Source organism: Pseudomonas sp. UBA4617 (genome assembly GCF_002386445.1).
GTDB lineage: Bacteria > Pseudomonadota > Gammaproteobacteria > Pseudomonadales > Pseudomonadaceae > Aquipseudomonas.
In genome coordinates this window covers 16,338-57,043 of sequence record NZ_DGIR01000050.1, presented here as the reverse complement: position 1 = coordinate 57,043, position 40,706 = coordinate 16,338, and the positions used below count along the sequence as shown (strand labels likewise).

Sequence of the window (40,706 nt, the reverse complement as noted above, 5' to 3'; positions counted from 1 at the left end):
GATGGAGTCGTGGGTATAGACGTGGATCACGCGCTGCTTCATCAGCGCCGACATGCGCACCGCGTTGCGGGCGTATTCCATGAACATCAGGAAAGTCGCGCCGTAAGGCACCAGGCCACCGTGCAAGGCAACGCCGTTCATGATGGCGGTCATGCCGAACTCGCGCACACCGTAGAACACATAATTGCCGCTGGCATCGTTGGCCTCGACACCCTTGCAGCCCTTCCACAGGGTGAGGTTGGAGCCGGCCAGGTCAGCCGAACCGCCGAGGAACTCGGGCAGCAGCGGGCCGAACGCGTTCAGGGTGTTCTGGCTGGCCTTGCGGCTGGCGATGGTTTCGCCCTTGGCCGCCACTTCATTGATGTAGGCCTGGGCCTTCTCGCTGAAGTCGGCCGGCAGTTCACCGGCGGCACGGCGCTGGAACTCGGCAGCCAGCTCTGGATAGGCCTTGGCATAGGCTTCGAAACGCTGATTCCACTCGGCTTCAGCCTTGGCACCGGCGGCCTTGGCGTCCCACTCGGCGTAGATGTCGGCCGGGATTTCGAACGGGCCGTGGTTCCAGTTCAGCTCTTTGCGGGCCAGGGCGATTTCGTCGTTGCCCAGCGGTGCGCCATGGCAGTCTTCCTTGCCCTGCTTGTTCGGCGAGCCGAAACCGATGATGGTCTTGCAGCAGATCAGGGTCGGGCGATCGCTCTTGCGGGCGGTCTCGATGGCGGTCTTGATCTCGTCGGCGTCATGGCCGTCGACATTGCGGATCACCTGCCAGTTGTACGCTTCGAAGCGCGCCGGGGTGTTGTCGGTGAACCAGCCGTGTACTTCGCCGTCGATGGAAATGCCGTTGTCGTCGTAGAACGCGATCAGCTTGTTCAGGCCCAGGGTGCCAGCCAGCGAGGCGACTTCGTGGGAGATACCTTCCATCATGCAGCCGTCGCCGAGGAACACGTAGGTGTTGTGGTCGACGATGGTGTGGCCGTCACGGTTGAACTGGGCCGCCAGCACTTTTTCCGCCAGGGCGAAGCCCACGGCGTTGGCGATGCCTTGGCCGAGCGGGCCGGTGGTGGTCTCGACGCCTGGGGTGTAGCCGTATTCCGGGTGGCCCGGGGTGCGGCTGTGCAGCTGGCGGAAGGCCTTGAGGTCATCGATCGACAGGTCGTAGCCGGTCAGGTGCAACAGCGAGTAGATCAGCATCGAACCGTGGCCGTTGGACAGCACGAAGCGGTCACGGTCGACGAAATTCGGGTTGCTCGGGCTGTGCTTCAGATAGTCGCGCCAAAGCACTTCGGCGATATCCGCCATGCCCATGGGGGCACCTGGGTGGCCGCTGTTGGCCTTTTGCACGGCATCCATGCTGAGGGCACGAATGGCGTTGGCACGTTCACGACGGCTGGGCATCGCTGATCTCCTGGGGGCTTGAATAGGTGGTGTCACGAAAAAGGCGGCCATTTTCGCCCACTGGGGGGGCTCGGGGCAATGACGTATGGTCGCAGTCAGGGGATTTTCCTGTGATTGGCTTTCAATTCGGCGCAAAACCGGGCTAACCGTCCCGCTCATCACCCAATATCAAAACTTTTTGATATTGCCCTTGCTAGGGCAACGATGCCTGTCTAGACTGCCGCCCCATGAACCTTCGTGCGCAGTTGATTCCCGAGCAATGCGAAGCACTGGCCGCCCTGTGCAAAGCCAGTGGCGACGAGTTGCGCCTGAACGTATTGCGCGCACTGGCCAATGACTCGTTCGGCGTGCTGGAACTGGCACAGATCTTCGACGTCGGCCAGTCGGGCATGAGCCACCACCTGAAGGTCCTGGCCCAGGCCGAGCTGGTCGCCACCCGTCGCGAAGGCAACGCGGTCTTCTACCGCCGCGCCCTGCCCGACAGCCTGCGCCTGGGCGGCCGCCTGCATGCGGCACTGCTCGAAGAGGTCGACGAGCTGGCCCTGCCACCCGAGGTGCAGGCCCGTATTGCCCAGGTGCAGCAACGTCGCGCCGCCACCAGCCAGGACTTTTTCCAGCGCGTGGAAGAGAAGTTTCGCGCCCAGCAAGACCTGATCGCCGGCCTGCCGCAGTACCGCGAAAGCCTGCTGGCGCTGCTCGACAAGCTGAATTTCGACCCAGCCGCCAGTGCCCTGGAAGTCGGCCCTGGTGATGGCGGTTTCCTGCCCGACCTGGCCCGGCGCTTCGCCCGGGTCACCGCGCTGGACAACAGCCCGACCATGCTCGAACTGGCACGCCAGGTCTGCGAACGTGAGCGCCTGAGTAATGTAAACCTGCAGTTGGCCGATGCACTGGGTGCAACGGATGTGGAAGCCGACTGCGTTGTGCTGAACATGGTCTTGCACCATTTCAGCGATCCGGCCCTGGCCCTGCGCCAGCTGGCCAAACGGGTGAAGGCAGGCGGCAGTCTGCTGGTCACCGAACTGTGCAGCCATGACCAGGGCTGGGCGCGGGAAGCCTGCGGCGACCTCTGGCTCGGTTTTGAACAGGACGACCTGGCCCGTTGGGCCACGGCAGCCGGGCTGTTCCCGGGGGACAGCCTGTACGTGGGCTTGCGTAACGGTTTCCAGATCCAGGTCCGCCATTTTCAGCGGACGGCTGGCGACATACACCATCGGTAAATTTCAGGAACCTTCGAGATGAGCGAATACTCCCTTTTCACCTCCGAGTCCGTGTCCGAAGGGCATCCGGACAAGATCGCCGACCAGATTTCGGACGCCGTCCTTGATGCCATCATCGCCCAGGACAAATACGCTCGCGTCGCCTGCGAAACCCTGGTCAAGACCGGTGTCGCCATCATCGCCGGCGAAGTCACCACTTCGGCCTGGGTCGACCTGGAAGACCTGGTGCGCAAGGTCATCATCGACATCGGCTACAACAGCTCCGACGTTGGGTTCGATGGCGCCACCTGCGCCGTGATGAACATCATCGGCAAGCAGTCGGTGGACATCGCCCAGGGCGTGGACCGCTCCAAGCCGGAAGACCAAGGTGCCGGTGACCAGGGCCTGATGTTCGGCTATGCCAGCAACGAAACCGAAGTGCTGATGCCGGCGCCGATCTGCTTCTCGCACCGTCTGGTCGAGCGCCAGGCCGAAGCGCGCAAGTCCGGCCTGCTGCCATGGCTGCGCCCGGACGCCAAGTCGCAGGTCACCTGCCGTTACGAAAACGGCAAGGTTGTCGGCATCGACGCCGTGGTGCTGTCGACCCAGCACAACCCTGAGGTTTCGCAGAAAGACCTGCAGGAAGCGGTGATGGAGCTGATCGTCAAGCACACCCTGCCTGCCGAACTGCTGCACAAAGGCACCCAGTACCACATCAACCCGACCGGCAACTTCATCATCGGTGGCCCGGTGGGTGACTGCGGCCTGACCGGGCGCAAGATCATCGTCGACTCCTACGGCGGCATGGCCCGCCATGGTGGTGGCGCGTTCTCCGGCAAGGACCCGTCCAAGGTCGACCGTTCCGCCGCCTACGCCGGCCGCTACGTGGCCAAGAACATCGTCGCCGCCGGCCTGGCCGAACGCTGCGAGATCCAGGTTTCCTACGCCATTGGCGTGGCCCAGCCGACCTCCATCTCGATCAACACCTTCGGTACCGGCAAGGTTTCCGACGACAAGATCATCCAGCTGGTGCGCGAGTGCTTCGACCTGCGTCCGTACGCCATCACCACCATGCTCGACTTGCTGCACCCGATGTACCAGGAAACCGCCGCCTACGGCCACTTCGGCCGCACCCCGCAGCAGAAGACGGTCGGCGACGACACCTTCACCACTTTCACCTGGGAGCGTACCGATCGCGCCCAGTCGCTGCGTGACGCTGCCGGCCTGTAACTTTTCCTGCAGCGCTGGACGAAAGCCCCTGCCGAATGTTCGGCAGGGGCTTTTTTGTGACATATCGCCTGACAAACCCTGCATGGCGTCGCGCCTCTCGCCTGCCTAGGCTGTGGGCTCCCACACGCCATGCAAGGATGCTGGCCATGCCACTCATGCCGTTGTTTGCCCTGCTGCTGATACTCCAGGCCTCTCTGACGCAGGCGAGCCAATGTCCCGATTGGGGCCCGGAGCAAGCCGCCACTGAAACCGCCCAGTTACGCACCACGCTCGCCCGCTGGGATGACCACTACCATCGCCAGGGCGTTGCGCTGGTGCCCGATGAGTTATACGACCAGAGCCGCCGGCGCCTGGCACACCTGCAGCAGTGCTTTGGCCTGGCGAACACCGCGTCGCCCTTGGCCAGTGCCCGCGGGCCGGTCCCCCACCCGGTACCGCATACGGGGGTCGACAAACTGGCCGACCAGCAAGCCGTGGTGCGCTGGTTGGCCGGCAAGCGCGGGGTCTGGGTGCAGCCCAAGGTCGATGGCGTAGCCGTCACCCTCATCTATCGACAGGGCCGTCTGGTGCAGTTGATCAGCCGCGGCGACGGGGTGCAGGGGCATGACTGGAGCCGCCACATACCGAGGCTAGGCGCGATCACCCAGCAGCTGCCCCAACCCGTGGACCTGCTGTTGCAGGGCGAATTGTACTGGCGCCTGGACGCGCATGTACAAGCCCGGGCAGGCAGCACCAACGCCCGCGGTACAGTGGCCGGGCTGCTGGCACGCAAGGTGTTGAGCAACGAACAGGGCAATGGCATCGGCCTGTTCGTCTGGGACTGGCCTCAAGGCCCGGCGCAACAGGCCGAGCGTCTTGCACAGCTGGCGCAACTGGGCTTTCCCGAAGGCCAGGAGTACAGCGTCGCCATCAATACAGCGGAGGATGCAGCCCATTGGCGCGACCATTGGCACCGCACCGCGCTGCCCTTCGCCAGCGATGGAGTGATCCTGCGCCTGGGCAGCCGCCCGCCCGCCGAGCGCTGGCAGGCCAGGGCGCCCTACTGGATCGCAGCCTGGAAGTACCCCTTCACACAGGCGTTGGCGGAAGTCCGCGAAGTCCGCTTCCGCGTCGGCCGTACCGGCAAGGTCACCCCGGTGCTGCAGGTCATTCCGGTAACCCTCGATGACCGGCGGATCACCCAGGTAAGCCTGGGCTCGCTGGCACGCTGGCAAAGTCTCGATATCCGTCCCGGCGACCAGGTGGCCGTGAGCCTTGCCGGATTGACCATCCCGCGCCTGGAGCAGGTGCTACACCGCGCCGTCGAGCGTCACCCAGTCACCCCACCAACACCCGGCCAGTACCACGTCCACAGTTGCTGGCAGGCCGCTGTCGGCTGTGAGGAGCAGTTCGTGGCCCGCCTCTCCTGGCTAAGCGGCAAACACGGGCTGGCACTGCCTCGCGTCGGCCCTGGCACTTGGCGCCGGCTGGTGGCCGCCGGGCTGGTGACCTCGATGACCGACTGGCTGCACCTGGATGCCGAACGCCTGAGCCAGATCCCGGGAATCAGCGACGTCACTGCGGCGCAGTTGCTGGGCAGCTTCCAGCAAGCCCGCTCGCGGCCATTCGCCCAATGGCTGCGTGGGCTAGGAGTGCCCACGCCAGCAGGGGTGCAGGTGGCCGGCGACTGGCCAGACCTGGCCGCGCGCGCAGCCGTCGAATGGCAAGCCTTGCCCGGTATCGGCGCAAAGCGCGGCCAACAGCTGGTGGAATACTTCACCAACCTCGAGGTTCAAACCATCGCCAACCAACTTGGCCTGGCCGGCATCGAAGGGTTTCGGGTCGACAGCCAGCAGACCATGCAATGATTTTTTACCAGTTTACCTGCAAGGAAATTCCTCGAATCAAGCGGAAAGGCCCGACAAGGGTTCCTAAATGAGCAAAACCAAGGCAGGATTTCCCCCAACTTTTGCTGCCCCGCCCCGTCAAGGAGGCTTTTCATGAAACGTATTTCGACCCTTTTCCTGCTCGCGACACTCGGCCTGGCTGCTGGCGCCGTCCAGGCTGCCCAGCCGGATGCCGGCCTGACCGGTTGCGCCGCCAAGCGCAGCGCCATCGAGAACCAGCTGAAGCTTGCCCGCGACCAGGGCAACGCCGGCCAGGTCTCAGGGCTGGAAGAGGCGCTACGTGGGGTCGACAACTGCACCGATGCCGGCCTGCGCAAGGAGCGCGAGCAAAAAGTACTCGAAGCCCGTCACGAGGTGGCACAGCGGGAAAAGGATCTGAAGAAGGCCGAGAAGAAAGGCGATTCCGAGAAGATCAACAAACGCAAGGACAAGCTGGCCGAATCGCGCAAGGAGCTGCAGGAAGCGGTGGAAGACCTGGACCGCTGAAGCCAGCGGCAACCACGGTCAATGATTACGAAATTCGTTATGACAGGCCTTGCATGCCGCTTCGACCTTGTCCATCGGCGCCTTCAGCCGGGCAGTGTCAAGCGGCTGACCGCGGGTGACATCGACCAGTTCGCCAGTGACCCCTTCCAACTGCCGGGCCAGGTCATGAAAGCGGGCCTGGCGCTCCCAGACCTCGGTGCGCGCACTGCTGTCGCCACCATCACGTGCCGATGGAAAGTGCTGCCAGGGCTGGTGCGAAAGGTTGTCGAGCTTCAGCGCACCGTCGGCAAACTTCACCCCGTCGAACGGCAGCCGGCCCCGCAGCATGCCGCCCAGGTCTTCGCTGGTCCTGAGCATGTCCTTGAAGATCGCCTTGCGCTTGCCCAGCGGCGAGTTCGGGTCAACCCGCTCGCAACCACTCATGGCACCGCCCAAGGCCAATGCTGCCAGCAGAACAACGGTCAATCGCTTCAACATCACGCTCACTTCGGCCTACGCAAATGGGCGGCCAGTATCGCTGCCCACGAGCCAAAGACCAATAGCCACATAAAAAACAAGGGCGAATATCAATCTTCGCCGTGACAGGAATACACACATGAAATCAGCCCTGCGCCATCTGGCCTGGACGCTCCCGGTGCTGGCTCTGCTGGCCGGCTGCAACGGCGGCGAGAACGCCAGGCCGGAGCCACATGCCATCGCTACCTACGTCCCGACCACCTGGAAAGACCTGCCGACTGTCAGTGACGAAGACCTGCTGGCCGGTTTCTACGCCTGGCGCAATGGCTGTGAAAAGCTCAAGCGCGACCCGGTATGGGCCGCTACCTGCGAAGCCGCCGGCAATGCCACGGCCAGTGCTGCACAGGTGCGCACCTTCCTGGAGCAGAACCTGGAGGTATATGGCCTGCGTTCCGCCGAGAACAACGCCCATGGCCTGATTACCGGCTACTACGAACCGGTCTACCCCGGCAGCCTCAAGCCGTCGGCAAGCAACCATGTGCCGGTCTACGGCATTCCCGATGACATGATCGTGGTCGACCTGGCCAGCGTGTACCCCGAGCTCAAGGGCAAACGCCTGCGCGGGCGCCTCGACGGGCGGGTGCTCAAGCCTTACGACACCGCCGAAGTCATCAACCGCGACGGCGTCAAGGCACCGGTGCTGGCCTGGCTGACCGACCCCATGGACCTGCAGTTCTTGCAGGTCCAGGGTTCCGGTCGGGTGCAACTGGAAGACGGCCGCCAGCTGCGCCTGGGCTACGCCGACCAGAACGGCCATCCGTACCGCCCGATCGGGCGTTGGCTGGTAGAACAAGGCCAGCTGAAAAAGGAAGAAGTGAGCATGGGCGCCATCCACGCCTGGGCCCAGGCCAACCCGCAGCGCGTGCCGGAGCTGCTTGCCAGCAACCCCAGCTATGTGTTCTTCAGCACCCGCCCGGACAGCAACGAAGGCCCGCGCGGTTCGCTGAACGTGCCGCTGACCGCCGGTTACAGCGTAGCCATCGACCGCAAGGTGATTCCGCTGGGCAGTCTGCTGTGGCTGTCCACCACCCGCCCGGACGGAAGCCCGGTAGTTCGCCCCGTGGGCGCTCAGGATACCGGAGGGGCGATTACGGGCGAAGTGCGGGCCGACCTGTTCTGGGGCACCGGGCCGGAGGCCGGAGAACTGGCCGGGAACATGAAGCAGCAAGGACAGATCTGGATGCTGTGGCCCAAGGGCAAGCCGCTGCCTGAGGTGCCCAAGGTGCCCTGAAGGTCAAGCGAGCCCTGTGGGGCGGGCTTACCCGCGAGCAAGACCACGCGGTGCATGGCACCGGCTTCGCTGGCGTTCGCGGCTGAAGCCGCCCCCACACGGACGGCGGCAGTTGTCAGATGGAAACCACGAAGAACGCCACGATCATCGCCATCCCGGCAAACCACACCAGCGAGCGCAGCACCGCCCAGTCCGCCAGGTAGCAAATGATGTAAAGCAAGCGGCTGGTGATGTACATCACCCCCAGCACATCCTGGGTTACCTGCTCGGCATTGCCGACGATATCTGCCACCAGCACCGCCGCGGCAAAGGCCGGAAAGGCTTCATAACTGTTCTGTTGGGCGGCATGCGCGCGGCGTGGCAAGCCGGAAAGCGTATCCAGGAAAGCGCGCGGATCGTGGTTGTCTCTCAGGCCGAAACGGCCACTGCTCGCCTTGGCGATCAGCGCGCAGAGCGGCGGCAGGACCAGCGCGATCAGAATGCACCACAGGGCAACGGTCATAGGCAGGACTCCTTGTTCAGTCTTCGGGTCAAAGCTTCATTATCAACATGCCGGCCAACACCAGCCCGCAAGCTAGGAGTCTTGGCCCGCCAAAAGGTTCTTTGAGGTAGCGCATGCCCAGCAGTACCACCAGGATAACGCTCAATTCCCGCAGTGCTGCCGCCTCGGCCACCGACCCCAGGTGCATCGCCCACAGCACCAGTGCATAACTGAGCAGTACGCACAGCCCTACCGCCAGCCCCAGGCGCCACTGCAGGCGCCAGAACAGTACGAACGGCGCACGGCGTGCCACGCAGGCCAGCAAGGGGAACGGCCAGGCGCTGAGCAAGGTAAGCCACACCAGGTAATCCCAGGGCTTGCCCCACAGGCGCACGGCCTGACCATCGAACCAGGTGTAGCTGCCGATGCACAGGCCAATCAGGGCAACCACCGGCAGCATCGACCACGGCAGCCGGTCGCCGCCACCGCCCTGCCACAACAGGCAGGCCATGCCACAGGGGATCAACAGGATGCCGATGATCTGCTGCTGGCTCAGTGACTCGCCGGCAAAGGCCAGGGTCAGTGCCAGCACCACCAAGGGCGACAGGCCGCGCATCAAAGGGTAGACCAGGCCCAGGTCGCCGACGCGATAGGCCTGGATCAGCAGGAAACGGTATAGCTGCTCGGCCAGCGCCGATGCCAGCAGCCAGGGCCAGATATTGGCCGGCGGCACCTCGACGAAGGCCACCGCCAGCACCGCGAAGGCCAGTGCCACGGTGTCCATGCTGGCGATCACCAGCAGGCGTTCACCGCTGAATTTGATCAGGGTATTCCAGGTTGCATGCAACAGGGCGGCGATCAATACCAGGGAAGTTGCCAGCACGCCGTTGAGTCCTTGTGACGTTTTTTGAGGGATGACTATATAGCGTTGGGGTGCCGGTTTGCCTGTAATGTGTTCGCCGATGGAGATCCAGCGCCTGTGAGACCGAGAGCCGCGCGGGCGGCGCTCGGACTCACAGGCGCTGAAAATGTTGTGACTTGTACGTCATTCCACAGCCGAATCCGGGAACTGGTCCTGGATGTACTTGATCTCGGTCCGCCCGTGGGGCGCCGGCAGCCCGTCTTCGCCCAGGTTGACGAAGACCATCTTGTCGACCGTGAGAATGGCCTTGCGGGTGATCTTGTTGCGCACTTCGCACTTGAGGGTGATCGAGGTGCGGCCGAACTCGGTGGCGGTGATGCCAAGCTCGATGATGTCGCCCTGGCGCGAGGCACTGACGAAGTTGATTTCCGATATGTACTTGGTCACCACGCGCTGGTTGCCCAGCTGGACGATGGCGTAGATCGCCGCCTCTTCGTCGATCCAGCGCAACAGGCTGCCACCGAACAGCGTGCCATTGGGGTTGAGGTCTTCGGGTTTAACCCACTTGCGGGTGTGAAAGTTCATCTGTACTCCTGACCTGCTTGGCTACGGTGCAGCAATGATGGCAGAGCGGCCGACGTCGCTCCATTGAACATCGACTATCGTCGCGATTAATCGACGGAAAACCTTGGGCAAGCCGGCGGTCGCGGCTATAATCTCCGCCGCTTCACATGGTTGCCCACAGCGGTGCCATGCCCGCCACCTGTCCGAGGGGCGCTGCAGCAGGCTAGGCCTGTCAGGCTCGGATGGGGCGTTGTCCGCTCCCGCGGACGCTCAACGCACAACGGCGCCCATTCGCACACTACGAATGGAGGCTCTCATGAGCGCTGCAAACATGCCTGCTGGTTTTACCGATTACAAAGTCGCCGACATCTCCCTGGCCGCCTGGGGCCGTCGCGAAACCATCATCGCCGAATCGGAAATGCCTGCATTGATGGGCCTGCGCCGCAAGTATATGGCCGAGCAACCGCTCAAGGGTGCGAAGATCCTGGGCTGCATCCACATGACCATCCAGACCGCCGTGCTGATCGAAACCCTGGTCGCCCTGGGGGCCGAAGTGCGCTGGTCGTCGTGCAACATCTTCTCTACCCAGGACCAGGCCGCCGCGTCCATCGCCGCCGCCGGTATCCCGGTGTTCGCCTGGAAAGGTGAAACCGAGCAAGAGTACGAGTGGTGCCTGGAGCAGACCATCCTCAAGGATGGCCAGCCATGGGACGCCAACATGGTCCTCGACGACGGTGGCGACCTGACCGAACTGCTGCACAAGAAGTACCCGCAGGTACTGGAGCGCGTGCATGGCATCACCGAAGAAACCACCACTGGCGTGCACCGCCTGCTGGACATGCTGGCCAAGGGCGAGCTGAAAGTCCCGGCGATCAACGTCAACGACTCGGTCACCAAGAGCAAGAACGACAACAAGTATGGCTGCCGTCACAGCCTGAACGACGCCATCAAGCGGGGTACCGACCATCTTCTGTCGGGCAAGCAGGCCCTGGTGATCGGTTACGGTGACGTGGGCAAGGGCTCGGCCCAGTCCCTGCGTCAGGAAGGCATGATCGTCAAAGTCACCGAGGTCGACCCGATCTGCGCCATGCAGGCTTGCATGGACGGTTTCGAAGTGGTTTCGCCATTCATCGACGGCATCAACAACGGCACCGAAGCCAGCATCGACAAGGCCCTGCTGGGCAAGATCGACCTGATCGTGACCACCACCGGTAACGTCAACGTCTGCGACGCCAACATGCTCAAGGCCCTGAAGAAGCGCGCCGTGGTCTGCAACATCGGCCACTTCGACAACGAGATCGACACCGCCTTCATGCGCAAGAACTGGGCCTGGGAAGAGGTCAAGCCGCAGGTGCACAAGATCCACCGCACCGGCGCCGGCAGCTTCGACCCACAGAACGACGACTACCTGATCCTGCTGGCCGAAGGCCGCCTGGTCAACCTGGGTAACGCCACGGGTCACCCAAGCCGCATCATGGACGGTTCGTTCGCCAACCAGGTACTGGCACAGATCTTCCTGTTCCAGCAGAAGTTCGCCGACCTGTCGCCCGAGAAGAAGGCCGAACGCCTGACCGTTGAAGTGCTGCCGAAGAAGCTCGACGAAGAAGTGGCCCTGGAAATGGTCCGTGGCTTCGGCGGCGTGGTCACCCAACTGACCCAGCAGCAGGCCGACTATATCGGCGTCACCGTGGAAGGCCCGTTCAAGCCGCACGCCTACCGCTACTAACCGGCAAACTTCAGGCGGCAGGCAGGTGCAGACGCGCCGATGCCGCTTGAAGCCCCAGGCTCAAACTTCTTGAACGATGCCCAAGCCAGATCGGCCATCACCGATCTGGCTTCTACTTGCAGCTTGCCGCTTGCAGCTGGCTGCTAGAGGAACGTCCGATGTCCCAGGAACGCCGCTACAGTTTCGAGTTCTTCCCGACCAAGACCGATGCCGGCCACGAAAAGCTGATGGGCGTCGCCCGCCAGTTGGCCGCCTACAATCCGGATTTCTTCTCCTGCACCTACGGTGCCGGTGGCTCGACCCGCGATCGCACGCTGAACACCGTGCTGCAGCTGGAAGGCGAAGTAAAGGTACCTGCCGCGCCGCACTTGTCGTGCGTGGGCGACACCAAGGCTGAGCTGCGCGGCTTGCTGGCCGAGTACAAGGCCGCAGGCATCAAGCGTATCGTCGCCCTGCGTGGCGACCTGCCATCGGGCATGGGCATGGCCAGTGGCGAATTGCGCTACGCCAGCGACCTGGTCGAGTTCATCCGTCAGGAAACCGCTGACCACTTCCACCTGGAAGTGGCTGCCTACCCCGAGATGCACCCACAGGCGCGCAACTTCGAGGCCGACCTGGCCAATTTCGTGCACAAGGTCAAGGCCGGTGCCGACAGCGCCATCACCCAGTACTTCTTCAACGCCGACAGCTACTTCTATTTCGTCGAGCGTGTACAGAAACTGGGCGTGGATATCCCGGTGGTGCCCGGCATCATGCCGATTACCAACTACAGCAAGCTGGCACGCTTCTCCGACGCCTGTGGCGCCGAGATCCCGCGCTGGATCCGCAAGCAACTGGAAGCCTATGCCGACGACACCGCCAGCATCCAGGCATTCGGCGAAGAAGTGATCACTCGCATGTGCGAACAACTGCTGCAAGGCGGAGCACCGGGCCTGCACTTCTACACCTTGAACCAGGCCGAACCGAGCCTGGCCATCTGGAACAACCTGAAACTGCCACGCTGAAATTTTTAGCAAAATCTGTTTAAGATCCGATTAAGGCTTTGGTCATAGACTAAAGCCTTATTCATTTTCGGGTTACACAGGTCTTGCCTGCCATGCAGCATTCGCATCCACAGCTCGTCTATCTGGCTTTTGGCCCGGCTACCTATCATCAAGAAGCCTGCTTCAGCATCGTCAGCGCCCTGGCCCATCTGGACTCGGCAGCAGGCGAAGCCATGGACATCCAGGTCTACACCGACAATCCGCAACCCTATGCCGGCCTGCCGGTCACCGTGCACTTGCTGGACGAAGCGACGCGCCAGGCATGGAACGCCCCTCACGGCTACCGTTTCCGCTGCAAGCACGTGCTGTTGCGCCAGGTATTGCAGCAACACCCGCTGGCCGTGCTGATCGACACCGACACGTTTTTCCGCAAGTCGCCGCTCGAGCTGTTCGCCCGGGTAGCCCCGGGCCGCCTGCTGTGCAACGCCATCGGCACGCGCTACGGCAGCAACCAGAAGTGCCTGCTGTACAAGAACCTGCTGGCCATCCTGGAATCCCGCGGCCTTGCCGATTGCCAGATGCCACTGGTCAACTCCGGGGTGATCGGCCTCACCGCCGAAGATGCAGGCACCCTGGACCGCTCCATCGCCATGATGGACGAGTTCCACCCGTTGGCCCGCGAGGCCTATACCCTCGAGGAGTTCTGCCTTGCGGTGGCGGCCTACCGCACGCTGGAGCTGGCCGAGTGCACCGACGTCATCCACCACTACTGGAGCCGCAAGGCGCAGTTCCGCGCCAAGATCCAGGCCTGGCTGCGCAAGCACGGCCACGACCTGCTGAGCCACGCGGCGCTGGCCGACGTGCCCCTGGTCAACGACCAGCTGCCACGGCCGCCGGCCCTGCACCGCCTGGGCTACAAGGCACTGAGCATGACCCTGCCCAGCCATGAGCGGCAGTTCGCCCGCGAGCTGCTGTATGGCTGCTACCCCTACCCCAACGAGTTCGACCGCGCCTGCGCGCCGGCCTGGTGGGACAAGGCCCTGGAAAACCTCAATGCCCGTCATGGCAACATGCAGCCCGAGCAACTGCGACAGTGCCTGCGCCACCCGGGCTTGCGCCTGACATTGGGCGAGCGACGCAAGGACATAGAGGCGCACCTGCTGCGGTCTTCGCAGGGCTGAACTGCCTGCAGCAGCGGCATTGCGTCGTGATCAGGGCGCAGAGCGGCACTGGACTTCAACCCCCGTATAGAAAATTGCCGGGGCTGCATTGCAGCCCCTGCCCACTTTGGCTGTCGGGGCGCTGGTCTTGAACAGACCAAGCTTGTAATCTCCGGCCATGCCGTACGTCGCCCGTCTGTTGTGGATCCTCATGTTCGCTTGCCTGAGCCCCGTGGCCCTGGGCGAGCGCCTGCGCCTGGTGACCGATGACTGGGCCCCTTATGTCTACCTGCATGGCGGTCAGCTGCGCGGCATCGACTACGAAGTCACCACTCGGGTTTTCGCACGTCTCGGCGTCGAGGTAGACGTGCAGATCCTGCCGTGGAAGCGCTGCCTGGCAATGATCGAGCAAGGCCTGGCCGACGGCATCCTCGACGTATTCCAGAACGAGTCACGCCAGCCCTACCTGGTTTACGCCGCCGAGCCCATGTCGGAGGTCGAGTTCGTCCTGTTCCAGGCCAGCGCACGTCGCCATCCGGTCAGCAAGCTGGGGGATCTCGCCGGCCTCACCGTCGGCACCTCGCCCGGCTATAGCTATGGTGCAGCGTTCAACGAGGCCGCCTACTTCAAACGCGAAGCCGCCCCTACCCACGAAGCCAACTTCGGCAAGCTGGTGCTGGGCCGTATCGACCTGGCAGTCACCGACCGCAAGGTCGGCCATTACCTGCTGCGGCACCTGGGCCTGCAACAGCAGGTCGAGGCATTGCCGTTGGCGATCAACCGCCAGGCGCAATACCTGGCCCTGGTACGCAAGCCGGGCCGCGAGTTGCTGGCCCAGGCCTTTGCCAAAGAGCTGCGGCGTTTCAAGCAGGAACCGGCCTACGCGGCAATCAGCCAGCGCTACACAGGCGACATCGGAGACATTCCCAGCGCCGTTGAGCAGCAGGAAAGCAGCACGGCGCGATAGCTCTGTTATACTCGGGCCTTCCCGCCCGGCTCACGCCCGGACGCTCGGCCTCGCAACAGGCATCCCGATCGGCATCGACGCACCTTAGCGTCCACCCTCCGTTACTTGGATGTGCAGTGAAAGCCCAGCTGGACCGGACGCGATCGCATCCCACCGATGCCCGTCGCGCCAGGCAGAACATCCCACACGGGCCCAGCCCACACGAGAACAGGATTGCCCATGTCCTTTGCTTCCCTCGGTCTCTCCGAGGCTCTTGTCCGCGCTATCGAGGCTGCGGGCTACACCCAGCCGACCCCCGTGCAACAGCGGGCGATTCCCGCCGTGTTGCAAGGCCGCGACCTGATGGTCGCCGCACAGACAGGTACTGGTAAAACCGGCGGCTTCGCCCTGCCGATTCTTGAGCGCCTGTTCCCGGCCGGCCATCCCGACAAGTCGCAGCGCCACGGCCCACGCCAGCCTCGCGTGCTGGTCCTGACCCCGACCCGAGAACTGGCTGCCCAGGTGCATGACAGCTTCAAGGTCTACGCCCGTGACCTGCCGTTGGTCAGCGCCTGCATTTTCGGCGGCGTCGGCATGAACCCGCAGATCCAGGCCATCGCCAAGGGTGTCGACGTGCTGGTCGCCTGCCCGGGCCGTCTGCTCGACCTTGCCGGCCAAGGCAAGGTCGACCTGGCCCATGTGGAAATCCTGGTGCTCGACGAAGCCGACCGCATGCTTGACATGGGCTTCATCCATGACGTCAAGAAGGTCCTCGCCCGCCTGCCGGCCAAGCGCCAGAACCTGCTGTTCTCGGCCACCTTCTCCAAGGACATCACCGACCTCGCCGACAAGCTCCTGCACAACCCGGAGCGAATCGAGGTCACCCCGCCGAACACCACCGTCGAGCGTATCGAGCAGCGCATCTACCGCCTGCCCGCCAGCCACAAGCGCGCCCTGCTGGCGCACTTGATCACCCTGGGCGCCTGGGAACAGGTGCTGGTGTTCACGCGCACCAAGCACGGCGCCAACCGCCTGGCCGAATACCTGGAAAAGCACGGTCTGACCGCCGCCGCGATCCATGGCAACAAGAGCCAGAATGCCCGTACCAAAGCGCTGGCCGACTTCAAGGCCAACAGCGTGCGGGTACTGGTCGCCACCGACATCGCCGCCCGCGGCCTGGACATCGACCAACTGCCCCATGTTGTCAACTTCGAGCTGCCGAATGTCGAGGAAGACTACGTTCACCGTATCGGCCGTACTGGCCGTGCCGGGCGCTCGGGCGAGGCCATTTCCCTGGTCGCGCCGGATGAAGAGAAGCTGCTCAAGAGCATCGAACGGGTAACCAGGCAGAAGATCCCGGATGGCGACCTGATGGGCTTCGACGCCAGCCAGGTAGAAGCGGAAAAGCCGGAAGTACGCGAACGCCCGCAGAACAACGGCCGTGGCGGGCGTAACCAGCAGGCCCGTGGCGAAGGTGGCAAAGACGCCAACGGCGGCCGCAAGGACAAGGGCAAGGATAAAGGCAAGGCCAAGCATCAGGCTGCGGACAAACCAGCCGACAAAGACAAGGCTGGCGACAAGCCACAGCAGCGCAAACCGCGCGACAAGAAGCCGCGCCAGCAGCAACAAGCCAGCGCCAGCGTGCCGAAAGTGCCTGCCGACCGGGATCCGGAAGAGTTTCTGGACGACGAAATCGACAACTTCGGCAACCGTGCCGACTACGTCAGCCCGTATCAGAATGGCAAGGGCCAGGGCCGCAACCGCCGCCCGGGCGGCAATGCCAGCCAAGGCAACGGCCAGCGCAGCAACAGCGGCGGCCAGGGTCGTACAGGTGGTCAGCAGCGTAGCGGCAGCGGCGGCAGCGAGAAGCGCCCGCCCCGTGCCAACAACGGTGGCGGTGCCCGTCGTGATGGCGGCGCTGGCCGTGGCCGCCCGACCCGTGATGATGCAGCCCGGCAGGAACCGGCCGTGCGCAACCCGCGCCAGCCAGAAAAACAACCGGTGATCATTCGCAAGGAATCCAAGCTCGACCGTTACCCGACGCCCGAGCAACTGGATGACCTGCCAAGCCGCCCGCGCGGCGAGCGCCCGGCACTGCTGACCCGCAAGGGCTGACAGATGGAAATACCGAGGGGCCGCTTTGCGGCCCCTCGGTATTCAGCAGGTCTGAATCACTTCTGCTTGACACCTTCGAGACTGATATCCAGGTCCAGGGTCTGCGAAGTAGCGCCCGGCCCTTTGATACCGAAGTCGTTCAGGTTCAGCGTGGTGGTGGCGTTGAAACCGGCACGCTCGCCACCCCATGGGTCCTTGCCTTCGCCGTTGAAGGTGGCCTTGAAGGTCACCGGCTTGGTCACGCCATGCAGGGTCAGGTCACCGGTCACGTCAGCAGTCTTGTCACCCGTCGGCTTGACGCTGGTGGAGACGAACTTGGCTTGCGGGTATTTCTTCACGTCGAGGAAGTCGGCGCTGGCAATGTGCTTGTCACGCTCGGCGTGGTTCGACCACAGGCTGGCGGTTTTCAGGTCGACGTTGATCTTGCTGGCTTCAGGCTTGGCACTGTCCCAGGTGAAGTTACCGTCGAAGTCCTTGAAGGTACCGTGGATGAAGCTGTAGCCCAGGTGGCTGATCTTCCAGTCGACGAAGGCGTGCTGGCCTTCCTTGTCGATCTTGTACTCGGCCGCCATGGCCTGGCCAGCGGAGATCAGTGCGGTACCGAGCGCCAGAGCGGCAAAAGTCTTTTTCAACATCCTTAATTTCCTTCCTATGCAATTAAGGTTGAGAGTCAAGCTTTGCGGCCCAGCATGCGGGTCAGGGTCGCGTCACGGTCGATGAAATGGTGCTTGAGGGCTGCCAGGGCATGCAGCGAGGCAAAGATCACCAGGCCCCAGGCCAGCCATAGATGAATTGCGCCAGCCAGGTCTGCCTGGTCCGGCAGGTCGCTGACCAGTGCTGGCACTTCGAACAGGCCAAATACCGGAATACCGACGCCATCGGCGGTGGAAATCAGGTAACCGGCGATCATTACCGCGAACAGCCCGATGTACAGTGCCAAATGGCCCAGCTTGGCGGCAAGGCGGGTGAGTGCGCCGTGATTGGCCGGTGCCGGTGGCGGCGGGCTGATGAAACGCCAGACCACCCGCAGCAGCATCACCGCCAGCAGTACCAGGCCGATGCTCTTGTGCAGGTCCGGGCCAGCCTTGCGCCAAGGGCTGTAGTAGTCGAGGCCGACCATCCACAGGCCCAGGCCGAACAGGCCGAAGACTGCCAGAGCCACGCCCCAGTGCAGGACGACGCTGACTACGCCGTAGCGAGAAGGTGAGTTGCGCAGTTGCATGTTGACGTGTTCCCCGTGAAAGCTGTGCACAGACTAACGCGTAACGTATCGAAGAAAAGCGGAAAAAATTGCTCTGGATTATCGACAAATCCGATAGGTATTCTGAAACATTCCTATTAAGGAAACATTAACGATAGCCGGGGCGTTGCTGCTTGCCAGCGCCGGCGCTTTCGGGGGGGAAACCCGCTCCCGCAGGGGCGCCACTGTTTACCAGAACCGTGCCGGGCCTGTGATGCGTCCGGCACTGGCATGCCATCAACCAGCCTTGGCCTGGGTATTGGCCACAGCTTTCTTGGCCGGCTCGGACTTGGCTGTTGCCTTCCGGGTCTCGGCTGGCTTGTGAGCCGGCTTGTGCACCGGGGCATGCTTGGCAGGTACCGCTTGGGGCGCAGCAGGCTTGGCCACCGCTTCCTTGGCCACAGGCGTTGGTGCAACCGGGGTTGGCGCGGCTTGCGGCGCTGGCGCAGGTGCCACCTCCTCGGCCTTGGCAACCGGCTCGTCCTTCACTTCAGGCTTATCCGCCGCACCGAACAGGCGCGAGAAGAAGCCCGGCTTTTCCTGCTTGGCCTCTTCGGGCTTTTTCGGCTCGGCTTTGGCAGGGGCTTTGTCAGCTTTGTCGTCCTTGTCGCCCTTGTCGGCAGCACCGCCGAACATATTGGAGAAGAACCCGCCCTTGCTCTGCTTGGCCGCCCCGGTGCCTGCCGCTGCAGCTGCTGCCACAGGTGCCGCCTTGGCCGGATCGAACGACTTGCCCGCCAGCAGGTCCTGGACCTGGTTCGCCGCGCGCTGACCACTGCGCAGGGCACCTTCCAGGGTGCCCGGGTAGAGGGCATCGGTGTGCTCACCGGCAAAGGTGATGCGCTGCACCGGGCGCTCCCACAAGCGCCAGTACTTGCTGATCTGCCCGGGCCCATAAGCCAGGTAGGCGCCGCCGGTACCGGCGTCGGTGCTGTAGCGCTTGACCTCGTAGCCGGTGAACGAGCCGCGGGCCTGCGGATAGAACGCATGCAGGCGGATCAGCACCTGGTCGACCATCTGCTTGTCGCCGAACGCCTGCAGCAGGCGGGCATTGTCGCCCGAAAGGTTGATCACCACGTTGGCACCACCCTTGAGCGCTGGCTCGATCCACAGCATGCCCAAGCCCGCATTGCTGAAGATTTCACCCGACATGCGCGCGCGGCTTTCCCAGACCGGCTTCTTGAACTTCAGCATCAGCTGGTCGCGCCAGCCATAATTGGTGCCCTTGACCGCCGCCAGGTGCTGGCTGTCCAGGCTCGGGGTCATCTGGATCTTGGCCAGCGCGCGCAGCGGCACGGCCATCACCAGGTAATCCGCCTGGTAACCGACGCTGCCAACCTTGACCGTGACGCCGTCCTTGTCCTGGACGATGGCCGTCACCGGCGAGCTGGTCTTTATGGTCTTCAGCTGCTTGACGAAGGCCTGGGCCAGCACCGGGCTGCCCCCCGGCAGGCGTGCAGCGCGCAGGTCACGGTCGCTGACGCCACGGTAAACGCGGTTCTGCTGGGCGAAGTACAGCAGCGACAGGCGCGACGGTTCATCGTAGCGGGTACGGATCTGCTGGTTGATCAGCTGACGGGCGGTGGCCGGTAGCTGTAGCTTGTCCAGCCAGGTGGAAACGTTGATCTGGTCGAGGGCGAACAGCGTGCTGGTGGCCTGCGGGTTCAGCGGGTCGTCAATCGACCGGGCCAGGTCATCAAGGGTTTTCTCGTAGCGCTTGAGTGCCTCGGCAGTGGCCGGCTGCTTGCTGGCCAGGTCGGCGGCACTGAAATACTCGCCGTCGATCAGGTAGCCGGGGGTACGCACGAACTCAGGTGCCGGCAGTGTTTCAAGCTTGAAACGGTCAAGGTACTGGTTGAGCACCGGCTGCGCCTTGGCATTGCCGATCCACTCGCTGGTGGCCAGGCCCGAGCGCCCACCCATGCCTGGCTTGGCTTCCAGCAGCGTAACCTGCCAACCCTTGTTCTGTAGCTCATAGGCAGCCGTGAGGCCTGCCAGGCCGCCACCCACGACGATCGCCGAGGGTGTCTTGTCCTTTGCCAGCGCGGCGCCGCTGGACACACCAATCAATACCAACGCGCACAGGCGCACCCAAGCAGCAGCCATGTCGGCGAACTCCGAGTCAGGGGGTTACAGTAACGAGTAGAGGCAGGAATGCCCCGAGAGAGATGCGTTAAGAATACGTCAGGTCCGCCGGCCCTGCCAGCACAGCGACATCAAGTGCTTTTGCCAGATGACTTTTTTGCCGGTAGCGCGGTCACCGGTACGCTCGAAGGTGGCGGCCCCCACCGCCATTGAACCGCAGCGGTTGTCCTGCCCGGCGCCATTGCTTAGGCTTACGCGGTCGAACCAAGCCGCAAGCCAGGAGAAGTGCCGATGGGCCTCAATGACCAGTGGATGCAACGTGACCTCAAGGTCCTGTGGCACCCCTGTACCCAGATGAAAGACCACGAGCAGCTGCCGCTGATCCCGATCCGGCGCGGCGAAGGCGTGTGGCTGGAAGACTTCGAAGGCAAGCGTTACCTGGACGCGGTGAGCAGCTGGTGGGTCAATGTGTTCGGCCATGCCAACCCGCGTATCAACCAGCGCATCAAGGACCAGGTCGACCAGCTGGAGCACGTGATCCTGGCCGGTTTCAGCCACCAGCCGGTGATCGAGCTGTCCGAGCGCCTGGTGGCCATGACCCCGGCTGGGCTCGACCGGGTGTTCTATGCCGACAACGGTTCGTCGTGCATCGAAGTGGCACTGAAGATGAGCTTTCACTATTGGCAGAACGTCGGCAAACCAGGCAAGAAGCGCTTCGTCACCCTGACCAATAGCTACCACGGCGAAACCATCGCTGCCATGTCGGTCGGCGATGTGCCGCTGTTCACCGAAACCTACAAGGCACTGCTGCTCGATACCCTCAAGGTGCCCAGCCCCGATTGCTACCTGCGTCCCGACGGCATGAGCTGGGAAGCGCATTCACGCAACATGTTCCAGGCCATGGAGCAGACCCTGGCCGAACACCACGCCTCGATCAGTGCGGTAATCGTCGAGCCGTTGATCCAGGGCGCCGGCGGCATGCGCATGTACCACCCGGTGTACCTCAAGCTGCTGCGCGAGGCCTGCGACCGCTACGACGTGCACCTTATCCACGATGAGATCGCCGTGGGCTTCGGCCGTACCGGCACGATGTTCGCCTGCGAGCAGGCCGGCATCCGCCCGGATTTCCTGTGCCTGTCCAAGGCCCTGACCGGGGGCTATCTGCCGCTGGCCGCCTGCCTGACCACCGACAAGGTCTACCAGGCGTTCTACGACGACTACCCGACCCTGCGCGCATTCCTCCACTCGCACAGCTATACCGGCAACCCGCTTGCCTGTGCTGCGGCACTGGCGACGCTGGACATCTTCGAACAGGACAACGTGATCGAATCCAACAAGGCCCTGGCTGCGCGCATGGCCAGCGCCACCGCGCACCTGGCCGAGCATGCCCATGTCGCCGAAATCCGCCAGACCGGCATGGCCCTGGCCATCGAGATGGTCAAGGAAAAGGCTGGCAAGGTCGCCTACCCGTGGCAGGAGCGACGCGGCCTGAAGGTGTTCGAGCATGCCCTGACCCGTGGCGCCCTGCTGCGCCCGCTGGGCAGCGTGGTGTATTTCCTGCCGCCTTATGTTGTCACCCCGGAGCAGATCGACTTCCTCGCAGAAGTGGCCAGCGAAGGTATCGACATCGCCACCCGCGACAGCGTCAGCGTGGCGGTACCGGCCAACTTCCACCCCGACTTCCGCGACCCGGGCTAGCCCTACAGCCTGCCATCTAACCCTGTGGGAGCGGGTTCACCCCGCGAATGCGATAGCGGGCTCACCGCCGCATTCGCGGGTAAACCCGCTCCCACAGGGTCACATGATCCCTTTCCGTCCGAGCTAAACCATGAGACTGTCCCGCTTCTTCATCGACGCCCCCCTGAGCCTCGGCGAGCACGACCTGCCCGAAGCCCAGGCCCACTACATCGGCCGCGTGCTGCGCATGGCCCCCGGCGACGCCGTGCAGCTGTTTGACGGCAGCGGTCAGGAGTACCGTGGCCAGTTGCTCGAAGTGGGCAAGAAGACCGTACGCGTCAGCCTCGACCAGGCCCTCGCAGGCCAGGCCGATTCACCGTTGCATGTCCACCTCGGCCAGGGGCTGTCCCGCGGCGAGCGCATGGACTGGGCGATCCAGAAGGCCACCGAGCTGGGGGTAAAAGAAATCACCCCGATCGTCAGCGAACGTTGCGAAGTGCGGCTGAAGGACGAGCGCGCCGACAAGCGCCTGGCCCACTGGCGCCAGGTAGCGATCAGCGCCTGCGAGCAATGCGGCCGCTCGACCTTGCCGCTCATTCACCCACCAGTGACCCTGGACGAATGGCTGAACAGCGCCAGGGCCGACCTGAAACTGGTGCTGCACCCGGTTGCCGAGCCGCTCACCAGCCATGCCAGGCCGGCCACCCTGGCCTTCCTGATCGGCCCCGAAGGCGGCTTGAGCGAAGCAGAGGTCGACCGGGCCAACGCCGCCGGTTTCCATGCCGCGCGCCTCGGCCCACGGGTGCTGCGCACCGAAACCGCGCCCGTGGTGGCCCTGTCGGTGGCGCAGCAGTTGTGGGGCGACTTCTGACTAGCGCACATAGAACGACACCGCCACGAAGTGCATCAGGCTGCCGGCAATCACGAACAGGTGCCAGATGCCGTGCCAGTGGCGGAAGCGGCTGTCGAAAGCAAAGAAGATGATGCCGACGGTGTAGAACACACCGCCGGCGGCCAGCCAGGCGAAACCGGCGGTGCCCAGCGCATGCAGCAGCGGCTGCACCGCCACCAGCACGATCCAGCCCATCAGCGCATAGATGATGATCGACAGGATGCGCGCTTCGGAGCGCGGCTTGATCTCCTGCAGCATGCCGATTACCGCCAGTCCCCAGACGATACCGAACAGGCTCCAGCCCCACGGGCCACGCAAACTGACCAGGCAGAACGGCGTGTAGCTGCCGGCGATCAGCAAGTAGATCGACAGGTGATCGAGCTTGCGCATGATCACCTTCGCCCGTCCGCGGGTGCTGTGGTACAGCGTGGAAATGCTGTACAGCAATAGCAGGGTGCTGCCGTAGATGGAAAAGCTGACGATCTTCCACGGGTCGCCTTGCAGGCCCGCGGCCACGATCAGCCAGATGGCACCGATACAGGCCAGGACAGCACCGACCAGGTGGGTCCAGGCGTTGAAGCGTTCACCGTAGTACATGCAAACACAGACCTCCTGCGGCGGGCTGGGTTCCTGCGCCAGTGTGTTCCGTTCCTATCGTGGCCCGTCAGGCTCAGACGCGCCTACAACGACCGCATCAGCCAAACGACCCAACGCTTGGTTGCACATCCTAACCAAGGCCAGGTTGCAGATCAGCGTCACGCACCAGCCGCTCCAGCCCGACCAGGTCCGGCACCCGCGCCACCTGCTCACCCACCTGTACCGCTGCCAGCTCCAGCCGGCCCAGCGCCACGTCCACGTAGTTGAGCTGGCTGTCGAGCTTGCACGAGCGCGGGATATCCTGCAGCAACAGCGCCAGGTAGCGCAGGCCGGTATCGCCCAGGGCATTGAGCACCACCACACGCGCCCGCTCGCCGCAAGGCGTTTCGCCACCGCATGCGGCCTCGAAGCCGATCAGCGGCAGGCGTTGCTGGCGCCAGTCGATCCAGCCCAGGTGCCACGCCGGCTCGCCGCGCTGGCACAGCACGTTGCGCTGGCCGCTCAACTCGGCCACCGCGACATTGGGCAACACCAGGGTGCGGTCGCCCAGCGGCAGCAACAACCCGGTCAGGCTGCTGCGCTGGCCGGCGATCAGTTCAAGCATGGGTCTGGCTCCACTGGGCGATGCTCTGCAACAGGACCGACTCCTGGTACGGCTTGCCAAGGTATTCGTTGACGCCAATGGCCATGGCGCGGTCGCGGTGCTTCTGCCCGGTGCGCGAGGTGATCATGATGATCGGCAGGTCTTTCAGCCGCTCGTCACGGCGAATGCGCGTGGCAACCTCGAAACCGTCCATGCGCGGCATCTCGATATCCAGCAGCAGCACATCCGGGCGGTGCTCTTCCAGCAGGGCCATGGCATCGACCCCGTCCTTGGCCGTCAGCACACTCATGCCGTGGCGCTCGAGCAGGCGGCTGGTGACCTTGCGCACGGTTACCGAGTCGTCCACCACCATCACCAGCACAGCCCGCCGTGGTGCCGGCCCGAACACCTGGCGCTGGGCTGCACCGCCACCGGGCAGACGCGCCAGGCGCCGCTGCTGGCCGCGCAACTGGCCCAGCAGGTCAAGAATCAGCACCACACGGCCATCGCCCAGCAATGTCGCCCCCGACAACCCGGCAACCGCAGCAAACTGCGGCCCCAGGCTCTTCACCACGATTTCGCGGCTGGGCGACAGGGCGTCCGCCTGGATCGCGAACGATTGTTCCTGGGAATGCACCAGCAGCACCGGCAGCGGCACACTTTGCCCCAGCAAGGCCGGGCGCGGCATGCCCTGCAACAGTTCGCCCAGGTAACGCAGCTCGTATTCATGACCGGCGTATTCATACCGCGGCGTGTCCAGTTGGTAGCACGCCGCCAATTCAGCGGGCGGCACGCGGACAATGCCCTCGATGGTGTTCAGCGGAATGGCGTACTGCTCTTCGCCCAGATGCACCATCAACGCACGGTTGACCGACACGGTGAACGGCAGGCGGATCAGGAAGCGCGCGCCTTTGCCCTGAGCCGACTCGATGCTCATCGAGCCGCCCAGTTGCTTGACCTCTTCGTGCACCACGTCCATGCCCAGGCCACGCCCGGAAATCTGAGTGATCTTTTCCGCAGTGGAAAAGCCTGGGCGCAGGATGAATTGCAGGATCTCGTGATCGCTCAAATGCGCCTGCGGGTCCAGCAGGCCGCGCTTGATGGCCTTGCGTCGCACCGCTTCCAGCGGCACACCGGCGCCGTCGTCGGTCATTTCGATGACGATGTCAGCGCCTTCATGCAACAGATTCAGGTGGATGGTGCCTTGCTCCGGCTTACCGGCTGCCAAGCGCATTTCCCGGCTCTCCAGGCCGTGGTCGACGGCATTGCGCAGCATGTGCTCCAGCGGCGCCACCATACGTTCGAGCACGCTGCGGTCCAGCTCGCCTTCGGCGTTGCCGACAACCAGTTCCACCTGCTTGCCCAGCTCGCTGGCCACCTGCCGCACCACACGCTGCAAGCGCGGCACCAGGCGTTCGAAGGGCACCATCAGGGTGGCGGTGAGGCCTTCCTGCAACTGGCTGTTCACCCGCGCCTGCTGTTGCAGCAAGCTGTGGGCCTCCTGGGCACGCTGGGCCAGGGTTTCCTTGAGGTCGAGCAAGTCCGAGGCGGATTCGAACAGGGCCCGCGACAGCTGCTGCAGCTGCGAATGGCGGTCCATCTCCAGCGGATCGAAGTCGTCATAGGCATCGCCTTCGATCTGCTGCCGGCTGGAAATCCGCCCCTGGGTCTCGATGTCCAGGCGCAGCAACTGGTCGCGCATACGCTCGAGGGTGGTTTCCATCTCGTTGAGGGTGAACTGGGCATCGTTGACCTGCTGCTCGATGCGTCCGCGGATGACTGAGTGTTCACCGGCCAGGTTGCCCAACTCGTCGAGCAGCTCGGCATCGACCTTGACCATGTCGCCAGGCGCACGCTCCGGTAGCGCCGCCGGCGCCTCGCTGGCGGCAGTGCCGACCGGGCCCTGGCCCGCGGCGCTATCGGTCAGTGCCGCGCTGCTGAAGTTGCGGATGTAGTCGATCAGCGCCGTGGCTGCATGCAGCGGCTGGCCCAGGCGCACGGCATCGAGCATGTGCGCCAGGCGGTCATGGCAGTTCTGCAGCAGGGCGAACAGAGGCGCGCTCGGCGGCAGGCGGCCGGCAGCCAGCAGCTCGTAGAGGAACTCCAGCTCGTGGGCCAGGTCGCCGATTGGCGCGATCTCGACCATGCGCGCCACACCTTTGAGGGTATGCAGGTCGCGCATGAGGTTGTCCACCTCGACGCTGCTGCGCGGGTCGGCCTGCCAACGCGCCAGCGCTGCAGCGGCGCTCTCGACGATATCCGAGCTTTCTTCGAGGAAGACTTCCAGCAGTTCTTCGCCAGGGCTTTCCGGTTTTTCGACCAGCGGCTCCGCTGCAGTGGGTTGCAAAGTGTTGTGCGCCAGCCCCAGGCCCAGGCTATCGGCCAGGTCCATGTCCGGGTGCAGCGGCGTGACCGTATCGATGCCGACCAGGCCGGTGGCCCCCGGCGCGAGGGCCTGGCCCAATAGGTTGCGCAGGCTGTCGACCAGCGCCGGGCGCGGCGTGATGTCCTGCCCCGCCGCCACTTCGTCGAGCATGTCCAGCAGGGCTTCATGGGCCCGCTGGGCCTGGGCGAAGAAGCGCGCATCGGCGGGCAGGCTGCCCTCCTCCACGGCACCGTACAGGTCGAGTAGGGCCTCGCACAGATCGTCCATCTGCCATAGGTCGGCCAGGTGTGCAGCATGGCCCAGGGTAGTGAGCTGGTCGAGCAGGGTGTCTAGCGCGTCGCGCTGGCCGGGTTGCTCCTGCCAGCGAGAAAGCGACGACTCGGCATCCAGCAGAATGTCCATGGCCTGGGCCAGGAAGCTGGCGACCAGCTGTGGGTCGCGCTTGCTGCGCCGCGCATGCTGCGGGCCGTCATGCAAGCTGGCCAGCCGCCCGTCCACCGCCTGGCCAACCTGCTCGATCAGCTCGGCGGCACCGGGGATGGCCGCCAGCGGCGTGCTGTCGAGTTGGGCCAGGCCTTGTTGGAAGAGCGCACGTGCGGCTTGCAGCCATTCGATCTCGGCCATTTGCAGCGGCAACTGGTGACCCTTGTATTCACGCGCCAGGCGGTCGAAGGCCGTGGCCAGCTCGGCGACTGGCATCACCCCGGCCATGGCGGCGCTGCCCTTGAGCGTGTGCAGGGCGCGCTGGAGGTCATCGCTGACCGGCGTGTCGTGGTCGCCAGCATCGCGCAGGAAAGCATCCAGGCCGGCCAGGTGGCCCTGCGCCTCACTGCGAAAGATGCCCAGCAATTGCGGGTCGAAGCCGCTCAGGTCCGCTGCCAACGGCGCAGCGTTTTCCGCCAGCGCATGCAGGTGCCCGGCCAGTTGCTCGATTTCGCTCAGTTGCGGCAGATGGCCAGCAGCGAAGTCGGCCAGCAGGTCGGGCAGGTGGACGAACACCCGCTGCAACGCCACCACGCCCTCCGGGCTTAGCACGCTGCGGCCCTCGAGTACCCGGTTGAGCAAGTGTTCCGCGCCCCAGGCCAGCTCGGCTACCGCCTCGGCATGCACCATGCGGCCGCTGCCTTTGAGTGTATGCAGCGCGCGACGCATTTCCTTCAGCGCCTCATGTTGCTGATTGTCGGCACGCCAGCGTAGCCAGTGGCGCTCGATTTCCGGCAGCAGTTCACCGGCTTCTTCGAGAAATACCTCGCGCAACTCGTCATCGATGCCATCAGCGCTGCCATCGCGGCTTGCGCTGGTGTCATCCTGCGTGCACTGCACGCCCAGCGTCGCCAGGCTGGCGCGGGCCATGTCGATGAACGGCTGGGCATCCGCCAATGGGTCGGCCACCCGCCACTGCAGGTAGCATTCGGCTGCGCTCAGGGCCTCGGCCAAGTGTGCCAGCTCATCGGCTGGCGGCTCCACCTCCAGGTGCTGCAGCCAGCGTTGTACATAACTGGCGCAGCCTTCGAACAGCTCAGCCACGGCTGGCAGCATCAACATCGCCAGCGCCCCGCGAACCTGCTGCAACAGCCCCGGCAAAGGTTGCAGGCGTTGCCGCGGCCAACCGGACTCCAGGCAATCGCCGATCAGGTCCTTGGCCTGTTGCAGCACGTTCAGTGCCTCGTTCAACACCAGTTGGCGGATCTCAGCGAGGTCCGAACCCGGCAGGCCGCCCTGGCCGTTTTCCTCCAGCGGCCCGACCATGCCGTTAAGCGTGGCCTCGACGTACAGCAGCGCGCCCGCAACATCCATCAACACTGCGTCATCCACTGCTCGTTCGCCCTGGGCCAGCGCCTGCAGCGCCAGCACCTGGTCGATGATCACCCGGCGCGGCTGCTGGAAACCCAGTACCGCCAAAGTGTCGGCCACGTGGCGCAGGGGGGCGAGCAATGCATCCAGCTGTTCGCTGTGCTGGCGGTCACCACGCACGAACTGGTCCAGGCGTTCCTTGATGCGCATCAGGTCGTCACACAGCGCGGTCACTACCGAGCGCAGGGCATCACGTCCCGCCCCGGCCTGCATCTGTTCACGCCAGTTGCCCAGCGACAGGTCGAGGTTGGCCAGGTCGTCGGCGCCGGCGAAACGTTGGGCCGCGCCACTGATCAGGTTGGCCTGGACCAGCGCTTCCTCGCCACGGCAGGCACGTAGCTGATTGAGCAATGGCAGCATGACCAGTGGCAGGTCGTGGCGGGCACCGCGCAGGCGTTCCAGATACGAAGGCAGCTGCTCCAGGCCCCGGAACAAGGCGCCCAGGCAATCCCCCCGGGGGCTGACCTGGCCCTCGGCCAAGGCTTTGGCGAACAGTTCCAGCTCCTCGGCCAAGCGGGTGGCGCCGCGCAGTTCGAGCATGCGCAGGCAACCGTGCACCTGGTGTAGGTTGTCGACCACGAAGGCCAGCATCGACAGGTCGCCCGGTTCGCCGGCAAAGCGCTCCAGCGCCTGGCGCGCCTGGGCCAGGCAGTCGAGGATGGCGGCCTTGGTCCAGGCCAGTGCCACGGTGTCGTGGCGTTCGGGGCTTATCGCGGCTACGGCCATTGGCATTCCTCAGCGCGGCGCGTCACCAGAGCCCTTCATCGGCTCTGCAGGTGGCGGCAGGGTGAACCCGGACACCGAGCGGCGCATCTCGCTGGCCATGCGGGCCAAGTGGCGAATGCTGTCGGCAGTGGCGCTGGAGCCGGCGGAGGTTTGTGCGGTGATCTGCTGGATCACCGCCATGGTGTGGGAAATCTGCCCGGCCGACGAGGTCTGCAGCTGGGCGGCGTCGGAAATGCTGTGGATAAGGTCGGCGAGGTTTTGCGATACCCCTTCGATCTCGGCCAGGGCAACGCCCGCGTCCTGGGCCAGGCGCGCACCGCGTACCACTTCGGCGGTAGTCTGCTCCATGGAGATCACCGCCTCGTTGGTGTCGGCCTGGATGGTGCGCACCAAGGCCTCGATCTGCCGGGTGGCCGACGATGAGCGCTCGGCCAAGCGCTGTACTTCATCGGCGACCACGGCAAAACCCCGGCCGGCTTCACCGGCCAGCGAGGCCTGGATCGCAGCGTTCAAGGCAAGAATGTTGGTCTGGTCGGCAATGTCGTCGATCAGGCTGACGATATCGCCGATTTCCTGGGAGGACTCGCCCAGGCGCTTGATCCGCTTGGCGGTGTCCTGAATCTGCTCGCGAATGTTGTCCATGCCGTTGATGGTGTTATGGACCACCTCGTTGCCCTTGTTGGCAATCGCCACCGAACGCTCAGCCACCTTGGCCGACTCGTAGGCGTGGGCCGAAACCCGGTCGATCGACTCGACCATGTCACCGACCGCCTCGGAGGCTTCACTGATCTGTTCGGCCTGGTGTTCGGAGGCCTTGGCCAGCTGGCGAGCGGTGTTCTGCGTGTCCTGCACGGCAGCAGCGACCTGCATGGCACTGTGGTTGATGGTGGCGACCAGATCGCGCAACTGGTCCACTGAATAGTTGATCGAATCGGCAATGGCGCCGGTAAAGTCTTCGGTCACCGACACGGTCACCGTCAGGTCGCCGTCGGCCAGTTCTTCGATTTCATCGAGCAGACGCATGATCGCCTGCTGGTTGCGTTCGTTCTTTTCAGCCGTCTCGCGCAGCTGGCGGTTGGTGGTACGCACCATGACCAGGCCGATGAGGATGATCGAGGCCAGCGCCAGCAGGCCGAGGATGTAGCCGCCAACGGTGTCGAGGGTACGCCCGCCGGCCAGGTTCTCGAAGCCGTTGGCCAGGTGCGAGGCCTCGTCGAGCAGGGTTTGCGACAGGCTGAAGAGGTTGCCCGCGGCTTCGCGTACGCGGAACAGCTCGGGCGAGGTCTCGAGGATCTCGTCGACGGAGCCGGCGACGAACTGGAACAGTTCGGCGATTTCGGCCAGGCGCGCCCGGGCGTCGGCATCCTCGACGCGGGTCACCTGGATCGCCGCATTGCCGTTGAGCATGCCCTCCAGCACCTGGCCGAAGCGCCCGGCATCGCGGCCAAAGGCGTCGGCCGCCTGGGCGGCCGTGTCGTCGCCGGCCAATACAGTGTTGACCGAGCCGAGAATGCGTTCGGCCAGCAACAACTGGCGCTGGGCCACCGCCACCTGGCTGGCCGGGGCTCCGCTCTGCAGCAGGATCTCGACCACCTTTTCGTATTCCACCTGCAACTGCGGCACGGTCTCGGCCAGGGTCGCCGCCACCTGGTGCAGCGACAGCACGGTCTGTTCGCTGGCCAGGATGGTGTCGGTGTTCCTGCGCAGGTTCTCCCAGTCACGGCGTACCGCTTCCATCTCGTCACGCACCGCTGGCGGCGCCGGTGGCAGGCCGGTGGACTTGTCACCTTCGCGCAGGTAACCCCAGCGCCGTTCGAAATCGTTGCGCGAATCCGATAACAGCTTGAACGCCAGCGCCTTGCCCGTGGCGGCCTCGGTCGCGTTCTTGGCGATACGTTGCGACAGCACCCGCAGTTCGCCGGCATGGCCGATGTACTGCTTGTCGTAGTTGGACTGGGTATTGAGGTAGGCAAAGTTGGCGAACAGCAGGATGATCGACAGGATCAGGATCAGGAACAGTATGGTGATCTGCGCGATGCTGCGGGTACGTGGGGTCACGGTAGTAGCGGTGACAGGTGGGGCAGGCTTGTTCACGTTCGCAGGTCCTATAACGCCACATCGAGAAAGCCCGGCGCCTGGGCCAGGGCGAAGGGGCTGAAGATTGCCCAGTTGCGTTCACGCGGGAAGTGCCCCTGCACGAAGGGTGCAGCGGCGCGAATCAGCGGCTGCGGCGGCGCCAGCTGCAGGCTGTCCAGGGCAAAGTGCTGCAGGCCCAGCACCTCATCCACCAGCAGGCCGACGAACAGGTCCTCGTGGTCCAGCACCAGCACCCGCCGCTGCTTGCCCGGGGCGGCCTGGCCCAGGCCAAAGAAGCTGCTCAGGTCCATCACCGGCAGCAGCCGGCCACGCAGGTTGGCCACCCCGCAGACCCAGGGCTGCACACCGGGAACGCGGCTGCTGCGCGGTTCGCGCAGCACCTCGGCGACCTCGCCCATGGGCGCCACGAACCACTGCCCGGCAATGCGGAAGCCGATGCCGCTCCACTGTTGCAGGCGGCTGTCCTGCGGCGGCTGGTCGGCGACCAGCAGGCGACAGCGCCGGTCGATGTCCAGCAACAATTCGAAGGCGGTCAGCGACGCGCCCTGCGGGCGGGTGGTCAAGCCCCCAGCACCTCTTTGAGCTTGGCGATCAAGGCGTCTTCTTCCACCGGTTTGGTCAGGAAGTCACGGGCGCCCTGGCGCGTGGCCCAGACCCGGTCGGTTTCCTGGTCCTTGGTGGTAACCACGATCACCGGAATGGCGCTGGTTTCCGGGTCCTTGCTGAGCTGCCGGGTAGCCTGGAAGCCGTTCATGCCGGGCATGACGATGTCCATCAGCACCGCGTCTGGCTTGTCCTGCCGGGCCAGGGCCACGCCATCGGCACCGTTGCTGGCCTTGAGCACCTGGAAGCCGTGCTTTTCCAGCCATCCGGTCAATCGGTACATCTCTGTCGGCGAGTCGTCGACAATCAGAACTCGGGCCATGCTGTTTCCCCATCAGGAAAGAAAGACCGTGCCATGGCGAGGCGCGGTCAGGGTGCGTGTTGTTGGGTTGCGGCAAAACCGGGCACGTGGGCACGGATCGCATCGAGCAGCTCTTCCTTGCTGAACGGTTTGGTCAGGAACTGGTCGGACCCGACCACCCGCCCGCGGGCCTTGTCGAACAGGCCATCGCGTGATGACAGCAGAATGACCGGGGTGTCCTTGAAGGCACTGTTGTGCTTGATCACGGCACAGGTCTGGTAGCCGTCCAGGCGCGGCATCAGCACATCGACGAAGATGATGCTCGGCTTGTGGTCGACGATCTTGGCCAGGGCATCGAAGCCATCGCTGGCGGTAATCACCTCGCAGCCCGCTTCACCGAGCAACATCTGCGCGGTGCGGCGGATCGTGCGCGAATCGTCGATCACCATCACCTTCAGGGGTTGTTCCATCTGTTGGGCTACCGTCGCTGATAATGCCGAAATCGTAGGGCCGCTGCGTCGCGATCGGGCTGCGCAGCAGCCGCAAAGGCCTGTTGTACAGCGCTATGAGTGGCATTTTTAGCACACTCCGGGTGCCCGTTCCATCTGCCGCGCCCCTTGACCAGCGGCGTTCACGGCGCCACCCTGAGCCACTTTACTTTCGATCCACCGCGGCCGCACGCCGCCAAGAGGAACCACCCCATGAGCGTTCGCCTCGGCATTGTCATGGACCCCATCGCGTCCATCTCCTACAAGAAGGACAGCTCGCTGGCCATGCTGCTGGCCGCCCAGGCGCGCGGCTGGAGCCTGTTCTACATGGAACAGCGCGACCTGTACCTGGGTGCCGGCCAGGCCCGCGGACAGATGCGCCCGCTGAAAGTGTTCGCCGACCCGGCACGCTGGTTCGAGCTGGGCGAGGAGCAGGACAGTGCGTTGGCCGAACTGGACGTGATCCTCATGCGCAAGGATCCGCCCTTCGACATGGAGTTCGTCTACAGCACCTACCTGCTGGAGCAGGCCGAACGCGAAGGCGTGCTGGTGGTCAACCGCCCGCAGAGCCTGCGCGACTGCAACGAAAAACTGTTCGCCACGCAGTTCCCGCAGTGCATGGCACCGACCCTGGTCAGCCGCCGCGTGGATATTCTGCGCGAGTTCGCCGACAGCCGTGGTGACGTGATCCTCAAGCCGCTGGACGGCATGGGCGGCGCCTCGGTGTTCCGCCACCGCAAGGACGACCCCAACCTGTCGGTCATCCTCGAAACGCTGACCCAGCATGGCAACCAGCAGATCATGGCCCAGGAATACCTGCCGCAGATCAAGGACGGCGACAAGCGCATCCTGATGATTGACGGCGAGCCGGTCGACTACTGCCTGGCGCGAATCCCGGCCAGCGGCGAGACCCGTGGCAACCTGGCCGCCGGCGGCCGTGGCGAGGCGCGCCCACTGACCGAACGTGACCGCTGGATCGCCGCCCAGGTCGGCCCGGCCCTGCGCGAGAAGGGCCTGCTGTTCGTCGGCCTCGACGTGATCGGCGACTACCTCACCGAAATCAACGTCACCAGCCCCACCTGCATTCGCGAGATCGACGCAGCCTACAACACCGATATTGGCGGCCAGCTGATGGATGCCATTGATCGCAAGCTCAAGGCGCGCTGACCGCCGACGCGGAGCAAATACGCGGAGTGGGGTATGATGCCGGTCCTTTTCGACTGAGCTGCTGCCCCGCCCTGCGGTTGCTGGATACCTGATGACGCTGCCTGCCGACATCCCCGCCGACTTGCTGCCACCGCGCGTTCGCCCGGTGGACAGGCTTGGCTTTACCCTGTTCCTGGCTGCCCTGGTGCATCTGGCACTGATCCTTGGCGTGGGTTTCACCGTGGTCAAGCCGGCGGAAATCCGCCAGACCATGGACATCACCCTGGCCACTTTCAAGAGCGAAAAGCAGCCGGAAAAGGCCGATTTCCAGGCTCAGGACAACCAGCAGGGTAGCGGCACCCTGGACAAGAAAGCAGTACCCACCACCACCGAGGTGGCGCCGTTCCAGGACAGCAAGATCAACAAGGTCACCCCGCCGCCTGCGGCCAGGCCCGAAGTGAAGCCACCGCCCGCGCCGGAAAAATCCGCCGTGGCGACCAAGGCGCCGAAAGCCCAGAAGGTCGAGCCCAAGCCCAAGGAAAGCAAGCCGCAACCCAAACCTGCGGCCGCCACCCCGGAGTTCGACAGTTCGCAGCTATCGAGCCAGATCGCCAGCCTCGAAGCCGAACTGTCGAATGAACAGCAGATGTACGCCAAGCGCCCCCGCATCCACCGCCTGAATGCGGCATCGACCATGCGTGACAAAGGTGCCTGGTACAAGGAAGAGTGGCGCAAGAAGGTCGAACGGGTAGGCAACCTCAATTACCCCGAGGAGGCGCGTCGGCAGCAGATCTACGGCAACCTGCGGATGATGGTGTCGATCAACCGCGATGGCTCGTTGTACGAGGTGCTGGTGCTGGAATCGTCCGGGCAGCCGGTGCTCGACCAGGCGGCGCAGCGCATCGTGCGGCTGGCGGCGCCGTTTGCGCCGTTTACCGGGGACCTGGCCGAATTTGACCGGCTGGAGATCATCCGCACCTGGCGCTTTGCCCGTGGCGACCGTTTGTCCAGTAATTGAGATTAGCCCTGGGTGAAGGGCTTTCGATATGTGGCGGCGCTCGATCTCACAGGCGCTAGAATCCTGAAGAAAGCCACCAAACAGATGACACAAATCCCCACCTTGTCAGCCCCGCCACCTGGCGCCACACTATCCCCCATGAAAACCCTCACGCCGAGCTACCTCAAGCATCAGTTCCTGATCGCCATGCCGCACATGGCCGATCCGAACTTCGCCCAGACCCTCACCTACATCGTCGAGCACAATGCCCATGGTGCCATGGGCCTGGTGGTGAACCGGCCACAGGAACTCAACCTGGCCGACATCCTCGAACAGTTGCGCCCGGACGAAGCACCACCAGCCAGCACCCTGCAGGTGCCGATCTACCAGGGTGGCCCGGTGCAGACCGACCGTGGCTTCGTGCTGCATAGCAGCGAATGCAGCTACCAGGCCACCGTAGAACTGCAGGGCCTGTCACTGTCCACTTCGCAGGACGTGCTGTTCGCCATCGCCGAAGGTGTGGGGCCGCAGAAGAGCCTGATCACCCTGGGCTATGCCGGTTGGGAAGCGGGCCAGCTGGAAGCCGAGCTTGCCGACAATGCCTGGCTCAACTGCCCGTTCGACCCGGAAATCATCTTCGGCCTGGACAGCGACCTGCGCCTGGAAGCCGCAGCCGCCAGCCTGGGCATCAACCTGAACCTGCTCACCAGCCAGGCGGGCCACGCCTGATGGCCGAATTGCAGACCGAACCCCGCCTGCTGCTGGGCTTCGACTACGGCAGCAAACAGATCGGCGTGGCAGTAGGCCAGGTGGTTACCGGCCAGGCCCGCGAGCTGTGCACCTTGAAAGCGCAGAACGGTGTGCCGGACTGGGCTCAGGTCGAGAAGCTGATTGCCGAATGGAAGCCTGACGCCATCATCGTCGGCCTGCCGCTGAACATGGATGGCACCCCCAGCGAAATGAGCGCCCGCGCCGAAAAGTTCGCTCGCCGCCTGAACGGCCGTTTCAACCTGCCGGTACACACCCACGACGAGCGCCTGACCACCTTCGAGGCCAAAGGCGAGCGCATGGCGCGTGGCGGCCAGCGCGGCAGCTACCGTGACAACCCGGTCGATGCCATTGCCGCCGCCTTGTTGCTGCAAGGCTGGCTGGAGGCCAACACCTGATCATCTTTGCCGCCGGCCCCGCCCGGCGCACCCTTCCGAGGAGCCCGCAATGAGCCTACCCAATCCCGCCGAGCTGATCCGGCAGATGGCTGTCGACCTTCGCGCCCACCTGGCCCGCCGGGCAATTACCGAACCGCGCTATATCGGTATCCGCACTGGCGGCGTCTGGGTCGCCCAGGCCCTGCAGGAAGCCATGGGCGACACCAGCCCCCTGGGCACCCTGGACGTATCGTTCTACCGCGACGACTTCAGCCAGAACGGCCTGCACCCGCAGGTGCGCCCATCCGAGCTGCCGTTCGAAGTCGAGGGCCAGCACCTGATACTGGTGGATGACGTGCTGATGAGCGGCCGCACGGTCCGTGCCGCACTCAATGAACTGTTCGATTACGGCCGCCCGGCCAGCGTCACCCTGGTCTGCCTGCTGGACCTGGATGCCGGCGAACTGCCAATCCGCCCGAATGTGCTTGGCGCCACCCTGTCGCTGGCCGCCCATGAACGGGTAAAATTGACCGGACCCGCACCGCTCGCCCTCGAGCGCCAGGACCTCGCCAACGCTTCCGCCCTTTAAGAGTCCCCCCGCGATGACGCCAATCGACGCCAAGCGCCCGCTGCAGCTCAATGACCAGGGCCAGCTGCGCCACTTCCTCTCGCTCGACGGTTTGCCCCGCGAACTGCTCACCGAGATCCTCGACACCGCCGACTCCTTCCTGGAAGTTGGTGCCCGGGCCGTCAAGAAAGTCCCGTTGCTGCGCGGCAAGACCGTATGCAACGTGTTCTTTGAAAACTCGACCCGTACCCGAACCACCTTCGAACTGGCAGCCCAGCGCCTGTCGGCCGACGTGATCAGCCTGAACGTGTCGACTTCCTCGACCAGCAAGGGCGAGACCCTGTTCGACACCCTGCGCAACCTCGAAGCCATGGCCGCCGACATGTTCGTGGTACGCCACTCCGACTCCGGCGCCGCGCACTTCATCGCCGAGCACGTGTGCCCTGAGGTTGCGGTGATCAACGGCGGTGATGGCCGCCATGCGCACCCGACCCAGGGCATGCTCGACATGCTCACCATTCGTCGCCACAAGGGCAGCTTCGAGAACCTGTCGGTGGCCATCGTCGGTGACATCCTGCACTCGCGCGTAGCCCGCTCCGACATGCTCGCGCTGAAAGCGCTGGGCTGCCAGGACATTCGCGTGGTAGGCCCGAAAACCCTGATTCCGGTCGGTATCGAGCAGTACGGGGTGAAGGTCTACACCGACCTCGCCGAAGGTCTGAAAGACGTCGACGTGGTGATCATGCTGCGCCTGCAGCGTGAGCGCATGGCCGGTGGCCTGCTACCCAGCGAAGGCGAGTTCTACCGCCTGTTCGGCCTGACCACCGCGCGCCTGGCCGGTGCCAAGCCCGACGCCATCGTCATGCACCCCGGCCCGATCAACCGCGGCGTGGAGATCGAGTCGGCGGTGGCCGACGGCAAGCATTCGGTGATCCTCAACCAGGTCACCTACGGTATCGCCGTGCGCATGGCCGTGCTGTCCATGGCCATGAGCGGGCAGAACGCGCAACGTCAATTCGACCAGGAGAACGCCCAGTGACCGTCAGTATTCTTGGCGCCCGGGTCATCGACCCGAACAGTGGCCTCGACCAGGTCACCGACCTGCACCTCGACGGCGGCCGCATTGCCGCCATCGGCGCCGCCCCGGCCGGGTTCAGCGCCAGCCGCACGATCCACGCCGCCGGCCTGGTCGCCGCACCAGGCCTGGTGGATCTCGGCGTGTCGCTGCGCGAGCCGGGCTACAGCCGCAAGGGCAACATCGCCAGTGAAACCCGCGCCGCCGTGGCCGGCGGCGTGACCAGCCTGTGCTGCCCGCCGCAGACCAGGCCGGTGCTGGACACCTCGGCGGTGGCCGAGCTCATCCTTGACCGTGCCCGCGAGGCCGCCAACAGCAAGGTCTACCCGATCGGTGCGCTGACCAAGGGCCTGGAAGGCGAGCAGCTGGCGGAGTTGGTGGCCCTGCGCGATACCGGCTGCGTGGCTTTCGGCAACGGCCTGAAGGAAATCCCCAACAACCGTACCCTGGCGCGCGCCCTGGAATACGCCGCCACCTTCGACCTGACCGTGGTGTTCCACTCCCAGGATCGCGACCTGGCCCAGGGTGGCCTGGCCCACGAAGGCCCCATGGCCAGCTTCCTCGGCTTGCCGGGCATCCCGGAAACCGCCGAGACTGTGGCGCTGGCGCGCAACCTGCTGCTGGTGGAACAGACGGGCGTACGTGCGCACTTCACCCAGATCACCAGTGCCCGCGGCGCACGGCTGATCGCCCAGGCCCAGGCTTTGGGCCTGCCGGTCACTGCCGACGTCGCGCTGTATCAGCTGATCCTCACCGACGAATCGCTGCGTGAATTCTCCAGCCTGTACCACGTGCAGCCGCCGTTGCGCACCGCCGCCGACCGTGACGGCCTGCGCGAGGCAGTGAAGGCGGGGGTGATCCAGGCGATTTCCAGCCATCACCAGCCGCACGAGCGTGACGCCAAGCTGGCCCCGTTCGGTGCCACCGAGCCGGGCATCAGTAGCGTCGAGCTGCTGCTGCCGCTGGCCATGACCTTGGTACAGGACGGCCTGCTCGACCTGCCAACCCTGCTTGCCCGCCTGAGCAGCGGCCCGGCGGCAGCCCTGCGCCTGCCGGCCGGTGAGCTGAAGGCGGGCGGCGCCGCCGACCTGGTGCTGTTCGACCCGCAAGCCTCGACCGTGGCTGGTGAGCAGTGGTTCTCACGTGGCGAGAACTGCCCGTTCATCGGCCACTGCCTGCCGAGTGCAGTGCGTTATACCTTGGTCGACGGGCACGTTTGCCACGAGGCCTGACAAAACGCACACCGGCTTTGTGCAGAAGCGGCCTCGTGTCGCGATTCGGCCCCAGGATTTCTGCATCGTGCATGAATTGCTGGGGCCGCTGCGCGACCCTTTCCCGACACAAGGCCGCTGCTACATCGACCGCGTCAGGCTTGCAGAGCGAGCCGACCATTCATCCCCTGCGGTTGAAATCCTTCCCCCCATCCCCATATGAGTCTGCATCAGGCACTTTCGCCCCGCTGCGTGGAGACTCTCCCCTTGACCACCATCGTTTCTGTCCGCCGTAACGGCAAAGTCGTCATGGGCGGCGACGGCCAGGTATCCCTCGGCAACACCGTGATGAAAGGCAACGCCAAGAAAGTGCGCCGCCTGTACCACGGCCAGGTCATCGCGGGCTTCGCCGGCGCGACCGCCGATGCTTTCACCCTTTTCGAGCGCTTCGAAGGCCAGCTGGAAAAACACCAGGGGCACCTCGTCCGTGCTGCCGTCGAACTGGCCAAGGAATGGCGTACAGACCGTTCCCTGAGCCGCCTGGAAGCCATGCTGGCGGTAGCCAACAAGGATGCTTCGCTGATCATCACCGGCAACGGCGACGTGGTCGAACCGGAAGACGGCCTGATCGCCATGGGTTCCGGCGGTGCGTACGCCCAGGCCGCTGCACGCGCCCTGCTGAACAAGACCGACCTTTCCGCCCGGGAAATCGCCGAGACCGCCCTGAACATCGCTGGCGACATCTGCGTATTCACCAACCACAACCTGACCATCGAGGAGCAGGACCTGGCCGAGTAATCAGTTGTTCTGGCGTCCCGCTGCGAGCGGGATTTTTCCACGCTGATTCATCCGCCCAAGGGCCCTATTGATCATGTCCATGACCCCCCGCGAGATCGTCCACGAACTCAACCGCCACATCATCGGCCAGGACGACGCCAAGCGCGCCGTGGCCATTGCCCTGCGCAACCGCTGGCGGCGCATGCAGCTCCCCGCCGAACTGCGTGCCGAGGTAACACCCAAGAACATCCTGATGATCGGCCCTACCGGCGTTGGCAAGACCGAAATTGCCCGCCGTCTGGCCAAGCTGGCAAACGCGCCGTTCCTCAAGGTCGAAGCCACCAAGTTCACCGAAGTAGGCTACGTCGGCCGCGACGTCGAGTCGATCATCCGCGACCTTGCCGATGCCGCGCTGAAAATGCTCCGTGAGCAGGAAATCATCCGCGTGCGTCACCGCGCCGAAGACGCCGCCGAGGACCGCATTCTCGACGCCCTGTTGCCGCAGGCGCGGGTCAGCAGCTTCGCCGAGGAAGCCGCGCAGACCAGCACCGATTCCAACACCCGCCAGCTGTTCCGCAAGCGCCTGCGCGAAGGCCAGCTGGACGACAAGGAAATCGAGATCGAAGTGGCCGATGCCGTGGGCGTCGAAATTGCCGCACCACCCGGCATGGAAGAAATGACCAACCAGTTGCAGAGCCTGTTCGCCAACATGGGCAAAGGCAAGCGCAAGGCACGCAAGCTGAAGGTCAAGGAGGCGCTGAAGATGGTTCGCGATGAAGAAGCGAGCCGTCTGGTCAACGAGGAAGAACTCAAGGCCAAGGCCCTGGAAGCGGTCGAGCAGCACGGCATCGTGTTCATCGACGAAATCGACAAGGTTGCCAAGCGTGGCAACGTTGGCGGCGCCGACGTGTCCCGCGAAGGCGTGCAGCGCGACCTGCTGCCACTGATCGAAGGCTGCACCGTCAACACCAAGCTGGGCATGGTCAAGACTGACCATATCCTGTTCATTGCCTCGGGTGCGTTCCACCTGAGCAAGCCGAGCGACCTGGTGCCCGAGCTGCAAGGGCGCCTGCCGATCCGCGTGGAACTCAAGGCCCTGACCCCGGAAGACTTCGAGCGCATCCTGCAGGAACCGCACGCGTCGTTGACCGAACAGTACCAGGCCCTGCTCAAGACCGAAGGGCTGAACATCGAGTTCCTGGCGGACGGCATCAAGCGCCTGGCCGAGATCGCCTACCAGGTCAACGAGAAGACCGAGAACATCGGCGCCCGCCGCCTGCACACCCTGCTCGAGCGCTTGCTCGAAGAGGTGTCGTTCAGTGCCGGCGACCTGGCCAGCACCCATGACGAAGCGCCGATCCAGATCGACGCAGCGTATGTGAACAGCCACCTGGGTGAGCTGGCGCAGAACGAAGACCTGTCGCGTTACATCCTGTAAGACCGCAGGGGGCCGCTCTGCGGCCCATCGCGGCACAAGGCCG

Annotated in this window: 36 protein-coding genes and 1 riboswitch; of the genes, 21 read left to right on the top strand and 15 right to left on the bottom strand. The window is 64.4% G+C overall.

Annotated elements, in window-relative coordinates:
- Positions 1-1,392 (bottom strand): transketolase (gene tkt, locus B4L76_RS21745; RefSeq protein WP_296235180.1); only part of this gene is annotated, 1,392 nt, incomplete at its 3' end.
- Positions 1,393-1,619: 227 nt separating this feature from the next.
- Between tkt and B4L76_RS21740 the strand changes: the two genes are divergently transcribed.
- From B4L76_RS21740 to B4L76_RS21725, 4 genes are all read left to right on the top strand, one after another.
- Positions 1,620-2,612: an ArsR/SmtB family transcription factor gene (locus B4L76_RS21740; RefSeq protein WP_296235179.1), complete on the top strand. Its 993-nt coding sequence runs from the start codon at positions 1,620-1,622 to the stop codon at positions 2,610-2,612.
- 18 nt (positions 2,613-2,630) lie between these two features.
- Positions 2,631-3,821, top strand: coding sequence for a methionine adenosyltransferase (gene metK / locus B4L76_RS21735; RefSeq protein ID WP_003249375.1), 1,191 nt, complete (start codon positions 2,631-2,633; stop codon positions 3,819-3,821).
- Positions 3,822-3,967: 146 nt separating this feature from the next.
- Positions 3,968-5,668, top strand: coding sequence for an NAD-dependent DNA ligase LigB (ligB, locus tag B4L76_RS21730; protein ID WP_296235178.1), 1,701 nt, complete (start codon positions 3,968-3,970; stop codon positions 5,666-5,668).
- Between the two features lie 132 nt (positions 5,669-5,800).
- Entirely contained in the window at positions 5,801-6,193 is a 393-nt protein-coding gene (locus B4L76_RS21725; RefSeq protein ID WP_296235177.1) for a DUF1090 domain-containing protein, read from the top strand.
- An 18-nt stretch (positions 6,194-6,211) separates the two neighbouring features.
- Here the strand turns inward: B4L76_RS21725 and B4L76_RS21720 are convergent, their stop codons facing one another.
- The gene (locus B4L76_RS21720) at positions 6,212-6,670 is read right to left on the bottom strand and encodes a c-type cytochrome (RefSeq protein WP_296235176.1); all 459 of its coding nucleotides are present in this window, start codon (positions 6,668-6,670) and stop codon (positions 6,212-6,214) included.
- A 118-nt stretch (positions 6,671-6,788) separates the two neighbouring features.
- Between B4L76_RS21720 and B4L76_RS21715 the strand changes: the two genes are divergently transcribed.
- Entirely contained in the window at positions 6,789-7,940 is a 1,152-nt protein-coding gene (locus B4L76_RS21715; protein ID WP_296235175.1) for a murein transglycosylase A, read from the top strand.
- Between the two features lie 115 nt (positions 7,941-8,055).
- Here the strand turns inward: B4L76_RS21715 and B4L76_RS21710 are convergent, their stop codons facing one another.
- The 3 genes from B4L76_RS21710 to B4L76_RS21700 all read right to left on the bottom strand — a co-directional run bounded on the left by B4L76_RS21710 (position 8,056) and on the right by B4L76_RS21700 (position 9,868).
- Entirely contained in the window at positions 8,056-8,442 is a 387-nt protein-coding gene (locus B4L76_RS21710; protein WP_289133641.1) for an MAPEG family protein, read from the bottom strand.
- 28 nt (positions 8,443-8,470) lie between these two features.
- Complete coding sequence (locus B4L76_RS21705) at positions 8,471-9,304, bottom strand: EamA family transporter (protein ID WP_296235174.1); 834 nt, start codon at positions 9,302-9,304, stop codon at positions 8,471-8,473.
- Between the two features lie 162 nt (positions 9,305-9,466).
- Complete coding sequence (locus B4L76_RS21700) at positions 9,467-9,868, bottom strand: acyl-CoA thioesterase (RefSeq protein ID WP_009399312.1); 402 nt, start codon at positions 9,866-9,868, stop codon at positions 9,467-9,469.
- A gap of 178 nt (positions 9,869-10,046) precedes the next feature.
- Positions 10,047-10,143: riboswitch (S-adenosyl-L-homocysteine riboswitch) on the top strand.
- Positions 10,144-10,163: 20 nt separating this feature from the next.
- Here B4L76_RS21700 and ahcY point away from each other — a divergent pair.
- The 5 genes from ahcY to B4L76_RS21675 all read left to right on the top strand — a co-directional run bounded on the left by ahcY (position 10,164) and on the right by B4L76_RS21675 (position 16,777).
- On the top strand, positions 10,164-11,573 hold the full coding sequence (ahcY, locus tag B4L76_RS21695) for an adenosylhomocysteinase (protein ID WP_296235173.1): 1,410 nt from the start codon (positions 10,164-10,166) through the stop codon (positions 11,571-11,573).
- 158 nt (positions 11,574-11,731) lie between these two features.
- The gene (metF, locus tag B4L76_RS21690) at positions 11,732-12,577 is read left to right on the top strand and encodes a methylenetetrahydrofolate reductase [NAD(P)H] (RefSeq protein ID WP_296235172.1); all 846 of its coding nucleotides are present in this window, start codon (positions 11,732-11,734) and stop codon (positions 12,575-12,577) included.
- A 92-nt stretch (positions 12,578-12,669) separates the two neighbouring features.
- Entirely contained in the window at positions 12,670-13,737 is a 1,068-nt protein-coding gene (locus B4L76_RS21685) for a hypothetical protein (RefSeq protein ID WP_296235171.1), read from the top strand.
- A 157-nt stretch (positions 13,738-13,894) separates the two neighbouring features.
- A complete protein-coding gene (locus B4L76_RS21680) occupies positions 13,895-14,683 on the top strand; it encodes a substrate-binding periplasmic protein (RefSeq protein ID WP_296235170.1) in 789 nt (262 codons plus the stop codon).
- A gap of 219 nt (positions 14,684-14,902) precedes the next feature.
- Positions 14,903-16,777, top strand: coding sequence for a DEAD/DEAH box helicase (locus B4L76_RS21675; protein WP_296235169.1), 1,875 nt, complete (start codon positions 14,903-14,905; stop codon positions 16,775-16,777).
- Positions 16,778-16,833: 56 nt separating this feature from the next.
- Here B4L76_RS21675 and B4L76_RS21670 read toward each other — a convergent pair whose 3' ends face one another.
- From B4L76_RS21670 to B4L76_RS21660, 3 genes are all read right to left on the bottom strand, one after another.
- The gene (locus B4L76_RS21670) at positions 16,834-17,412 is read right to left on the bottom strand and encodes a YceI family protein (RefSeq protein ID WP_170033162.1); all 579 of its coding nucleotides are present in this window, start codon (positions 17,410-17,412) and stop codon (positions 16,834-16,836) included.
- 35 nt (positions 17,413-17,447) lie between these two features.
- Positions 17,448-17,999, bottom strand: a complete 552-nt coding sequence (locus B4L76_RS21665; protein ID WP_296235168.1) for a cytochrome b — start codon at positions 17,997-17,999, stop codon at positions 17,448-17,450.
- A 255-nt stretch (positions 18,000-18,254) separates the two neighbouring features.
- Positions 18,255-20,123 (bottom strand): flavin monoamine oxidase family protein, encoded by a 1,869-nt coding sequence (locus B4L76_RS21660; RefSeq protein WP_296235167.1) that lies wholly within the window; start codon positions 20,121-20,123, stop codon positions 18,255-18,257.
- A gap of 270 nt (positions 20,124-20,393) precedes the next feature.
- Here B4L76_RS21660 and B4L76_RS21655 point away from each other — a divergent pair, with 270 nt between their 5' ends.
- A complete protein-coding gene (locus B4L76_RS21655) occupies positions 20,394-21,800 on the top strand; it encodes an adenosylmethionine--8-amino-7-oxononanoate transaminase (protein WP_296235166.1) in 1,407 nt (468 codons plus the stop codon).
- Between the two features lie 130 nt (positions 21,801-21,930).
- A complete protein-coding gene (locus B4L76_RS21650) occupies positions 21,931-22,650 on the top strand; it encodes a 16S rRNA (uracil(1498)-N(3))-methyltransferase (protein WP_296235165.1) in 720 nt (239 codons plus the stop codon).
- Here B4L76_RS21650 and trhA read toward each other — a convergent pair whose 3' ends face one another.
- The 7 genes from trhA to B4L76_RS21615 all read right to left on the bottom strand — a co-directional run bounded on the left by trhA (position 22,651) and on the right by B4L76_RS21615 (position 32,288).
- Positions 22,651-23,268: a PAQR family membrane homeostasis protein TrhA gene (gene trhA, locus B4L76_RS21645; protein ID WP_225779516.1), complete on the bottom strand. Its 618-nt coding sequence runs from the start codon at positions 23,266-23,268 to the stop codon at positions 22,651-22,653.
- A 130-nt stretch (positions 23,269-23,398) separates the two neighbouring features.
- On the bottom strand, positions 23,399-23,872 hold the full coding sequence (locus tag B4L76_RS21640) for a chemotaxis protein CheW (RefSeq protein ID WP_296235164.1): 474 nt from the start codon (positions 23,870-23,872) through the stop codon (positions 23,399-23,401).
- Positions 23,865-28,817: an Hpt domain-containing protein gene (locus tag B4L76_RS21635; RefSeq protein WP_296235163.1), complete on the bottom strand. Its 4,953-nt coding sequence runs from the start codon at positions 28,815-28,817 to the stop codon at positions 23,865-23,867. The genes B4L76_RS21640 and B4L76_RS21635 overlap by 8 nt, the downstream gene beginning before the upstream one ends.
- A gap of 9 nt (positions 28,818-28,826) precedes the next feature.
- Positions 28,827-30,875: a methyl-accepting chemotaxis protein gene (locus B4L76_RS21630; protein ID WP_296235184.1), complete on the bottom strand. Its 2,049-nt coding sequence runs from the start codon at positions 30,873-30,875 to the stop codon at positions 28,827-28,829.
- A gap of 47 nt (positions 30,876-30,922) precedes the next feature.
- Positions 30,923-31,477, bottom strand: coding sequence for a chemotaxis protein CheW (locus B4L76_RS21625; RefSeq protein ID WP_296235162.1), 555 nt, complete (start codon positions 31,475-31,477; stop codon positions 30,923-30,925).
- Positions 31,474-31,839, bottom strand: a complete 366-nt coding sequence (gene pilH, locus B4L76_RS21620) for a twitching motility response regulator PilH (RefSeq protein ID WP_296235161.1) — start codon at positions 31,837-31,839, stop codon at positions 31,474-31,476. The genes B4L76_RS21625 and pilH overlap by 4 nt, the downstream gene beginning before the upstream one ends.
- Positions 31,840-31,886: 47 nt before the next feature.
- Positions 31,887-32,288 (bottom strand): response regulator, encoded by a 402-nt coding sequence (locus tag B4L76_RS21615; protein WP_296235160.1) that lies wholly within the window; start codon positions 32,286-32,288, stop codon positions 31,887-31,889.
- Positions 32,289-32,519: 231 nt separating this feature from the next.
- Between B4L76_RS21615 and gshB the strand changes: the two genes are divergently transcribed.
- The 9 genes from gshB to hslU all read left to right on the top strand — a co-directional run bounded on the left by gshB (position 32,520) and on the right by hslU (position 40,663).
- On the top strand, positions 32,520-33,473 hold the full coding sequence (gene gshB / locus B4L76_RS21610) for a glutathione synthase (protein ID WP_296235159.1): 954 nt from the start codon (positions 32,520-32,522) through the stop codon (positions 33,471-33,473).
- A gap of 91 nt (positions 33,474-33,564) precedes the next feature.
- Entirely contained in the window at positions 33,565-34,470 is a 906-nt protein-coding gene (locus B4L76_RS21605) for an energy transducer TonB (RefSeq protein ID WP_296235158.1), read from the top strand.
- 138 nt (positions 34,471-34,608) lie between these two features.
- Positions 34,609-35,178: a YqgE/AlgH family protein gene (locus B4L76_RS21600; protein WP_296235157.1), complete on the top strand. Its 570-nt coding sequence runs from the start codon at positions 34,609-34,611 to the stop codon at positions 35,176-35,178.
- Entirely contained in the window at positions 35,178-35,615 is a 438-nt protein-coding gene (ruvX, locus tag B4L76_RS21595) for a Holliday junction resolvase RuvX (RefSeq protein WP_296235156.1), read from the top strand. Before B4L76_RS21600 ends, ruvX begins: the two co-directional genes overlap by 1 nt.
- A gap of 49 nt (positions 35,616-35,664) precedes the next feature.
- Positions 35,665-36,183: a bifunctional pyr operon transcriptional regulator/uracil phosphoribosyltransferase PyrR gene (gene pyrR, locus B4L76_RS21590; protein ID WP_296235155.1), complete on the top strand. Its 519-nt coding sequence runs from the start codon at positions 35,665-35,667 to the stop codon at positions 36,181-36,183.
- A 13-nt stretch (positions 36,184-36,196) separates the two neighbouring features.
- On the top strand, positions 36,197-37,201 hold the full coding sequence (locus tag B4L76_RS21585) for an aspartate carbamoyltransferase catalytic subunit (RefSeq protein ID WP_296235154.1): 1,005 nt from the start codon (positions 36,197-36,199) through the stop codon (positions 37,199-37,201).
- A complete protein-coding gene (locus B4L76_RS21580; protein ID WP_296235153.1) occupies positions 37,198-38,469 on the top strand; it encodes a dihydroorotase in 1,272 nt (423 codons plus the stop codon). The genes B4L76_RS21585 and B4L76_RS21580 overlap by 4 nt, the downstream gene beginning before the upstream one ends.
- Before the next feature lie 246 nt (positions 38,470-38,715).
- Positions 38,716-39,246, top strand: coding sequence for an ATP-dependent protease subunit HslV (gene hslV, locus B4L76_RS21575; protein ID WP_025340909.1), 531 nt, complete (start codon positions 38,716-38,718; stop codon positions 39,244-39,246).
- Between the two features lie 73 nt (positions 39,247-39,319).
- Entirely contained in the window at positions 39,320-40,663 is a 1,344-nt protein-coding gene (gene hslU, locus B4L76_RS21570; protein WP_015272084.1) for an ATP-dependent protease ATPase subunit HslU, read from the top strand.
- Positions 40,664-40,706: the final 43 nt, after the last annotated feature.

What these genes read in the sequence shown, in the direction of transcription:
- B4L76_RS21740 (WP_296235179.1), top strand. Translation starts at nt 1,620, where the DNA reads ATGAACCTTCGTGCGCAGTTGATTCCCGAGCAATGCGAAGCACTGGCC.
- metK (WP_003249375.1), top strand. Translation starts at nt 2,631, where the DNA reads ATGAGCGAATACTCCCTTTTCACCTCCGAGTCCGTGTCCGAAGGGCAT.
- ligB (WP_296235178.1), top strand. Translation starts at nt 3,968, where the DNA reads ATGCCACTCATGCCGTTGTTTGCCCTGCTGCTGATACTCCAGGCCTCT.
- B4L76_RS21725 (WP_296235177.1), top strand. Translation starts at nt 5,801, where the DNA reads ATGAAACGTATTTCGACCCTTTTCCTGCTCGCGACACTCGGCCTGGCT.
- B4L76_RS21720 (WP_296235176.1), bottom strand. Translation starts at nt 6,670, where the DNA reads ATGTTGAAGCGATTGACCGTTGTTCTGCTGGCAGCATTGGCCTTGGGC.
- B4L76_RS21715 (WP_296235175.1), top strand. Translation starts at nt 6,789, where the DNA reads ATGAAATCAGCCCTGCGCCATCTGGCCTGGACGCTCCCGGTGCTGGCT.
- B4L76_RS21710 (WP_289133641.1), bottom strand. Translation starts at nt 8,442, where the DNA reads ATGACCGTTGCCCTGTGGTGCATTCTGATCGCGCTGGTCCTGCCGCCG.
- B4L76_RS21700 (WP_009399312.1), bottom strand. Translation starts at nt 9,868, where the DNA reads ATGAACTTTCACACCCGCAAGTGGGTTAAACCCGAAGACCTCAACCCC.
- ahcY (WP_296235173.1), top strand. Translation starts at nt 10,164, where the DNA reads ATGAGCGCTGCAAACATGCCTGCTGGTTTTACCGATTACAAAGTCGCC.
- metF (WP_296235172.1), top strand. Translation starts at nt 11,732, where the DNA reads ATGTCCCAGGAACGCCGCTACAGTTTCGAGTTCTTCCCGACCAAGACC.
- B4L76_RS21685 (WP_296235171.1), top strand. Translation starts at nt 12,670, where the DNA reads ATGCAGCATTCGCATCCACAGCTCGTCTATCTGGCTTTTGGCCCGGCT.
- B4L76_RS21680 (WP_296235170.1), top strand. Translation starts at nt 13,895, where the DNA reads ATGCCGTACGTCGCCCGTCTGTTGTGGATCCTCATGTTCGCTTGCCTG.
- B4L76_RS21675 (WP_296235169.1), top strand. Translation starts at nt 14,903, where the DNA reads ATGTCCTTTGCTTCCCTCGGTCTCTCCGAGGCTCTTGTCCGCGCTATC.
- B4L76_RS21670 (WP_170033162.1), bottom strand. Translation starts at nt 17,412, where the DNA reads ATGTTGAAAAAGACTTTTGCCGCTCTGGCGCTCGGTACCGCACTGATC.
- B4L76_RS21665 (WP_296235168.1), bottom strand. Translation starts at nt 17,999, where the DNA reads ATGCAACTGCGCAACTCACCTTCTCGCTACGGCGTAGTCAGCGTCGTC.
- B4L76_RS21660 (WP_296235167.1), bottom strand. Translation starts at nt 20,123, where the DNA reads ATGGCTGCTGCTTGGGTGCGCCTGTGCGCGTTGGTATTGATTGGTGTG.
- B4L76_RS21655 (WP_296235166.1), top strand. Translation starts at nt 20,394, where the DNA reads ATGGGCCTCAATGACCAGTGGATGCAACGTGACCTCAAGGTCCTGTGG.
- B4L76_RS21650 (WP_296235165.1), top strand. Translation starts at nt 21,931, where the DNA reads ATGAGACTGTCCCGCTTCTTCATCGACGCCCCCCTGAGCCTCGGCGAG.
- trhA (WP_225779516.1), bottom strand. Translation starts at nt 23,268, where the DNA reads ATGTACTACGGTGAACGCTTCAACGCCTGGACCCACCTGGTCGGTGCT.
- B4L76_RS21640 (WP_296235164.1), bottom strand. Translation starts at nt 23,872, where the DNA reads ATGCTTGAACTGATCGCCGGCCAGCGCAGCAGCCTGACCGGGTTGTTG.
- B4L76_RS21635 (WP_296235163.1), bottom strand. Translation starts at nt 28,817, where the DNA reads ATGGCCGTAGCCGCGATAAGCCCCGAACGCCACGACACCGTGGCACTG.
- pilH (WP_296235161.1), bottom strand. Translation starts at nt 31,839, where the DNA reads ATGGCCCGAGTTCTGATTGTCGACGACTCGCCGACAGAGATGTACCGA.
- B4L76_RS21615 (WP_296235160.1), bottom strand. Translation starts at nt 32,288, where the DNA reads ATGGAACAACCCCTGAAGGTGATGGTGATCGACGATTCGCGCACGATC.
- gshB (WP_296235159.1), top strand. Translation starts at nt 32,520, where the DNA reads ATGAGCGTTCGCCTCGGCATTGTCATGGACCCCATCGCGTCCATCTCC.
- B4L76_RS21605 (WP_296235158.1), top strand. Translation starts at nt 33,565, where the DNA reads ATGACGCTGCCTGCCGACATCCCCGCCGACTTGCTGCCACCGCGCGTT.
- B4L76_RS21600 (WP_296235157.1), top strand. Translation starts at nt 34,609, where the DNA reads ATGAAAACCCTCACGCCGAGCTACCTCAAGCATCAGTTCCTGATCGCC.
- ruvX (WP_296235156.1), top strand. Translation starts at nt 35,178, where the DNA reads ATGGCCGAATTGCAGACCGAACCCCGCCTGCTGCTGGGCTTCGACTAC.
- pyrR (WP_296235155.1), top strand. Translation starts at nt 35,665, where the DNA reads ATGAGCCTACCCAATCCCGCCGAGCTGATCCGGCAGATGGCTGTCGAC.
- B4L76_RS21585 (WP_296235154.1), top strand. Translation starts at nt 36,197, where the DNA reads ATGACGCCAATCGACGCCAAGCGCCCGCTGCAGCTCAATGACCAGGGC.
- hslU (WP_015272084.1), top strand. Translation starts at nt 39,320, where the DNA reads ATGTCCATGACCCCCCGCGAGATCGTCCACGAACTCAACCGCCACATC.